General features: G+C 70.3%; 54 protein-coding genes and 6 pseudogenes (1 of these 60 only partly in view). 32 read left to right on the forward strand and 28 right to left on the reverse strand.

Features of this window, described 5'->3' with window-relative positions; genetic code table 11:
- Positions 1-262: 262 nt before the first annotated feature.
- A pseudogene (locus MCHUDSM44219_RS29145) lies at positions 263-584 on the reverse strand (SDR family oxidoreductase); the annotation flags it as partial.
- Between the two features lie 217 nt (positions 585-801).
- On the opposite strand from MCHUDSM44219_RS29145, the gene MCHUDSM44219_RS21300 reads away from it, so the two are divergent.
- A complete protein-coding gene (locus MCHUDSM44219_RS21300; RefSeq protein WP_048420233.1) occupies positions 802-1,905 on the forward strand; it encodes an LLM class flavin-dependent oxidoreductase in 1,104 nt (367 codons plus the stop codon).
- Complete coding sequence (locus tag MCHUDSM44219_RS21305; protein WP_048420234.1) at positions 1,902-3,260, forward strand: NtaA/DmoA family FMN-dependent monooxygenase; 1,359 nt, start codon at positions 1,902-1,904, stop codon at positions 3,258-3,260. Before MCHUDSM44219_RS21300 ends, MCHUDSM44219_RS21305 begins: the two co-directional genes overlap by 4 nt.
- Positions 3,261-3,336: 76 nt before the next feature.
- Here the strand turns inward: MCHUDSM44219_RS21305 and MCHUDSM44219_RS21310 are convergent, their stop codons facing one another.
- The gene (locus MCHUDSM44219_RS21310; protein ID WP_048420235.1) at positions 3,337-4,098 is read right to left on the reverse strand and encodes an SDR family oxidoreductase; all 762 of its coding nucleotides are present in this window, start codon (positions 4,096-4,098) and stop codon (positions 3,337-3,339) included.
- 38 nt (positions 4,099-4,136) lie between these two features.
- Positions 4,137-5,057: a sugar-binding transcriptional regulator gene (locus MCHUDSM44219_RS21315; RefSeq protein WP_048420466.1), complete on the reverse strand. Its 921-nt coding sequence runs from the start codon at positions 5,055-5,057 to the stop codon at positions 4,137-4,139.
- 318 nt (positions 5,058-5,375) lie between these two features.
- Here MCHUDSM44219_RS21315 and MCHUDSM44219_RS21320 point away from each other — a divergent pair, with 318 nt between their 5' ends.
- From MCHUDSM44219_RS21320 to MCHUDSM44219_RS31280, 7 genes and pseudogenes are all read left to right on the forward strand, one after another.
- Complete coding sequence (locus MCHUDSM44219_RS21320; protein ID WP_236695555.1) at positions 5,376-6,365, forward strand: NAD(P)-dependent alcohol dehydrogenase; 990 nt, start codon at positions 5,376-5,378, stop codon at positions 6,363-6,365.
- Positions 6,362-7,912, forward strand: a complete 1,551-nt coding sequence (locus MCHUDSM44219_RS21325) for a sugar ABC transporter ATP-binding protein (protein ID WP_048420237.1) — start codon at positions 6,362-6,364, stop codon at positions 7,910-7,912. Before MCHUDSM44219_RS21320 ends, MCHUDSM44219_RS21325 begins: the two co-directional genes overlap by 4 nt.
- Positions 7,909-8,949 carry an ABC transporter permease gene (locus MCHUDSM44219_RS21330; protein WP_048420238.1) on the forward strand — a complete coding sequence of 347 codons (1,041 nt, stop codon included), beginning with the start codon at positions 7,909-7,911 and terminating at the stop codon, positions 8,947-8,949. The genes MCHUDSM44219_RS21325 and MCHUDSM44219_RS21330 overlap by 4 nt, the downstream gene beginning before the upstream one ends.
- 64 nt (positions 8,950-9,013) lie before the next feature.
- Entirely contained in the window at positions 9,014-10,063 is a 1,050-nt protein-coding gene (locus tag MCHUDSM44219_RS21335; RefSeq protein WP_048420239.1) for a substrate-binding domain-containing protein, read from the forward strand.
- A 303-nt stretch (positions 10,064-10,366) separates the two neighbouring features.
- Positions 10,367-11,199 (forward strand): annotated as a pseudogene (locus tag MCHUDSM44219_RS31270) (DUF222 domain-containing protein); the annotation flags it as partial.
- Between the two features lies 1 nt (position 11,200).
- Positions 11,201-11,466 (forward strand): annotated as a pseudogene (locus tag MCHUDSM44219_RS31765) (HNH endonuclease signature motif containing protein); the annotation flags it as partial.
- Position 11,467: 1 nt separating this feature from the next.
- A pseudogene (locus MCHUDSM44219_RS31280) lies at positions 11,468-11,767 on the forward strand (HNH endonuclease signature motif containing protein); the annotation flags it as partial.
- A gap of 102 nt (positions 11,768-11,869) precedes the next feature.
- Here the strand turns inward: MCHUDSM44219_RS31280 and MCHUDSM44219_RS21345 are convergent.
- The 8 genes from MCHUDSM44219_RS21345 to MCHUDSM44219_RS21380 all read right to left on the reverse strand — a co-directional run bounded on the left by MCHUDSM44219_RS21345 (position 11,870) and on the right by MCHUDSM44219_RS21380 (position 19,605).
- Entirely contained in the window at positions 11,870-12,520 is a 651-nt protein-coding gene (locus MCHUDSM44219_RS21345) for a class II aldolase/adducin family protein (protein ID WP_048420240.1), read from the reverse strand.
- On the reverse strand, positions 12,517-13,554 hold the full coding sequence (locus MCHUDSM44219_RS21350; RefSeq protein ID WP_082162313.1) for a zinc-dependent alcohol dehydrogenase: 1,038 nt from the start codon (positions 13,552-13,554) through the stop codon (positions 12,517-12,519). The genes MCHUDSM44219_RS21345 and MCHUDSM44219_RS21350 overlap by 4 nt, the downstream gene beginning before the upstream one ends.
- The gene (locus MCHUDSM44219_RS21355) at positions 13,551-15,071 is read right to left on the reverse strand and encodes a xylulokinase (RefSeq protein ID WP_048420242.1); all 1,521 of its coding nucleotides are present in this window, start codon (positions 15,069-15,071) and stop codon (positions 13,551-13,553) included. The genes MCHUDSM44219_RS21350 and MCHUDSM44219_RS21355 overlap by 4 nt, the downstream gene beginning before the upstream one ends.
- Positions 15,068-15,904 (reverse strand): DeoR/GlpR family DNA-binding transcription regulator, encoded by an 837-nt coding sequence (locus tag MCHUDSM44219_RS21360; RefSeq protein ID WP_048420243.1) that lies wholly within the window; start codon positions 15,902-15,904, stop codon positions 15,068-15,070. Before MCHUDSM44219_RS21360 ends, MCHUDSM44219_RS21355 begins: the two co-directional genes overlap by 4 nt.
- Before the next feature lie 92 nt (positions 15,905-15,996).
- Positions 15,997-16,467, reverse strand: coding sequence for a hypothetical protein (locus MCHUDSM44219_RS21365; protein ID WP_236695538.1), 471 nt, complete (start codon positions 16,465-16,467; stop codon positions 15,997-15,999).
- A 57-nt stretch (positions 16,468-16,524) separates the two neighbouring features.
- A complete protein-coding gene (locus MCHUDSM44219_RS21370; protein WP_048420245.1) occupies positions 16,525-17,241 on the reverse strand; it encodes an NUDIX hydrolase in 717 nt (238 codons plus the stop codon).
- Between the two features lie 3 nt (positions 17,242-17,244).
- Positions 17,245-18,480 (reverse strand): KasA/KasB family beta-ketoacyl-ACP synthase, encoded by a 1,236-nt coding sequence (locus tag MCHUDSM44219_RS21375; RefSeq protein ID WP_048420246.1) that lies wholly within the window; start codon positions 18,478-18,480, stop codon positions 17,245-17,247.
- 147 nt (positions 18,481-18,627) lie between these two features.
- A complete protein-coding gene (locus MCHUDSM44219_RS21380) occupies positions 18,628-19,605 on the reverse strand; it encodes a hypothetical protein (protein ID WP_048420247.1) in 978 nt (325 codons plus the stop codon).
- A gap of 211 nt (positions 19,606-19,816) precedes the next feature.
- On the opposite strand from MCHUDSM44219_RS21380, the gene MCHUDSM44219_RS21385 reads away from it, so the two are divergent.
- Positions 19,817-20,827, forward strand: a complete 1,011-nt coding sequence (locus MCHUDSM44219_RS21385; protein WP_048420467.1) for an iron-containing redox enzyme family protein — start codon at positions 19,817-19,819, stop codon at positions 20,825-20,827.
- Here the strand turns inward: MCHUDSM44219_RS21385 and MCHUDSM44219_RS21390 are convergent.
- Complete coding sequence (locus MCHUDSM44219_RS21390; RefSeq protein WP_048420248.1) at positions 20,804-21,040, reverse strand: CDGSH iron-sulfur domain-containing protein; 237 nt, start codon at positions 21,038-21,040, stop codon at positions 20,804-20,806. The two genes, MCHUDSM44219_RS21385 and MCHUDSM44219_RS21390, sit on opposite strands and share 24 nt — an antisense overlap.
- Entirely contained in the window at positions 21,037-21,726 is a 690-nt protein-coding gene (locus MCHUDSM44219_RS21395) for a HemK2/MTQ2 family protein methyltransferase (RefSeq protein ID WP_048420249.1), read from the reverse strand. Before MCHUDSM44219_RS21395 ends, MCHUDSM44219_RS21390 begins: the two co-directional genes overlap by 4 nt.
- A 149-nt stretch (positions 21,727-21,875) precedes the next feature.
- Between MCHUDSM44219_RS21395 and MCHUDSM44219_RS21400 the strand changes: the two genes are divergently transcribed.
- Positions 21,876-22,130 carry a metallothionein gene (locus MCHUDSM44219_RS21400; RefSeq protein ID WP_043413823.1) on the forward strand — a complete coding sequence of 85 codons (255 nt, stop codon included), beginning with the start codon at positions 21,876-21,878 and terminating at the stop codon, positions 22,128-22,130.
- Between the two features lie 3 nt (positions 22,131-22,133).
- Here MCHUDSM44219_RS21400 and MCHUDSM44219_RS21405 read toward each other — a convergent pair whose 3' ends face one another.
- Complete coding sequence (locus MCHUDSM44219_RS21405) at positions 22,134-22,838, reverse strand: cutinase family protein (protein ID WP_048420250.1); 705 nt, start codon at positions 22,836-22,838, stop codon at positions 22,134-22,136.
- An 82-nt stretch (positions 22,839-22,920) separates the two neighbouring features.
- Positions 22,921-23,277: a hypothetical protein gene (locus MCHUDSM44219_RS21410; RefSeq protein WP_048420251.1), complete on the reverse strand. Its 357-nt coding sequence runs from the start codon at positions 23,275-23,277 to the stop codon at positions 22,921-22,923.
- A gap of 41 nt (positions 23,278-23,318) precedes the next feature.
- On the opposite strand from MCHUDSM44219_RS21410, the gene MCHUDSM44219_RS21415 reads away from it, so the two are divergent.
- The 5 genes from MCHUDSM44219_RS21415 (at position 23,319) to MCHUDSM44219_RS21435 (ending at position 26,406) form a co-directional block, all read left to right on the forward strand.
- Entirely contained in the window at positions 23,319-23,597 is a 279-nt protein-coding gene (locus tag MCHUDSM44219_RS21415) for a hypothetical protein (protein ID WP_413783631.1), read from the forward strand.
- Between the two features lie 68 nt (positions 23,598-23,665).
- Positions 23,666-24,223 (forward strand): type 1 glutamine amidotransferase domain-containing protein, encoded by a 558-nt coding sequence (locus tag MCHUDSM44219_RS21420; protein WP_048420252.1) that lies wholly within the window; start codon positions 23,666-23,668, stop codon positions 24,221-24,223.
- 37 nt (positions 24,224-24,260) lie between these two features.
- On the forward strand, positions 24,261-25,178 hold the full coding sequence (locus MCHUDSM44219_RS21425) for a ribonuclease Z (RefSeq protein ID WP_048420253.1): 918 nt from the start codon (positions 24,261-24,263) through the stop codon (positions 25,176-25,178).
- Positions 25,179-25,230: 52 nt separating this feature from the next.
- Entirely contained in the window at positions 25,231-25,617 is a 387-nt protein-coding gene (locus MCHUDSM44219_RS21430) for a nuclear transport factor 2 family protein (protein WP_048420254.1), read from the forward strand.
- Between the two features lie 15 nt (positions 25,618-25,632).
- On the forward strand, positions 25,633-26,406 hold the full coding sequence (locus MCHUDSM44219_RS21435; protein ID WP_048420255.1) for an enoyl-CoA hydratase/isomerase family protein: 774 nt from the start codon (positions 25,633-25,635) through the stop codon (positions 26,404-26,406).
- 3 nt (positions 26,407-26,409) lie between these two features.
- Here the strand turns inward: MCHUDSM44219_RS21435 and MCHUDSM44219_RS21440 are convergent, their stop codons facing one another.
- Positions 26,410-27,546, reverse strand: coding sequence for a glycoside hydrolase 5 family protein (locus MCHUDSM44219_RS21440; protein ID WP_048420256.1), 1,137 nt, complete (start codon positions 27,544-27,546; stop codon positions 26,410-26,412).
- A gap of 311 nt (positions 27,547-27,857) precedes the next feature.
- Here MCHUDSM44219_RS21440 and MCHUDSM44219_RS21445 point away from each other — a divergent pair, with 311 nt between their 5' ends.
- Positions 27,858-29,057, forward strand: coding sequence for an MFS transporter (locus MCHUDSM44219_RS21445; RefSeq protein ID WP_236695556.1), 1,200 nt, complete (start codon positions 27,858-27,860; stop codon positions 29,055-29,057).
- A gap of 3 nt (positions 29,058-29,060) precedes the next feature.
- Here MCHUDSM44219_RS21445 and MCHUDSM44219_RS21450 read toward each other — a convergent pair whose 3' ends face one another.
- From MCHUDSM44219_RS21450 to MCHUDSM44219_RS21460, 3 genes are read right to left on the reverse strand one after another with little or no spacing between them, the layout of a single operon-like run.
- Positions 29,061-29,405 carry a heme-binding protein gene (locus MCHUDSM44219_RS21450; protein ID WP_048420258.1) on the reverse strand — a complete coding sequence of 115 codons (345 nt, stop codon included), beginning with the start codon at positions 29,403-29,405 and terminating at the stop codon, positions 29,061-29,063.
- A gap of 16 nt (positions 29,406-29,421) precedes the next feature.
- Complete coding sequence (locus tag MCHUDSM44219_RS21455) at positions 29,422-29,682, reverse strand: hypothetical protein (protein WP_236695539.1); 261 nt, start codon at positions 29,680-29,682, stop codon at positions 29,422-29,424.
- On the reverse strand, positions 29,675-29,959 hold the full coding sequence (locus MCHUDSM44219_RS21460; protein WP_048420470.1) for a hypothetical protein: 285 nt from the start codon (positions 29,957-29,959) through the stop codon (positions 29,675-29,677). Before MCHUDSM44219_RS21460 ends, MCHUDSM44219_RS21455 begins: the two co-directional genes overlap by 8 nt.
- A gap of 153 nt (positions 29,960-30,112) precedes the next feature.
- On the opposite strand from MCHUDSM44219_RS21460, the gene MCHUDSM44219_RS31285 reads away from it, so the two are divergent.
- On the forward strand, positions 30,113-30,527 hold a 415-nt coding region (locus tag MCHUDSM44219_RS31285; RefSeq protein ID WP_236695540.1), incomplete at its 3' end, for an acyltransferase family protein.
- A 1-nt stretch (position 30,528) separates the two neighbouring features.
- Here MCHUDSM44219_RS31285 and MCHUDSM44219_RS31290 read toward each other — a convergent pair.
- Positions 30,529-30,631 (reverse strand): annotated as a pseudogene (locus MCHUDSM44219_RS31290) (adenosylcobinamide-GDP ribazoletransferase); the annotation flags it as partial.
- Here MCHUDSM44219_RS31290 and MCHUDSM44219_RS21465 point away from each other — a divergent pair.
- Positions 30,597-31,526, forward strand: a pseudogene (locus MCHUDSM44219_RS21465) (acyltransferase family protein); the annotation flags it as partial. The pseudogenes MCHUDSM44219_RS31290 and MCHUDSM44219_RS21465 overlap by 35 nt on opposite strands.
- Positions 31,527-31,592: 66 nt before the next feature.
- Here the strand turns inward: MCHUDSM44219_RS21465 and MCHUDSM44219_RS21470 are convergent.
- Entirely contained in the window at positions 31,593-34,229 is a 2,637-nt protein-coding gene (locus tag MCHUDSM44219_RS21470) for a helix-turn-helix transcriptional regulator (protein ID WP_048420259.1), read from the reverse strand.
- Positions 34,230-34,514: 285 nt separating this feature from the next.
- Between MCHUDSM44219_RS21470 and MCHUDSM44219_RS21475 the strand changes: the two genes are divergently transcribed.
- The 7 genes from MCHUDSM44219_RS21475 to MCHUDSM44219_RS30395 all read left to right on the forward strand — a co-directional run bounded on the left by MCHUDSM44219_RS21475 (position 34,515) and on the right by MCHUDSM44219_RS30395 (position 44,120).
- Positions 34,515-35,786: a GlnX family signal transduction membrane protein gene (locus MCHUDSM44219_RS21475; protein WP_109777883.1), complete on the forward strand. Its 1,272-nt coding sequence runs from the start codon at positions 34,515-34,517 to the stop codon at positions 35,784-35,786.
- Positions 35,787-35,803: 17 nt separating this feature from the next.
- A complete protein-coding gene (locus MCHUDSM44219_RS21480; RefSeq protein ID WP_048420472.1) occupies positions 35,804-36,745 on the forward strand; it encodes a glutamate ABC transporter substrate-binding protein in 942 nt (313 codons plus the stop codon).
- Positions 36,745-38,871: a serine/threonine-protein kinase gene (locus MCHUDSM44219_RS21485; protein WP_082162317.1), complete on the forward strand. Its 2,127-nt coding sequence runs from the start codon at positions 36,745-36,747 to the stop codon at positions 38,869-38,871. The genes MCHUDSM44219_RS21480 and MCHUDSM44219_RS21485 overlap by 1 nt, the downstream gene beginning before the upstream one ends.
- Positions 38,868-41,099, forward strand: coding sequence for an ATP-binding protein (locus MCHUDSM44219_RS21490; protein WP_048420260.1), 2,232 nt, complete (start codon positions 38,868-38,870; stop codon positions 41,097-41,099). The genes MCHUDSM44219_RS21485 and MCHUDSM44219_RS21490 overlap by 4 nt, the downstream gene beginning before the upstream one ends.
- Complete coding sequence (locus MCHUDSM44219_RS21495; RefSeq protein ID WP_048420261.1) at positions 41,096-42,229, forward strand: adenylate/guanylate cyclase domain-containing protein; 1,134 nt, start codon at positions 41,096-41,098, stop codon at positions 42,227-42,229. Before MCHUDSM44219_RS21490 ends, MCHUDSM44219_RS21495 begins: the two co-directional genes overlap by 4 nt.
- Positions 42,226-43,791, forward strand: coding sequence for a peptide ligase PGM1-related protein (locus tag MCHUDSM44219_RS21500; RefSeq protein WP_048420262.1), 1,566 nt, complete (start codon positions 42,226-42,228; stop codon positions 43,789-43,791). Before MCHUDSM44219_RS21495 ends, MCHUDSM44219_RS21500 begins: the two co-directional genes overlap by 4 nt.
- A 185-nt stretch (positions 43,792-43,976) precedes the next feature.
- Complete coding sequence (locus MCHUDSM44219_RS30395) at positions 43,977-44,120, forward strand: hypothetical protein (RefSeq protein ID WP_165762002.1); 144 nt, start codon at positions 43,977-43,979, stop codon at positions 44,118-44,120.
- A 35-nt stretch (positions 44,121-44,155) separates the two neighbouring features.
- Here the strand turns inward: MCHUDSM44219_RS30395 and MCHUDSM44219_RS21505 are convergent, their stop codons facing one another.
- The gene (locus tag MCHUDSM44219_RS21505; RefSeq protein ID WP_082162342.1) at positions 44,156-45,289 is read right to left on the reverse strand and encodes a CynX/NimT family MFS transporter; all 1,134 of its coding nucleotides are present in this window, start codon (positions 45,287-45,289) and stop codon (positions 44,156-44,158) included.
- Between the two features lie 195 nt (positions 45,290-45,484).
- On the opposite strand from MCHUDSM44219_RS21505, the gene MCHUDSM44219_RS21510 reads away from it, so the two are divergent.
- Genes MCHUDSM44219_RS21510 through MCHUDSM44219_RS21530 form a run of 5 tightly spaced genes read left to right on the forward strand, consistent with a single transcriptional unit; the run spans position 45,485 to position 50,024 of the window.
- Entirely contained in the window at positions 45,485-47,134 is a 1,650-nt protein-coding gene (locus MCHUDSM44219_RS21510; protein ID WP_048420474.1) for a PP2C family protein-serine/threonine phosphatase, read from the forward strand.
- Positions 47,131-48,180, forward strand: a complete 1,050-nt coding sequence (locus tag MCHUDSM44219_RS21515; protein ID WP_048420264.1) for a cobalamin B12-binding domain-containing protein — start codon at positions 47,131-47,133, stop codon at positions 48,178-48,180. Before MCHUDSM44219_RS21510 ends, MCHUDSM44219_RS21515 begins: the two co-directional genes overlap by 4 nt.
- Entirely contained in the window at positions 48,177-48,524 is a 348-nt protein-coding gene (locus MCHUDSM44219_RS21520; RefSeq protein ID WP_048420265.1) for an STAS domain-containing protein, read from the forward strand. Before MCHUDSM44219_RS21515 ends, MCHUDSM44219_RS21520 begins: the two co-directional genes overlap by 4 nt.
- A 6-nt stretch (positions 48,525-48,530) precedes the next feature.
- Positions 48,531-49,319: a DNA-formamidopyrimidine glycosylase family protein gene (locus MCHUDSM44219_RS21525; protein ID WP_048420266.1), complete on the forward strand. Its 789-nt coding sequence runs from the start codon at positions 48,531-48,533 to the stop codon at positions 49,317-49,319.
- Between the two features lie 33 nt (positions 49,320-49,352).
- The gene (locus MCHUDSM44219_RS21530; protein WP_048420267.1) at positions 49,353-50,024 is read left to right on the forward strand and encodes an alpha/beta hydrolase; all 672 of its coding nucleotides are present in this window, start codon (positions 49,353-49,355) and stop codon (positions 50,022-50,024) included.
- Here MCHUDSM44219_RS21530 and MCHUDSM44219_RS21535 read toward each other — a convergent pair.
- Genes MCHUDSM44219_RS21535 through MCHUDSM44219_RS21560 form a run of 6 tightly spaced genes read right to left on the reverse strand, consistent with a single transcriptional unit; the run spans position 50,002 to position 54,787 of the window.
- Positions 50,002-50,436 carry an acyl-CoA thioesterase gene (locus MCHUDSM44219_RS21535; protein ID WP_109777885.1) on the reverse strand — a complete coding sequence of 145 codons (435 nt, stop codon included), beginning with the start codon at positions 50,434-50,436 and terminating at the stop codon, positions 50,002-50,004. The two genes, MCHUDSM44219_RS21530 and MCHUDSM44219_RS21535, sit on opposite strands and share 23 nt — an antisense overlap.
- Positions 50,433-51,728, reverse strand: a complete 1,296-nt coding sequence (locus tag MCHUDSM44219_RS21540) for a hydroxyacid-oxoacid transhydrogenase (RefSeq protein ID WP_048420268.1) — start codon at positions 51,726-51,728, stop codon at positions 50,433-50,435. Before MCHUDSM44219_RS21540 ends, MCHUDSM44219_RS21535 begins: the two co-directional genes overlap by 4 nt.
- Positions 51,725-52,582 (reverse strand): EamA family transporter, encoded by an 858-nt coding sequence (locus MCHUDSM44219_RS21545; protein ID WP_048420269.1) that lies wholly within the window; start codon positions 52,580-52,582, stop codon positions 51,725-51,727. The genes MCHUDSM44219_RS21540 and MCHUDSM44219_RS21545 overlap by 4 nt, the downstream gene beginning before the upstream one ends.
- A gap of 37 nt (positions 52,583-52,619) precedes the next feature.
- A complete protein-coding gene (locus MCHUDSM44219_RS21550; protein ID WP_048420270.1) occupies positions 52,620-53,456 on the reverse strand; it encodes an SDR family oxidoreductase in 837 nt (278 codons plus the stop codon).
- Positions 53,457-53,498: 42 nt separating this feature from the next.
- On the reverse strand, positions 53,499-53,933 hold the full coding sequence (locus MCHUDSM44219_RS21555) for an SRPBCC family protein (protein ID WP_048420271.1): 435 nt from the start codon (positions 53,931-53,933) through the stop codon (positions 53,499-53,501).
- 8 nt (positions 53,934-53,941) lie between these two features.
- A complete protein-coding gene (locus MCHUDSM44219_RS21560) occupies positions 53,942-54,787 on the reverse strand; it encodes a lysophospholipid acyltransferase family protein (RefSeq protein WP_048420272.1) in 846 nt (281 codons plus the stop codon).
- A 59-nt stretch (positions 54,788-54,846) separates the two neighbouring features.
- On the opposite strand from MCHUDSM44219_RS21560, the gene MCHUDSM44219_RS21565 reads away from it, so the two are divergent.
- A protein-coding gene (locus tag MCHUDSM44219_RS21565; protein WP_048420273.1) for an acyl-CoA thioesterase crosses the window boundary here: on the forward strand, positions 54,847-55,189 show its 5' end (the start). 497 nt of this gene lie beyond the right edge of the window; the window shows 343 of its 840 coding nt (coding positions 1-343); its start codon is at positions 54,847-54,849; the stop codon falls past the right edge of the window.

The following is a 55,189-nucleotide window of genomic DNA, read 5'->3' on the forward strand; positions in this document are numbered from 1 at the left end:
GTCCGCGTTCGCGGTGCGGCGCGGCAGGCTTGCCGGCGGCGTCCTCAGATCGTTGCGAGCTACCGGCGGTGCTGCTCGTGTCGGGCTCCGCCCACGCCACTCCCGATGAGGCCGCGACTGCGTACCCGATGCCGAGCGCGACCGCCAGCGCCCCTACCCGACCGATGTGATCGCTTGATGCCATTGCCAGACTCCCCCCCGGTGACGTCTGGCAAACATAACGCGCCCCCGGCCGTCATACCCGCAGAATCGCGAAGGTCGGCTAACGGATTGTGTAACCGCCGTCGATCAACAGGTCGGCACCGGTGCTCATCGCCGCGGCGTCAGAAGCGAGAAATACTGCAACAGCGGCGATTTCGTCGGGACAAGCGAAGCGACCGGCGGGAATCTGCTTCTTGAGCTCGTCACCTCGAGGGCCGTCCCAGGCATCCGCGCCCGAGCTCGGGGAGATCCACGGTCGGCGACATCGTGTTCACTCGCACCCCGCGCGGTCCCCACTCCGAGGCCAGCACCTTGGACACGCCCACGACGCCGAACTTCGACGCGCAGTACGCGACATGCTGGTCGAGAGCCACCGTCAGGGCAGTGATGCGGTGTACCGCGCTGCGCCACAGGCGGATCGGGCCTGTTCAGCGGCAGCGCGAACGCTGAGCGGCGCGGACGGGCGTTCGAGAAGACCGGCTAGCCCCGCGCGACTTTCGGCTGGCGGTGAGCACAACCCTGGGCTCGGCCAGGGTGGCCGGGAATGCTGGGCGCAGCGGACGCCGTTGTCCGAGAAACCTGCGGCGAAAGTACGACAACGTGACAGCACTGCATCTGGCCGTCGGCCTGTCGGGAACCGGCCGGCACCCCGCCTCCTGGCGGGAGCCCGACGCGTCGCCGGCGGCGCTGACCACCGCCGCCTACTGGGTCGACGTGATCACCGAGGCCGAGCGCGGCGGGATCGGGCTGGTCACCCTCGACGACGCGCTGACGCTGCAGCCGGACGGGGTGCAGGGGCGGGTGGACGCGGTGCTGACCGCCGCGCGGGTCGCGCCGCGCACCCAGAGGATCGGGCTGCTGCCCACCGCGGTGGCCACCCACACCGAACCGTTCCACCTGGCCAAGGCGATCGCGACCCTCGATTACGTCAGCGCCGGGCGGGCCGGGCTGGTGGTGCAGGTCGACGCGAGCCCCGAGGGGTTCCGGCACTTCGGCCGGCGTCGCGCCCCGGAGCGGTCCGCCGAGCTGTACGACGAGGCCGCCGATTACGTCGAGGTGCTGCGCCGGCTCTGGGACAGCTGGGAGGACGACGCCGAGATCAGGGACGCCGCGACGGGACGGTTCGTCGACCGGGACAAGCTGCACTACATCGACTTCGAGGGGCGCTGGTTCTCCGTCAAGGGGCCGTCCATCACGCCGCGTCCGCCCCAGGGCCAGCCGCTGGTCGCGGCGAAGGATCCGGGTGAGGACGGCGTCGCTCTGGCCGCGGGTACCGACATCGTGTTCCTGCGCCCGCACACCCCGGAGGAGGTGGAAGCGTCCGTGGTCCGGCACCGCACGGCTCTGACCTTCGTCGACCTCGTGGTGTTCCTGGACCCCACCGCCGCGGGCGCGTCGGCCCGCACCGCGCGCCTCGATGATCAGCACGGCGCCGAGTTCACCGATCCAGCAGCGGTTTTCACGGGCACACCGGCACAGCTGGCCGATCGCCTGGAGCAGGGGCACCTCGCGGGGGCCACCGGTTTCCGATTGCTGCCCGGCACCCTTCCGCACGACCTGACCCAGATCACGACCGCACTGATCCCCGAACTGCACCGCCGTGGCGTACTCGTCAGCCCCGCGCCCGGATCTCTGCGGGAGCAGCTGGGGCTGCCCCGGCCCACGAACCGCTACGCGGCGGCACCGGCGAGTGAGGTCCGATGAGCAAGCCGGTCAAGCAGATTCACCTCGCGGCGCACTTCCCGGGCGTCAACAACACCACGGTGTGGAGCGACCCGGCCTCGGGCAGCCACATCGAGTTCGCGTCGTTCGTCCACTTCGCGCAGACCGCGGAGCGCGGCAAATTCGACTTCATGTTCTTGGCCGAGGGGCTGCGCCTGCGCGAGCAGAACGGCGCGATCTACGACCTCGACGTCGTCGGCCGCCCGGACACGTTCACGGTCCTCGCCGCCCTGGCCGCGGTGACCGACCGGCTCGGTCTGACGGGAACGATCAACTCCACGTTCAACGAACCCTATGAGGTGGCGCGGCAATTCGCGTCGCTGGACCATCTCTCGGCGGGCCGCGCCGCGTGGAACGTCGTCACCTCCTGGGATGCGTTCACCGGTGAGAACTTCCGCCGCGGCGGCTTCCTGCCCGAGAGTCAGCGCTACACCCGGGCCGAGAGCTTCCTGGCCGCCGCGCACACGCTGTTCGACTCGTGGCCCGACGGCGCCATCCTGGCCGACAAGCAGACCGGTCGATTCCTGTCCGATCCGCACGCCGGTGAATTCCAGTACCAGGACCAGCATTTCGACATCAGCGGCCGATTCGACGTGCCGCGCAGCCCGCAGGGCCGGCCGGTGATCTTCCAGGCCGGCGACTCCGAGCGCGGCCGGGAGTTCGCGGCCGCGGCGGCCGACGCGATCTTCTCGCGGCACGGCACGCTCGAAGCCGGACAGGCCTTCTACGCCGACGTGAAGGGGCGGCTGGCCAGGTACGGGCGCCGCCCCGAGCAGCTGCTGATCCTGCCGGCCGCGACGTTCGTGCTCGGCGACACCGATGCCGAGGCCGCCGAACTCGCGCAGGAGGTCCGGCTCGCCCAGGTCTCGCCGCAGACGGCCATCAAGTTCCTCGAGCAGCTGTGGAATCGCGATCTGTCCGAACATGATCCGGATGGCCCGCTGCCGACCGTCGATCCGGTGGTCGGCGAGAACACCATCGCGCGCGGCCGCGCGAGCGTGCGCATGTACACCGATCCGGTGGCCACGGCCCGTGAGTGGCGCGCCCGCGCCGAGGCGCAGAACCTCAGCACCCGCGAGCTGATCGTCGAGGTGACGGGGCGGCAGAACTTCATCGGCTCCCCCGCGACCGTCGCCGCCGACATCGACCGGCTGGTGCAGGCCGACGCGAGCGACGGCTTCATCCTTGTCCCGCACGTCACCCCCGGCGGCCTCGACCCGTTCGTCGACCGGGTGGTGCCGCTGCTGCAGGAACGCGGGGTGTTCCGCACCGACTACACCGGCACCACGCTGCGTGACCACCTCGGCCTGTCCCGGCCGGGGCTGCTCGCGGAATAGCATTCCTGGCTGCACCACGCGCCCGATCGCAACCATGGCTTCTCACTGGGCGCGATGGTGCCCGGCTGCCGGTCGATCACCGGATCGTGTAGCCACCGTCGATCAGCAGGTCGGCGCCGGTGATCATGCCCGCGGCGTCGGAGGCGAGAAACACTGCGGCAGCCGCAATCTCGTTCGGGTAGGCGAACCGGCCGACGGGAATCTGCGCCTTGAGGGCGTCGCCGCGCGGCCCGTCCCAGGCCTTGTGGCCCAGTTCGGTCAGCACCACGGTCGGGGAGATGCTGTTGACCCGCACGCCGCGGCCGCCCCACTCCGCGGCCAGCACCTTGGTCACCCCGACGACGCCGAACTTCGAGGCGCAGTAGGCGACATGCTGGTCCAGCGCCACGGTGGCCGCCTGGGATGCCATGTTGATGATGACGCCGCCCGCCTGGAGCATGTGCCGGCCGACCGTCTGGCACATCAGGAAGGTGCCCTTGAGGTTGACGTCGATCGTGGTGTCCCAGGCGTCGAGGGCGAGCTCCTCGGCCGGGGCGAGCAGGGCGACGCCCGCGCTGTTGACGAGCACGTCGACGCGGCCGAACGACGCGACCACCTCCTCGACGGTCGCGGTGACCGACGCGGGATCGGAGACGTCGCAACGGAATCCGCGGCTGTCGTCGCCGAGAGTGGCCGCGTGACGCTGGGCCGCGTCGGCGTTGAGGTCGACGACGGCGATGCGTGCGCCCTTGGCGGCGAAGGCCGATGCGATGGCGGCACCGATACCCGATCCGCCTCCGGTGACCAGGGCCGTCTTCCCGGTCAACGGGAAGTCGAGATCGACCACGGGCTCGGTCATGGGTGTTGTCCTTTCGCTCTGTTCGTTCGGCGGCCGCGTCAGTCGAGGACGGCGGCCGCGATCTCGGTGTCGGTGACCAGTGCGGACACCAGGCCCGAGCGCAGTACGGCCCGGGTCGCGGTGATCTTCTCGGCACCCGCACAGATGGCGATGACCGTGGGGATGGCGCGCAGCCCCTCCTCGGTGATGCCCATACGGCGCTCGTCGAGCCCGGCCACCCGGTTGCCGTCTTCGTCGAGCAGCAGCCCGCAGGTCTCCGCGCGCACCCCGGCCTCGTACAGCGCGCAGGCCTCCTCCTCGGAGATCGAGGTGTAGACCTGGGACGCCTCGGGGGTCCACCCGCCGACGGAGACCAGCGCGCACGTGACGCGGGATTGGTTGGCGAAGGCATCCTTGATCGGCGGCGTGCTGGCCAGGCTCTCGGCAGTGCGGGCATCGCCGACGACGTAGGGCGCGTACAGCGGCCAGGACTTACCGCCGGTGACCTCGGAGATGCGTCGGGTCAGATCGGCGCCGTTGGAGGTGAGCCCGCCGGCCAGGCCGGTCAGCTGGACGACGTCGCATTTCGGCAGCGACTGCAGGTACGGCGCGATGCGGGTCATGGTGCGGCCGCAGTCGATGCCGATGACGTCGCCCTCGCGCAGGATCGACTGCAGCAGGTCGGCCATCGCCTTGGCGACGGCTTCCACCCGGTCGGCGGTGTTCTTCGATTCCGCGACCACGGCGTAGGCGTGCTGCAGGGAGTAGCGCTTCTGCAGCGCGCTGGACAGGTCGACGTTGATGGAACCGGGGTCGTGGATGACGATCTCGACCATGCCGGATTCGAGGGCCTCCTCGAGCATCCGGGCGACCTTGAAGCGGGACAGCCCGAACTCCTCGGCGATCTCGACGCGGGTGCGCCCCTCCAGGTAGTAGCGGCGGGCGATCACGGCGCGCTGGAACAGTTCGTCCGGTCCCATCTCACCTCCCTGCGCCGCCGGTCCCTCGCCTCTGCTCATATGAGCAGAGCTGCTTGACATGTGAGCATAGCTCAGAGAATGATCCACATCACAGGCAATCAGATGAGCAATCCGCGTAATAGATGAGCGCGGTTGGACCGGAAGCGGAAGGCGACCGATGCGGGTTCGTGACGTCGAGTGGGCGACGCTCGCCGACTCCGTCCTGTCCCGAGAATCTGCCGCGGGCACCTCTGGGCGCGCACTGCTCGCCCCCGTCGAAAGGAGTGGCACGTGACCGCCACCGTCGAACCGACCCCGGCCACCATGCGGGCCAGCGTCATGACAGGGGTGGGCGCCCTGCAGATCGAGGACAGACCGGTGCCGGAGCCCGGTGCGCACCAGGTCCTCGTCGAAGTCGCCGCCGTCGGCGTCTGCGGCTCGGATGTGCACTACTACCGGCACGGACGCATCGGCGACTTCGTCGTCGAGCAGCCGATGATCCTGGGCCACGAGCTGTCGGGGCGCATCGCCGCCGTCGGCGCGGGCGTCGACCCGGCGCGGGTGGGCCAGCGGGTCGCGGTGGAACCGCAACACCCGTGCCGGCGCTGCGCGCAGTGCCGGGCCGGCCGCTACAACCTCTGCCCGCACATCGAGTTCTACGCGACGCCGCCGATCGACGGCGCGTTCTGCCGGTACGTGCTGACCGACGACGACATGGCGCACCCGGTGCCCGACTCGATGTCCGACGATGCGGCCGCGCTGCTCGAGCCGCTGTCGGTGGCGATCGCCACGATGCGCAAGGCGCACGTCGCGCCCGGGACATCGATCCTCATCGCCGGCGCGGGGCCGATCGGCGTAATCTGCGCGCAGACCGCCCGCGCATTCGGAGCGGCCCGCATCGTCGTCACCGACCTCGTCGCCTCCCGCCGCGAGAAGGCCCTGCAATTCGGCGCCACCGAGGTGCTCGACCCGACCACGGTCGACGTCGCGGCGATCGAGCCGGTCGACGCGTTCGTCGACGCCACCGGGGTGCCCGCGGCCGTGGTCAGCGGGATCAAGGCCGTCGGCCCCGCCGGACACGTCGTGCTGGTCGGCATGGGCGCCGACGAATACGCGCTGCCGGTCAGCCACATCGCCAACCAGGAGATCACGGTGACCGGCGTGTTCCGCTACACCGACACCTGGCCCGCGGCCATCCATCTGGTGTCCAGTGGCGCCGTCGATCTCGACGGCATGGTGACCGGTCGCTACGACCTGGAGCACGTCGGCGAGGCACTCGAGAGCGACTCGGACCCGGCCAGCCTGAAGTCGATCGTGGAGCCCCGATGACCGGCGGGCAGGCGCTGTTGCGGTGCAACGACATCCACAAGAGCTTCGGCGGCGTGCCGGTGCTCGAGGGCATCACCCTGGACCTACAGCCGGGCACCGTGACCGCGTTGGCGGGCGAGAACGGCGCGGGCAAGTCGACGCTGATGAAGATCATCAGCGGGCAGTACAGCGCCGACCACGGCACCGTCACGGTCGGCGAGACCGCGCTGGCGCCGGGCAACACTCGCGACGCGGTGCGCCACGGTGTCGCGATCGTGCCGCAGGAACTGGCGTCGATCGAGAACATGACGGTCTACGAAAACCTGTTCGTGGGACGGGAGATCACGGTCGGGCCGTTCCTGAACCGGCGCGCGATGATCGACCAGGCGCGCGACGCGCTCGCGGTGTTCGGTGTGAAGATCGACCCGACGGCGCGGATGGGCAGCCTGCCGGTCGGCTTGCGTCAGATCGTCGAGATCGTCAAGGCCGCCAGCACCGGCGCGCAGGTGGTGATGCTCGACGAGCCCACCTCCGCGATCTCCGAGCGTGAGGTCGAGGGGCTCTACAAGGTGGTGCGCCGGCTGCGCGAGCACGGCGTCGCGATGGTCTACACGACCCACAAGATGGCCGAGATCCGCGCCATCGCCGACCGGGTGGTGGTGCTGCGTGACGGCGGGCTGATCCTCGATGAACCGATCGCCGACGTCACGGACGACGACATCGTCACCGCGATGATCGGCCGGGAACTCGACGCGCTGTTCCCGGACCGCCCGAGCCCGGGCACGGAACCGGTGCTCGAGGTCCGTGACCTGCACGTCGACGGCGCCGCCGGACCGGTGTCGTTCACCGTCAACGCCGGCGAGATCGTCGGGTTGGCCGGCCTCGTCGGCGCCGGACGCACCGAGCTGCTCGAGGCCATCTTCGGCGCCCGCGGCAGCACCGCGGGCCAGATCACGGTGCGCGGCAAGGCCGTCAAGCGCAACCATCCCGCCGCGGCGATCACCGCGGGTATGGCGATGGTGCCCGAGGACCGCAAGCTCTCCGGGGTCGTGCTGTCGATGAGCGTGCTCGACAACGGCACCCTGCCGCGCCTGTCGTCGTTCTCGCTGGCCGGCTGGCTGCGCGGGAAAGCCCGCAACAAGGCGGTGTCCGACGTGATGTCCTCGGTGCGGCTCAAGACCCGCGGGCTGAGCCAGGAGGTCGGCACGCTGTCCGGCGGCAACCAGCAGAAAGTGGTGCTGGCGCGCTGGCTCACCGGGGACGTCAACGTGCTGCTGCTCGACGAACCGACCCGCGGCGTCGACGTCGGCGCCCGCAGCGAGATCTACCGAATCGTCACCGAATTCGCGGCGAACGGCATGGCGGTGCTGATGGCGTCGTCGGACATGCCCGAGATCGTCGGGCTGTCCCACCGCGCCTTCGTCATGCGCGGCGGCACCTTCGTCGGCGAACTCGACCGCGACGCCCTCGACCACCCCGAGGTCCAGGAATCGGTGTTCCGTCTGGCCACCGCCCTCGACACCAGGCCATCGACACCATCGACCACCACGCAGCAGGAGGCATCATGAGTACCGACGTCGACAGCAGCGCCCAGCCGCCCGGCCCGTCGGCTGCCCCGACCGTGACCTCGCCGATCACCGGCGAGCCCGTGAAACTGTTCTCCCGGCAATGGTTCTCGGGTGTGCTGCTGCGCTACTCGATGGTCATCGTGGTGCTGCTGGTGATCGCGTACTTCAGCTACCGCAGCGCGCGCTTCTCCACACCCGACAACCTGGTCACCATCCTGGTCGCGGCGGCGCCGTTCGCGCTCATCGCGCTCGGACAGACGCTGGTGATCCTCACCGGCGGCATCGACCTGTCGGTCGGCAGCGTCATCGCGGTGTCGGCGATGTCGGCCGCGGCGACCGCCAAGGCCAATCCCGGCCAGGTTTGGCTCACCGTGCTGGTGGCCATGCTGGTCGGCCTCGCGGTGGGCTGCGTGAACGGATTCCTGGTATCGCGCATCAACGTTCCACCGTTCATCGCGACATTGGGCACGCTGACGGCGGGGTCCGGTTTGGCCTACGTGATCGGCGGCGGCGCACCCATCAACGGCTTGCCCGCGGAATTCGGCTCGATCGCCAACACCAAGATCCTCGGTCTGCAAATCCCGGTGCTGCTGATGATCTTCGGCATCATCGCGCTGGCCATCATCATGAAGCGCACCACGTACGGCATGCGCGTCTATGCGGTCGGCGGCAACCGTAACGCCGCCGAGATCGCCGGCATCAACGCCAAGAACGTGTTGTTCAGCGTCTACGCGATCTCCGGTCTGCTCGCCGGGCTCTCCGGCGTCATGCTGGCCTCCCGCGTCATCTCGGGCCCGCCCAACCTGGGTCAGGGCTACGAGCTGGACGCCATCGCCGCCGTGGTGATCGGCGGCGCGAGTCTGATGGGCGGACGCGGCAGCATCTGGGGCACGGCGCTGGGCCTGTTCATGATCATGACGCTGAACAACGGCCTGGACATCCTCGTCGTGCCGGCGTACTGGCAGGACGTCATCAAGGGCGTGCTGATCGTCGCCGCGGTGGCGGTCGACGTGTGGTCTTCCAGGAGGCGCACCTGAAGCAAGCCGAGTCAACCATCGTCGCACCACTTTTCACTGTCGAAAACGAGAGAAGAGAGAACACATGAGATTGCTCACCAAGATCGCGGCGATGGCCTCGGCCGGTGTGGTCGGTGCCGCGCTGACCGCCTGCGGCGCCGGCGACACGACGGCCAACAGCGACACCAAGCGCATCGGTGTCTCGGTGTACGACATGAGCTCGTTCATCACCGCGGGCAAGGAGGGCATGGAGGCCTACGCCAAGGACAACAACATCGAATTGGTTTGGAACTCGGCCAATCTCGACGTGTCCACCCAGGCCGACCAGGTCGACTCGATGGTCAACCAGGGTGTCGACGCCATCATCGTCGTTCCCATCCAGGCCGATTCGCTCGGACCGCAGGTCGCGACCGCGAAGTCCAAGGGCATCCCGCTGGTCGCGGTCAACGCGGCGCTGAACAATCCCGACGTCGCGGCGAGCGTGCAGCCCGACGACGTGGCCGCCGGTGAGCAGGAGATGCAGATGATGGCCGACCGCCTCGGCGGCAAGGGCAACATCGTGATCCTGCAGGGTCCGCTGGGCCAGTCCGGTGAGCTGGACCGCACCAAGGGCATCAACAACGTGCTGGCGAAGTACCCGGACATCAAGGTGCTGGCCAAGGACACCGCCAACTGGAAGCGCGACGAGGCCGTCAACAAGATGAAGAACTGGATCTCCGGCTTCGGCCCGCAGATCAACGCCGTCGTCGCCGAGAACGACGACATGGGCCTCGGGGCGCTTCAGGCGCTCAAAGAGTCCGGCCGCACCGACGTGCCGATCGTGGGCATCGACGGCATCGAGGACGGCCTCAACGCGGTCAAGAGCGGCGAGTTCATCGGCACCTCACTGCAGAACGGCACCGTGGAGCTCTCGGCCGGCCTGGCCGTCGCCAACGCGCTGGCCAAGAAGGAAGAGGTGAACACCAAGCCGGTGTACGTGATGCCGGCCATCACCAAGGAGAACGTCGACGTCGCGATCGAGCACGTGGTGACCGACCGGCAGAAGTTCCTCGACGGGCTGTCCGATCTGACCACCCAGAACCTCAAGACCGGCGACATCGCCTACGAGGGGATCCCGGGCCAGAAGCAGCCCTGACACAACGGTATTCGCGAAGGCCGGCCGCATCCAGCGGCCGGCCTTCGTCGTATTTGTCGGCGTGAGCCCGGTTGACTATGCGCAAACCCAGGGTCACGACCTGCGCGGCAAAGCTCTTCCAAAAATGTCAGACCCCTTTGTCATGATGGTGGCATGTTCTCGCCGGCAACGTCTTTGGTCGCCTCCCGGCGCATCGACGAGCGGCTAGACGTGTTGTTCGACGAGCTCGCCGAGTTGACCGGTCAGCGCAACGCGATCGACGGCCGCATCGTGTCGATCGTCGCCGAGATCGACCGCGACGGNGACGTGTTGTTCGACGAGCTCGCCGAGTTGACCGGTCAGCGCAACGCGATCGACGGCCGCATCGTGTCGATCGTCGCCGAGATCGACCGCGACGGACTGTGGTCCGCCGCGGGCGCCCGCTCGGTGGAAAACCTGGTGGCCTGGAAGACCGGGGTGTCCCCGACCCGCGCCAAAGTCCTCGCCGCGGTGGCCCACCGGATCGAGGAGTTCCCCCGCTGCGTCGCCGGGCTGCAGGAAGGGCGGCTGTCGCTGGATCAGGTCGGCGTGATCGCCCAGCGCGCCGCCGACGGCTCCGACGCCCACTACGCCGAGCTGGCGGCCAGCGCGACGGTGGCGCAGCTGCGCACCGCGCTCAAGCTCGCCCCCAAGCCCACACCCGAGCCCGAGCCCGAAGAGGATCCCAAGTCCGACGAGGAGCCCGCGCCCGATCCCGGACCGCAGCCGTCTGTCACGAGTACCACCGACGAGCAGTACACCTACTGGCAGATCCGGCTCCCGCACGTCGAGGCCGCGACGTTCGAGGCGGCGCTGCAGTCCCACAAAGACGCGCTGATCGCGCAGTGGAAAGCGCTCGACCCCACGGCCACCCGCCCCCCGATGCCCACCACCGGCGACGCGTTCCTCCGGTTGATCCATGCCGGCTGGGACGCCGACGCCGCCGCCCGCCCGCACGGGCAGCGCACCACCCTGGTCGTGCACGTCGACGTGAAAGACAAGATCGCCGCGCTGCATCTGGGGCCGCTGCTGTCCGACGGCGACCGGCAGTACCTGAGCTGCGACGCCACCTGCGAGGTGTGGTTCCACCGCGACGGGCAGATCCTCGGCGCGGGCCGNTCCGACGGCGACCGGCAGTACCTGAGCTGCGACGCCACCTGCGAGGTGTGGTTCCACCGCGACGGGCAGATCCTCGGCGCGGGCCGCTCCACCCGGGTGATCAACCGACGGCTACGCCGCGCCCTGGAATACCGCGACCGCTGCTGCGCGGTCCCGGGCTGCAGCGCCACCGCGGGTCTGCACGCCCACCACCTCCGGCACTGGGAAGACGGCGGACCCACCGACCTGGACAACCTGGTGCTGCTGTGCCCCTATCACCACCGGGCNGGGCTGCGGCGCCACCGCGGGTCTGCACGCCCACCACCTCCGGCACTGGGAAGACGGCGGACCCACCGACCTGGACAACCTGGTGCTGCTGTGCCCGTACCACCACCGCGCCCATCACCGCGGCACCATCACGATCACCGGGCCCGCCGACCGGCTCGTCGTCACCGACCGCGCCGGCCGACCCCTGACCAACCGATCCCTGGCCCGCCCACCCACCACCGCACCACCGGAGGTCGCGCCCTGCCGCGGACCCACCGGCGAACGCGCCCACTGGTGGTGGTACGAACCGTTCGACCCCCANACCGCACCACCGGAGGTCGCGCCCTGCCGCGGACCCACCGGCGAACGCGCCCACTGGTGGTGGTACGAACCGTTCGACCCCCAGCGCCCACCCTCGACGAACTAGCTGTTTCCCGTCGGCTGCTGGCCGTACCCGGCGAGCAGGCTTGCCACGTCGGCGATCTCCTTGGCGTCCAGCACTCGCACCGGTGCCCCGCTGGCCATCGCCCGCAGCTGAACATCGCAGACGTACTCCAGGTAGGGCACCAGGTTCAGCACCTTCGGCAGCGCCGCGCCCGCGAGCACCGCACCGTGGTTGCCCATCAGCGCCGCCGCGCGATCGCGCAGAGCCGCGGTCACGTTGTCGGCAAGCTGCTGCGTACCGAAGGTGGCGTACGGCGCGACCCGGATCGCGCCACCGAAGAGCGCCGAATAGTAGTGCGACGCAGGCACTTCGTCGACGACGGTGGACAGCGCGGTGGACGCCGGGGCGTGCGTGTGCACGACGGCGGAGTGCTCCGACGACCCGTACACCGCCAGGTGCAGGGCCAGCTCGCTGGACGGCGCCAGCACCGCGTCGATGGCGTTGCCGTCCAGGTCGTGGATCCCGACGTCGCGCGGCGACATCGCCTCGTAGTCGACCCCGCTGGGCGAGATGACCACCAGATCGTCCACCCGGATCGACACATTGCCGGCCGTGCCGACGACAAGCCCTGAGCGGCTGAGGAATTGGCAGGCCTCGACGACCTGCTGCCGTTGCGCTTCCAGTCTCATGGCTCGAGGATGTACTTCGATCCGCGGCCGGCGGCCATGTCCTCCAGGCTCGGCACGAGCTCCTCGAGCGGCCTGCGCTCGGTCACCAGCATCGAGCCGTCGACCTTCCTGCTGGCCAGCAACTCGACCGCGGTGCGGACGTAGTTGGGGGTGTGGTGGAAGACGCCCTTGAGCGTGTACTCCTCGTAGTGCATCGCGCTCGAATCGACCGAGAACGGGGCGCCTTTCGGCGTCCCGCCGAACAGCACCGCCGTCGCGCCCGGGCGCAGGGTGCGGACCGTCTGCTCCCACACCTGCGGCAGGCCCACCGCCTCGATGCCGACGTCGGCGCCACGACCGTGCGGGGTGCGCTGTTTGATCAGCTCCACCCGGTTTTCGAAATCCGTGACCTCGGACAGGTCGACGGTGTCCACTGCGCCGGCCCGGACCGCCTGCTGCAGCCGCCACGGCGACTGGTCGACGGAGATGACATTGGCGCCGCGCAGCGTGGCCAGCCGGATGAACATCAGGCCGATGGGCCCCGCGCCGTGCACCACGACCGTGTCGCCCAGCTCGATGCCCGTCTCGGCCATGCCGTGCACCACCGTGGCCAGTGGCTCGAGTGGCGCGGCGTCGGCGAAGTCGAGATCGTCGGGCAGCGTGTAAGTGTTGCGCGCGACGATCGCGGCGGGGATCACCACCTCCTCGGCGAACGCGCCGTTGAGGAATTCCAGGTTCTCGCACAGGCTTTCGCGATGCCGGATGCACGCCCAGCAGTGCCCGCACGGCACGGTGTTGGCAGCAGTGACGCGGTCACCGACGACGAACCCGTCCACACCGTCACCGACGGCGGTGACCACGCCCGCGAACTCGTGACCGAACCGCGAGGGCAGCGTCGGGAAGAGCTTGGGGTGACCGCGCCGGTAGGACTTCAGGTCGGTTCCACACGTCGCGGCGGCCCGGACCTCGACCAGCAGCTCGCCCGGGGCCGGTTCGGTCGACCCGATGTCCTCCAGCCGTAGTTCACCGGGGCCGTAGAACATGGCGGCTCTCACTGTGGTTCTCCTCGTTGTAGTTCGTGCAGGGTGTGCAGCAGGTCGCGGGTCTGGGAGTAGACCCGCTCGTACACCGGGCGCAGCTGCCGGTAGGCGGCTGCGGCGTCGGGACGGGGAGCGACGACGGCGTCGGTGGTGCTCACCGCAGCGGCCGCGGCGGGCAACGTGTCGTAGACGCCGAGCGCCGTCAGTGCGATGGCGGCCGCGCCGAGCGCGCTCACCTCGGCCGCTGCGCACACCTGGATCGGCCGGTCGAAGACGTCGGCGAGGATCTGCGTCCACAGCGGACTGCGCGCGCCGCCGCCGGTCGCGCGGAGCACCTCGACGCGTTCCCCGCGTGCGGCTTCGAGGCCGTCGAGTTGCAGCCGCAGCTCCAGCGCGATGCCCTCGAGCAGGGACCGGTAGAAGTGTGCCCGGGTGTGACATCCCTGCCAGCCCAACGTCACTCCGGAGGCCCGCCCGTCCCAGTGCGGGGTCTGGGCGCCGTTCCAGTAGGGCAACGTCACGAGCCGCTCGCTGCCCACCGGCAGCGCCGCCGCCTCACGCTCGAGCTCCGGGTCGGGCGCGCCGGCCAGCCCGGGGTCGCCGAACTGCTGCCGGAACCACGTCGACAGGTAGGTGCCCGACGAACTGAACGTCTCCACGGTGGACTGGCCCGGCATCGCCGAGATCATCGACCGGTACGCGCGTGCCGGAACGTAGGACATGGTCTCGCTGCCGATCACCACGGCGGTCCCCAGCACCAGGTACGCCGCGCCGGGATCGGTCACCGCCAGTCCGATGCCCCCGGCCTGACCGTCACCGGTGCCCGCGATCACGACGACGTCGCGACGCAGCCCCCACGCGTCGGCGATGTCGGCGCGCAACGGCCCGAGCGACGTTCCGCTGGGCACGAGGCCGGGCAGCTGGTCACGGCGCAGCCCGGCGAGTTCGAGCAGTTCGCTGCTGTAATCACCGGTGGCCTGGTCGATCACGGCCAGGGGGTCGACCGACGCGGTGCTCGACACCCACCGACCGGTCATCGTGTGCACCAGGTGGGAGTGCACGTCGGCGACGCGGTGACAACGGGCCATCGTGTCGGGCTCGTGATCGCGCAGCCACAGCAGCTTGTAGAGCCCCGGGGTGATGTCGGCGGGCTTGCCCGACAACAGTTCCACGCGTTCGGTGCCGTAGGACCGGGCTTCTTCCGCGGCGCGGCCGTCCATCCAGAGGATCGCCGGCCGGATCGGCGTGCCGTGCTCGTCGAGGCAGACGAAGCTCTCCCGCTGATGGGTGACACAGACCGCGGCGACGGCGCCGGGGTCGGGAATCGCCCTGAGCGCAGCCATGATTGCTTCGCTGGTGGCCGTCCACCACTGGTCGGCGTCCTGCTCGAACCAGTGAGGGGCCGGGCTGTGGGTCGCCAGGGCTTCAGATCCGGTACCCACGACCCGGCCGCCGGCGTCGACGATGATCGCCTTGGCCGCGGTGGTCGAGCAGTCGACCGCGATCACGAGCGGGGAGACCGGCGCGGTCATGACCGGCCCACCTCCGCCAAAGGTGTTGTCTGCGAGGGTATTTCAGCGACGACCACGTTGGCGCCACCGTCCTCGAGGCGCTGCAGCTCCTCGGGGTCGATGCCCGCATCGACGACGACGGCGTCGAAGACCACCAGGTCGCAGATCCGGTGGATGGCCCGGCGCGCGACCTTGGTGTGGTCGATCAGCAGCACGCACAACTCGGCGCTCTCCATGAACGCACGCTTGAGTTCGGCCGCCGCGCTGGAAGGGTGGAAGCACATGCCGCGCGACACCGCGGGCACCGACATGAACAGGACGTCGTAGTGCATGTCGCGCAGCGCCCGGGTGGCCTGGGGCCCGAGGAACGAGGAGTATTCGGGCACGAAGTCGCCGCCGATGGCGTTGAGCCGCACCCGCGGATCCGTCGACAGCTCGTTGATCGCGGGCAGGAAGTTGGTGACCACGGTCAGGGGCAGCTCGGCCAGCAGCATCGGCACCACATGTAGTGCGGTGGTGCTGTCGTCGAGGGCCACCGCGGCCATGTCGACCCGGTCGGCGGCCCACGTGAAACCGGTCTGGGCCACCGCCTGCTTCTCGGCGAGGTTGAGCGCCCTGCGCAGATCGATGTTGCGTTCGAACGCCTCGCTGGGCGGGGCCTCGGCGCCCGACCGGACCTTGCGCAGCATGCCCTTCTCGTGCAGATGGTCGAGGTCGCGGTGGATGGTCATGGTGCTGACGCCGAACTGGTCGGCGAGTTCATCGATGCGGGCCGCGCCCTTCGCCTTCACGAACTCGGCGATCAGGGCGCGCCGGGAGGCGTTGCCCGAAGCTCGAAGCGGCGGCGTGGTCACGACCGACCTCCTCACCAGCTGTCAACATCTCACCGAACATCACAAAAGTAACAGTATTGTTGTGATATTTGCAACGAGCTCAGCGCGGCCTCTCAGGCCGGAAGCTGGTAGTCCATCGGCGCACCGGCAGGCCCGGCCGCTGCGGGATCCGCGATCGCGGTCGCCACCGGCACACCGTCCCGGACGACGCCCACCACGACGACGTTCTGCGTCGGCGCAAACGATGTCGGCCCGAACGGCGTCGACGTGCCGGGCTGCGTGATCGCCGCCGTGTCGGGCGTGATCCGGAAGGTGGTCACCCGACCGTCGGCGGCCGTGGTGGTCAACGAGTGCGCCGAGACGGCCGTGACCTGTCCGGCGCGCTGGATGTCCTGCACCGGCGGCGCCGCAGCCGCGGGCGGTGTCTGCACGGTCGCCGTGCGGGGGCCGTCGTCGTCGATCAGGGCCAGCAACCATCCGGCGGCGCCGGCCGCCGCGATCATCGACGCCATTCCCCATCGCGGGGCGGCGGGGACCGGCCTGCGTACGAGCCGGTGTCTGCCGGCGAGCTGGGTCGTAGTCATCGAAGAACCGACTACCCGGCCGGGTGGTGCAGGAAACTCAGGGGCGCGCCCGAATCGTCATTTCCAGGCGAAGACCGGCTGCTCCAGCTCGTCGACCGCGTCCGGCCGCCCCTCGAGTCCCAGCCACCGCAACTGCAGCAGCACCGCCCCGGTCGGGGCGTGGATCAGGTCGTTGCCCAACGGGATCTGCACGACGGGGCGGGGGCTCTCGGGGATCGTGACGAACCGAGGCGAGTCGGCGCGCAGCAGCTGGTGCAGGCCGACGCGGTAGACCGCGACCACCTCGTCGGGCGCCGGGTGCAGATCGAGGCGTCCGCCGCCCCACACCACCACGGGCGTGATGACGTAGCCCGATCGCGTCGGATAGTCGTCGAGCAGTCCCAGCACGGCGGAGTCGGGCAGGGTCACGCCCACCTCCTCGTCGAGTTCCCGCAGCGCCGCCTCGACGGCCGTCTCGCCCGGGTCGAGCCGCCCGCCCGGCAGCGCCCACTGGGCGGCATGGGTCGAGAGCCGGGAAGCCCTGCGGCACAACAGAAATGCCGCGCCGCCGGACACGTCGACCATCCGCCCGTCGAGATCCCCGGGCATCGGTCGGCCGGCGATCCAGTCCTCCACGGGCGCCGGGTCCACCCGGTCCTCACCGACCAGCGAGTCGACCAGCACCACGGCGACCGCGGCGCGGCGCTTCTCCGGATCCTCGACGGTGCGCCGGACATGCCCTGCCAGATGGGTGTGGATCCGGCCCCGAAGCGCCTCGTCGTAGGGAACGGTCACCCGTCAGGGTTTCCCGAACACCAGGGACACGTTGTGCCCCCCGAAGCCCAGCGTGTTCGACACCGCGTGACGGTAGTCGCCGGAGCGCTTCGCGCCCGCGACGACGTCGAGATCGATGTCGGGATCGGGGGTCTCGTAGTTCAGGGTCGGCGGCACCACGCCGTCGCGCAGCGTCTGCACCGTCACGACGGCGCCCACCGCACCCGACGCGCCCATCGAATGTCCGAGGGCGGCCTTGGGCGCCGTCACCGCGGGGCGGTGGCCGCCGAGCGCGGTGTGGAGGGCGCGCGCCTCGGCGAGGTCTCCGGCCCGGGTGCCCGCCGCGTGAGCGGTCACCACGTCGACGTCACCGGCCTGCAGCCCCGCCAGGCGCAGCGCGCGCGACAGCGCCGCCGCGGCCTCCTCGCCGGTGGGATCGGGATCGATCAGATCGAAGGTGTCGGCGGTGGTGCCGACCCCCAGCAGCCGGCCCAGAATCGTCGCGCCCCGCGCGGTCGCGTGCTCCTCGGTCTCGAGCAGCAGCAGCGCGCCCGCCTCCCCGAACACCATGCCGTCGCGGTTCTTGTCGAACGGCCGGCAGGCTCCGGCCGGATCATCGTTGTGGTGAGACAACAAGCCCTGGTTGTCGAACGCCACGATGGGCAGCGGCTCGATCTTCGACTCCACCCCACCGCAGATCGCGACGTCCGCCTCACCGAGGGTGATCAGGCGCCAGGCCTCGGCGATCGCCGATGCACCGGAGGCATCGCCACTCGTCGGCGCGATCACCCCGGCCTTGGCCTGCCGGTCCAGACCGACGGCAGCGGCCGGGGCGTTCGGCATGTGCATCTGCACCGCCAGCGGAGAGATCGCCCGCAGGCCGCGCGACTTGAACTCCTCGTAGCCGGTCCACAGGTCGAGCGTGCTGCCGTAGGCGTGGCTGACCGACACCAGGAGGCGACGCGCATCCACCTCAGGGGTGCCCGCGGCAGCCCAGAGCCGCCGGTTGAGCAGCAACGCCATCTTCTGCATGTAGGACAGCCGGCGGATCTCCACCCGGTTCAGCTGCGAATCGAAGTCCTCGAGAATCCGTCCGCCGATGGTGACGGGCAGCTCGAACCCCGCACCGCGCTCCTCGATCGATGTGATTCCACTGGCGCCGTCAAGTAGCGCCTCCCACGTCTGCTCGGCGTCCGCGGCCAGTGCCGTCGTGGCGGCGACCGCGGTCACGACGACAGCGGGCAGATCACCCCTGGTCATTGCGTCCGATCCCCCTTCCCCGTCGACACGTCATGAGAAATTCTCTAACGAGCCGATGAGGTGCCGTCAAGGTGACCCCGTCGGCTCACCGTGAGACACCGCCGGCGCAGACCCTCGAAAGGGTCCACGCCGGCGGGTCGAGGTGTGTCAGCTGATGCCGACGACCTCCTGGGCAATGGCGGCCAGCCGGGTCTGCGCGGCAGACACCACGCGCTGGCGGTTCTTGTGCGCCTCCTCATAGGCAACGATCACGCGGATGTCCGAGGCCTCGGCGAGATCCTTCACCGCGGCGATGGCGTCGGTCTGGTTCAGCTCGTCGTAGTCGGCGATCGGCAGCTCGCCGCTGTCGAGAACCCCCGCGGCACCACGGGCGGCGTGGATCACGTCGGCGGCGTCCCCGGCGCCCTGCTCGCGGGTGATGCGCTCAGCGGCCTCCAGCGCGGAGTTGCGGGCACCGGCCAGCGCCTTCGCCGCGATCTCACTGCTGCGAGCGCCGCGGTCGACGAGATCACCGAACGCCGGACGGACGGACCGCACCGCCTCGGCGGCACGCTCGGCCCGACGCACCGACCACGTGAACGGCAGGTTCAGCAGCTTGACGGTCAGCCCGGCCACCGCCTGCACCGGCGTACGGCGCAGCGCTGCCGGCCCACCGAGGGCGTCCTCGGCCAACACGGTCGTCAGCCAGTTCACGGTGGCCGAATGCGCGGTGATGAGGCGGTCGGCGAGTTCCTCGACGTCCTTGTGCTTGGCAGCGACGGCCAGCGCCTTGATGTAACGCGAGCGGTCCAGCAGCTGGTCTTCCAGCGCCAGGTCGCCCAGCAGCGCCTCGTCGAACGGCGCGGCCTGCTCGGTGAGTGCCTTGACCGCTGCGGCGGCGCGACCCAGGAACGGGCCGATCACGTCCGGGAAGCCGCCGAGGTCGCGGATCGCGGTCTCGATGGCCTCGGCCCGGGTGCGCCCGTTCTCGGCGTTCTGGGTGAGCTCGCGGCGGACCGCGTCGGTGCGTGCCTGCGCGATACGCGTCTCGGCGACCTGGATCTCGGTGTTGGTCAGGTCGAGGACGGTCCGCAGCTGGGCGATAAGCGTGGCGGTGGTGCTCTGGGTGGTAGCCGTGGTGGCCATAGTGTTTCCTCACTCCTCAGGGAGTCGTTGGTCTCTCGTGCGGCACATACGTGCGCCTGACTGTGGGGTACCCGTCGAAGCGGAAACGATGGCCCTGCGCGGGAACTGTGAGAAAGACGGCATCAGGTGTGATCAAGCCCCCTCTGTGGGTAAGGGGTCGACCTCGGCCCGCCGGTTTGGCGCCATGTCCGGCGGGTATCTCGCAGCCGTGATGCCCACGATGGTCGAACCCGTGCTGCCCGAACCCCGAGGTCCGATCTCGCTGTCGGTGGTGGAGCTGCTGGCCGAGCGGGCGCCGCTGCGTTACCTGACCCGGGTGGAGACGTCGCTCGCCGACGCCGATCCCACCGGGCTCGATCTTCAGCTGGCCTTGTATCTCTGCTACGAGCTGCACTACCGCGGGTTCGCCGGCGTGGACGCCGGATGGGAATGGAACCCCGGCCTGCTGTATCTGCGGGGGCGCCTGGAGGATCTGTTCCTCGAAGACATTCGCCGCGCGGTCGGCGAGATCGATCCGGAGACCACCGCGCTGTCGGAACTCGACGCCCTGTGCGTCGAACCGGTGGGCGGCAACGGTCCGTCCTACCACCTGAGGGACGAGGGGACGTGGCAGCAGATGCGCGAGTACTTCGCGCACCGGTCGCTCTACCACCTCAAGGAGGGCGACCCGCACGCGTGGGCCATCCCCCGGTTGACGGGGCAGGCCAAGGCCTCGTTCGTCGCCGTCGAGTTCGACGAGTTCGGGGCGGGCAAAGGTGCCCGGCTGCACCAGCAGTTGTTCGCCGACCTGATGGCCGCGGCGGGGCTGGACACCACCTACCTCGGATACCTGTCCGAGGTGCCGGCCGAGTCGCTGGCCGTGGTCAACCTGATGTCGATGTTCGGATTGCACCGCCGCCTGCGCGGCGCCGCCGTCGGTCACTTCGCCGCGACCGAGGTGACCTCCCCGCCCGGATCCAAGCGGATGGTGCAGGCGTTGGAGCGGCTCGGTGCGCCCGAGGAGTGCGCGGCGTTCTACCGCGAACACGTCGAGGCGGACGCCGTCCACGAGCAGGTCGTGCGCACCGACGTCGTGGGTGATCTCGTCGCGCGGGAACCGGATCTGGACGCCGATGTCGTGTTCGGCATCCGGGCGTTCGACGTGGTCGAGGAACGGCTCGCCGATCACCTCATGGCCAGTTGGAGCGCCGGGCGCAGCTCACTGCGACGCGCTCTCGACTGACCCCTGGTCCGACCCGGACGCGGGCCGCTCCCGGCGCCGGTGACTGGTGTCGCACAGCGGATAGGTCTTGGATCGCCGGCAGGCGCAGATCGCGACCATGAAGCGGTCGGACTCCACCACGCTGCCGTCCGGGAGTTCCACGCGCACAGGCCCTTCCACCATCACCGGGCCGCCGGGGACGACGCGGACGACGCGCGGGGGCTGGTCGGTCACGGGGCGTCCGCGCGGACCACGACGATGCGCTCGAGCTCGCAGCCCCGCTCCAACAGCCCGGCCCGGGTCAGCCACTCCGCGCGGGCCGTCATCACCGGTCCGAACGGGATCAGTTGCTGGGCAACGACTTCGGCACGCATCCCCTGGGCAAGCAGCGCCGTCAGCGTGCGGTCGACGTCCGAGCACTCCGAGTGCACCACGAGCATGGTGCCGCCCTCGTCGAGCAGGAGTGGCGCCGCGGCGCACATCGGGTCCAGGATCATCCGCCCGTCGGCGCCGGCGTTCCACGCCTGCGACGGACCCGCGCCACGGGGAATCGAATCCGTGTCGTCGACGGGCGCCTGCGGAACATACGGCGGGTTCGCCACCACGACGTCGAACGGCGCGAATTCGATTGCGCGTGCCCATGATCCGCGATGAACGGCGACCTCGACACCGGCGGCCGAGGCGTTGCGACGCGCATGCGCCACGGCCCGGGGGCAGATGTCGAAGGCGGCGACCTCCGCCGCGCCCGCCTGTGCCGCGGCCACCGCGACCACCCCGCTGCCGGTACACAGGTCGGCCACCCGTGCCCCGGGGGCCAGTCCGGCAGCCACCAGCACGTCGATGAGCAGGTGCGAATCCTCCTGCGGCGGATAGACCCCCGCTGCGGCGGTGGTGTCGACATCGGTGTATGCGCTGGTCACATGTGCTCCTCGGCAGACATCGCGGCGCCGGGTCGGCGCTGCTCCTCCTTCATGCCCTCTCCATCGCGGACCAAACCACCGGGTTTGTGACCACACGCTGCGGGAATCCGGTGCCGGACCCGCACGACACCCGATCCGAGAGGACCCTGATGACCATTTGCGCCACCTGCGGAAACGACTACGACAAGGCGTTCACGGTGACCTGGCCGGACGGCCGGTCGGCGACCTTCGACAGCATCGAGTGCGCCACAGTGCAACTGGCGCCCGAGTGCGGGCACTGCGGATGCCGCATCCTCGGTCACGGCATCGAGACCGACGAGGGCATGTTCTGCTGCGCGCACTGCGCGCGCAAGGACACCAACGCCGACGTCAACGACCGCTACCCGGTGCCCGCCGGGGCGTGACCCCTAGAGGCGGCCGACGGCGTACGTCGCTCCCTCGGTGACCATTCCGTTCACCGGGTACAGGGCGTGCGCCACGGTCGGGCCGCCGTCGGGGGCGCCCGAGCAGATCGTGTCGCCCTGCGCGCACAGCTGCAGTGTCTTGTCGGCGTAGGCCGGTCCGATGGTGATCGTGGGTGCGCCGTACCTGCCGAGGAACTCACCGGACGGCGTGCCGAACAGCACCACCGCGGCGACGTGGTCGGCCACCTCTGGCGGCATCGGCCGCGGCGCGATGGCGGCCGGGACCGCGCTGGGCACCACGTCGGAGGTGGTGAACCCGGTGACCACGGCGCCCTGGGAGTAGCCGCCCAGCACCATGCGGGTGTTCGGGCAGTTGGCAGCCATGGCCTGCACGTGGTCGGCCTCGTCGCGGACACCGTCGATGACGGTGCGGGCGATGTCCTCACGCTGATCGAAGTTGTTGGCGGCGGCGTAGTTCACGGCGTACACGCCGACCGAGCGGGGGCCGGCCTGAGCACGCACCGCGTCGATGAAGGCCTGTCCGACGCCGCCGACACCCGGCTGCTCGCTGGTGCCGCGGGCGAACACCACCTCGACGTCCGGGCATCCCTGCGCACTCGCCATGGGTGCGACGGCACCGCCGGCCACGAGGCCTCCTGCTCCGGCGATCACTGCTGCGGCGGCGCGTGCCCACTGCCCACGTTTCATGTTGGACTTCCTCTCTCGACCGGCGTGCGGTCCGCGACGCCCGTCGAGCAAGTACCCCGCGGTTTGCTGGCCAAACGAAATGTCAGCAGATGCCGGCGGTGCGGTCGAGTGCCTGCAGCAGCTCGTGCGCCGCCAACTCGACAGCCTTGTGCCGCCACTCCGACGCGCGGTACACGCAGGCGATCAGCCCGCTGCGATGCACCCGCCGGAAGTCTCCGTAGACGAAGGCATAGCGCGCCTTGGTCTGCTCGGCCGCGCCCTCGGTCAACCCGAGATGCCACAGCGCGTAGTCGTCCCAGCCGTGGCGCTCGAGGTACTCGTTCTGCACCTCGGCCCTCGGCTGCACCTCGCCCCAGTCACTGTCCAGGACGTACTGACGGGCCTCGATGAGTTCCCGCGCCCGTGCTGCGGCGGCCTCGTTGACGGCGTACTTCGCCATGGCCCCATTATCGGGTCCCCGGCGTCGGATACGGTCGGGGAATGTCCGACTCGCTGTCCGACCCGACTTCCGACGATCCCATCGACGACGTCGCTCCGGGCGACATCATCGTGGTCGACCGCGGCGACGGCGACCGGCCGTACAAGGTGGTGCACAAGGCGTCCAGCGACGCCGGGTACCTCGTCACGTTCGAAGACGACGACGCCGAGACGTTCCAGCTCGACCTGGCCGCCGGCACGCGCGTCGCGCGCTCGCTGGAGTCCAAATGGGAGTCGGCCCAGAGCCCCACCCCGCACTCGGACGGCACCGCCCCGGCCTGACGGAGGCACCGCGATTCGATCGCCGGCCAGCGGGTAACCGCCTGCGCAGCCGACGAAAGGATGCCGCCATGCCGAACGAACTCGCACGCCGCAGAATCGCCTTCCTGGCCGCCGACGGCGTCGAGAAGGTCGAACTCGAGCAGCCGCGCACCGCGGTCACCGACGCCGGTGGACGCGTCGAGCTGCTCTCGGTGAAGGACGGGGAGATCGACGCCCGCAACCACGACCTGGAACCCGCCGGCACGATCTCCGTCGACCGGCTGGTGGGCGATGCCCGCGTCGACGACTACGACGCGCTCGTGGTCCCGGGTGGCACCGTCAACGCCGACAAGCTCCGCCTCGACGAGGCGGCGGTGGCCTTCGTCGGAGAGTTCGTCCGCTCCGGCAAGCCGGTCGCCGCGATCTGCCACGCGCCGTGGACGCTCGTGGAGGCCGGAGTCGTGAAAGACCGGACGCTGACGTCGTATCCCAGCCTGCGCACCGACCTGCGCAACGCGGGCGCGACCGTCGTCGACCAGGAGGTCTGCATCGACGGCAACCTGATCACCAGCCGCTCCCCCGACGACCTGCCGGCGTTCTGCCAGGCGATCATCGATCGGTTCGCTGCCACGCCCGCCCACACCTGAGCGCGGGCGCTCGACCACACTCCGTAAGGTCGCAGGCGTGCTTCGCGAGCTCGTGGTCCTCGGCACCGCCAGTCAGGTGCCGACCCGGCGGCGCAACCACAACGGTTACCTGCTGCGGTGGGACGACGAAGGCATCCTGTTCGACCCGGGCGAGGGCACCCAGCGCCAGATGCTCTACGCCGGGGTGTCTGTGAGCGCCCTGACCCGCTTGTGTCTCAGCCACTTTCACGGCGACCACTGTCTCGGAGTGCCCGGCGTCATCGCGCGGTTGTCCCTCGACGGCGTGCACAAGCCGGTGGACGCCTACTTCCCGGCGTCGGGCCAGGAGTTCTTCGGGCGGTTGCGGCATGCGAGCGTGTTCCGCGACATCACCGACGTGCGCGAGAACCCGGTCGGCGGCGACGGCCGGATCGCGACGGGGCCGTTCGGGGAGCTGCACGCCCGCCGCCTCGACCACTCGGTGGAGGCGTTCGGCTACCAACTGATCGAACCGGACGGCCGCAGGTTCGATCCGGCGGCGCTGGACCACTTCGGAATCAGTGGCCCCGCCGTCGGCGATCTGCAGCGCGACGGCGTCCTCGAGGTGACGGGACGGACCGTCCGGATCGACGACGTCACGGCGCCGCGGCCCGGACAACGGTTCGCGTTCGTCATGGACACCCGGCTCTGCGACGCCGTCTACGCGCTCGCCGACCGCGCGGACCTGCTGGTGATCGAGGCGACCTTCCTCGACGAGGACGCGCAGCTGGCCGCGGACTACGGGCATCTGACCGCGCGGCAGGCTGCCACCGTCGCCGCGGAATGCGGCGTCCGCCGGCTGGTGCTCACGCACTTCTCGCAGCGCTATCCCGAAACCGAGCGCCACCGCGCGGAAGCGGCCGAGGTGTACTCCGGGGATCTCGTCGTCGCGGAAGATCTGATGCGGGTCCCGGTGCCGGCGCGCGACGAGTTGTGACCGAGGTCTGACGTCGCGCGTAGGCGGGTCGTGCGCGGGTAGGCCACACACCATGCATGAACTGACGAAACGCTTTGTGGCCGCCCTCGGTGAACTGCACGACAGTCGCGATGTCGAGCCGCTGGTCGAACTCTTCGCCGACGACGCCACGCTCGACAAGGCCGGCATCCCGCACGGCCAGCACGGCAAGGACGGGGCGCGCACCTTCTGGACGCAGTACCGCGACGTGTTCGACGACCTGGAATCGTCGTTCTCCCACACCGTCAGCGACGACGGCATCGCGTTCCTGGAGTGGAACTCCGAGGGCACGCTGCGCGACGGCACGGCCTTCCGCTACGACGGGGTCAGCGTCCTGGAGGGCGACGACGAGGCCATCACCGCGTTCCGCACCTACTACGACACCGCGGCGTTCCTGTCGGCGGAGAAGCGCGGCGGGTGACCCTAAGGTGGCGCCATGAGCCTGGTCACCTACGAACTGGACGATCACGTCGCCACCATCACCCTGAATCGCCCCGAGGCGGGTAACGCGATCAACGGCGCGCTGCGCGAGGACCTCAACGCGGCGTGGAACCGGTTCCGTGACGACGAGGACGCGTGGGTCGGCGTCCTCGCCTCCACCGGCCGGGTCTTCTGCGCCGGCGCGGACCTCAAGGACGGCGAGGGCGCCGTCGGCACATTCGGCGGAACGTTCTGGGAGAAGCCGACGATCAACTCCTTCGAATCCGGGATGGAGCTGTTCAAGCCGACCATCGCGGCCGTGCAGGGTCCGTGCATCGGCTACGGCCTCACCGGAATCCTGTTCTGCGACTTCGTGATTGCGAGCACCGAGGCGTCGTTCGCGTTCCCCGAGGTCTCGATCGGGGTGCCCACCATCGTCGGCGCGATCCGGTTGCCGCAGCGCATCCGGTGGGCCCATGCGATGGAACTGCTGCTGACCGGCCGGCCGATGACGGCCGAGCGCGCCAAGGAGGTGGGTCTGGTGTGGAAGCTGGTCGAGCCCGCCGACCTGGCGGGCGCCGCCCGGGATTGGGCGCATACGCTGACCCGCGCCGCACCGCTGGCCCAGCGGGCGACCAAGGAGGTCGCGTGGCGCACCGCCGACATGGGCTGGATCGAATCGGTCCGCTTCGGCGAGGTGATGCGCAAGGTCGCCGGTGCGACGGAGGACGTCGCCGAGGGCATCACGGCGTGGCGGGAGAAGCGCCGCCCAGACTGGAAGGCGCGCTGACGGTCAGCTCGGGCGCGGCCGCCCGGTGAGGTTCCGGATCGTGGCGATCTCGCCGGACCGATAGGCCCGGCCGTCGGACTCGAGCAGGTCGTGGAACCAGACCCGGGGCTTGGCGTCGTAGGGCCGGTCCCACGAATCCCACGGGAAGTACGTCTGCGTCTTGCCGGCCACCAGGCCCCAGGTGTAGGCACCCACGTTGCGGCGCTTGGTGATCGGCAGGATGCCCTCGACCGTGCAGCCCAGTGACCGGGCCATGTACTCGGTGCACAGCAGCGGCCGCCCCGTCGGCGTGAGCTCGGTGATGCGAGCGTCGAACTCGACCGGATCGGCGTAACTGTGAAACGACACCACGTCGGAGTTGTCCAGCTGGATCGCGGCGATGACACTGCGCGTTCGCGGATCACCCCACGGGCCGTCCCACACCCCACTGGTCAGCGGCTGGTCCGGATCGACCGACCGGGCCCACCGGAACACCTGGGGCAGCAGGTCGGCGACGACATCGATCTTGTCGCGGCGCTCGGTGTCGCGGTACTGGCGGGCGGGGTTGTCCGGCTCGTTCCACAGATCCCAGCCCAGCACCCTGCGGTCGTGGCGGAACTGGGTGAGGACGGCGACGACGTAGTCGTGCAGCACCCGCCGGTAGCGGCGGTCGTCGAGGTTCTCGGCGCCGGGACTCTGCACCCAGCGGGAGTTGTGCACACCGGGGCGGGGCGCAGGTTGGCGTCCGAGCCGGGGCTGCGGATCCCAGCACGAATCGAACAGCACGAACAGGGGTTTGATGCCGTTGCGCGCCGCGATGTCGACGAAGTGGCCGAGCCGGCGCGCGAACCCGGTCCGGTCCTGGATCCACAACTGGTCATGCAGGAACACCCGCACGGTGTTCAGGCCGGCCAGCCGCGCCAGCCGCAGCTCGGCGTCCATACGCCTCGGGTCGAACGTGCCCGGCTGGAACATCTCGAGCTGGTTCACCGCGTTGGACGGGATGTAGTTCGCCCCGACCAGCCAGTCCTGCGCCTCGTACCACCGGTTCGCACGCTCGGGCGACCAGCGCGCAGCCTCGGCCGCCGCGCGCGGCACCGGGGACAGCGACATGGCCGCCGCAGCCAGCAGGGGAGCCTTGAGCGCGGCGCGACGACCCACGGCACGAGCGGGCTGCGCGGGGGTGACCTGCGCGGTCGGGCGAATCAACGGCGAGCTTCCTCGGATAGGGGGCGGTGATGCGATGACGATCGCGGGGTGAGCACGCCCCACATCGGGCGCGGCGCCGCTCAGTGTATCGACGGGCGGGACCGCCGCGTTACGTCGAAAATCATTTTCTCCCTGGCGATTTCGCTCAGCGGACAGCCCGACCGTCGGGACCTGGGATGTCCCTGTGCTATGCAGATCGGGTGAGGTCTGCGCGCGACGACGCACTCGACCACCGGCCGCGGACCCGCGGCGCGGTCGGGCTGATGTTCGACCGCGTGTTCGGCGCGCTCTTCTGGGGCAAGATGTTCTCCGTCGTCGCGGTCTGGACCCACGGCATCGTCGCGGCGATCGTGATCTACGACGCGACCCGCTCGGCGCTGATGGTCGGCATGGTGGGTGTCGTCCAGTTCGGGCCGCAACTGCTGCTCACCCCGACGAGCGGGAAGTGGGCCGACACCGGCAACCCGGCCCGGCAGATCCTGCTCGGCCGGGTGTTCTGCGTCGCGGGCTCTGGGCTGGTGGCGGGGTGGTTGTTCACCGCGCCGTCGGTGCACGGCACCGCGGCGGCGATCGCGGTGCTGCTCGGCTCGCTGCTGGTGGGCTTCGGGTTCGCGGTCGGGGGTCCGGCGATGCAGTCCATCGTGCCGAGCCTGATCCGCGACGGCGAACTGTCCACCGCGATGGCGCTCAACAGCATTCCGATGACGATCGGCCGCATCGTGGGTCCCGCGGCGGGCGCGTACCTGGCCGCCCACCTGGGGCCGGCCGCCGCGTTCGCGGCGAGCGCCGGGCTGCACCTCGTCTTCGCCGTCTTCCTGATCGTGGTCCGTTTCCCGGCGCCGCCGCCGCGCCGCTCCGGCGCCGACTACCGGGTGCGGGTCGCGGTCCGGTACGCGCTGGGCGACCGCCGGTTGCTGCTGGCGCTGATCGCGGTCACCGTGGTGGGCGTCGCGTCGGATTCGTCGATCACGCTGACCCCGTCGGTGGCCGACGCACTCGGGGGCGGCCCCGGGCTGGTCGGCATGCTCTCGGCGGTGTTCGGGGTCGGCGCCGCGATCGGGATGGCGGTGCTGGCGCTGCTGCGCGGCCGAATCGGGGCCGACCTCGTGTCGTGGCTCGGGCTGTGGGGGCTGGCGGCGGGCTGCGCGGTGCTCGCCGTCGGTACTGCCACAGCCGTGGCCACAGCGGTCGCAACGGCCGGCTTCGCGCTGGCCGGGCTCGGCTTCGGGTGGGCCATGACCGGGCTCGGCACGGTCGTGCAGGAGCAGGCGCCCGAAGAACTGCGGGGGCGCATCATGGCGCTGTGGCTGGTCGGCTTCCTCGGTTCGCGGCCCCTGGCGGCCGCGGTGCTCGGCGGCACCGCCGACGCGGTCAGCGTGAACGCGGCGTTCGGCGTCGCCGCGGTGCTGTGCGCGGTCGTGGTGGTGCTCTGCCGGCCTTCGCGGCAGCCGGCGCGCGACTGACGGCTAGCCGCAGCGGTTACGGAAGTCGACCGACGGCTGGCGGATGGCGCGCAGCGCATCGCCCACGTCCGGGCGTGCCGCGATGTAGTCCTCGACCGCGGTCTTCATCTCGTCGCGGGGCTTGCCCCTGAGGCTGGTGAAGAAATCGTTCACGTCCGGGTGGGTGAACAGGTAGGCCGACGTGGACGCCGTGACACCGGCCATCACGCCGGCCAAGTCGGCGGCGGTGCAGTTCGGCGGGGGCGGAGGCGGCGGCGCCGGCTGCGCCGCCGCCGGGACCGCGAGGGCCAGCATCGTCGCGGCCGGTGCGATCGCGGCCAGCGCGGCCCGGGTGAGGAAGGTGCTCATGGTGCTCCTGTCGGGGTCAGTTACGGCCGGGGGTGAAGATGATCGAGAGCCCGCCGTCGTTGCAGTACCAGTCGTATTCGCAGGGATAGGGCCAGGCCGGGCCGGTGTCGAGCGATCCCGGTCCCTGCCCGTTGTTGGTGCCGCGCACGGTGCCCTGCGAGCAGACCGTGGTGCCGTTAGAGCTGACGCACTCCGCGGCGGCCGGCGCGGCGCCGGCCAATGCACAGGCAACGACAGCCGGCGGCGCCAACAGCGCCGCCGCGCGTCGCCTAGACACAGCCGCTCACGCTGATCCGGCGACCGACGCTGGCGCAGACGTCGACGTTCGGCAGCGGCGGCGGTGGGGGCGGGGGCGGCGGAGGTGGCGCCACGTAGTCCTCGGGCAGCGGCGCATAGGCAGCGGGAGGGGGCACCCACGGCGCGATGGCGTCGGCGACGTTGCCGCATCCGCTCACCGAGACGAATCGACCGCCCACGCTGCCGCACACGTCGGCCGACGCAGTGGGCGCGATCACCACACTGGTCAGCAGTGTCGCGCACAGGCCGGCCAACACGCCGACGCGGCGCGACGCCGGATGGCTCAGCACTCGTTTCACACGTGCGATTCTGACGTTGCCGTCAGCGCCCGTCTCGGCTTTGCGCTGATCATTGCCTGAGAATGTTCGGCTACCGTGCCGAAGGGAGCACCTCACAGTCGGAGGGGACCGATGACCGAGTCCACCGCAGCCTCGCCCCCGCGCGAGCACGCCCTGGACCTGTACCGATCGGCGGCGGTGATACTCGTCGTCATCGGGCACTGGCTGCTGTCGGTGATGACGTACCGCGACGGGACGTTCGGCCGCGACAACCCTCTGGTGCTGATGCCGTGGACGCAGTGGATCACGTGGTTCTTCCAGGTGGTCCCGGTGTTCTTCGCCGTCGCCGGCTACGCGAGCGCGGTGTCGTGGGGCCGGGTGCCCGCCGATGCCGGTACCGCGGCGCGGCAGGAGTGGATCCGCCGCCGCGTCGCCCGCGTACTCGGCCCGACCGGCGTCTACGCGTTCTTCGTCCTGATCGTCATCGGGGTGCTGATGGCGCTGGGTGCACGCGGCTGGATCGTCTTGGAAGCCGGCGATTCGTCCGNCGTAACAGCCGAGTGCGTCGGTGGTGTCGGCGAGTCCGTCGATGTGCAGCCCGCGGGTGATCAGCAGGACCGTGCTGGAGCTGGGCGGCTGGGCGGTGGCCATGCACCTCTGGTTCCTGGCTGTCTACCTGATGGTGGTGGCCCTGACTCCACTCGCCGTCGCCGCGCACCGGCGCTGGGGTCTCGCGGTACCCGTCACGCTCGGAGCGTGCCTGATCGTGGTGGACGCGGTGGGCATCGCGACCGACCATCCGGAGATCCGGATGGCCAACTACTTCTTCTGCTGGGCGGCGATCTACCAGCTCGGGATCGCCTGGCACGACGGGCTTCTGCGCCGCCGAACCTTGCTGTCTATGGCGGTGGTGGCCGCGCTCGCCCTGCCCGCGCTGGTCACCTGGGGTCCGTATCCGATCGCGATGATCGGGGTCCCGGGCGACCGGGTGGAGAACAGTGCTCCGCCATCCGCGGCGCTGCTGGCGCTGGCGCTGGTCCAGATCGGGGTGCTGTTCGCGATCGTGCCGGTGCTCAACCGCGTGCTCGCGCGGGGCGTCTGGCCGAGGGTGCTCGCGATAGCCAACGAGAACGTGATGGCGCTGTACCTGTGGCACATGCTGCCCGTGATCGTGGTGACGCTCGTCGGCTATCCCACCGGGCTGCTGCCCCAGCCGCCCCTGGGCTCGGGGGCGTGGTGGCTGGCACGGCTCGAGTGGGAGCTGGTGCTGGCGGTCGTCGCCGCCGGTCTGCTGACACTGCTCGCCTGGCAGCGCCGGTTCGTCGCCGCGCCGATCCCCACGGTCGCGGTGCCGATACCACGCGCGATCGCGGAAGGCCTGCTGTACACCGGCACGGCGGCCTGCGCGCTGGCGCTGGCCGTGCTGTCCGCCAACGGTTTCGCGCCGGGCGGCCGCCTCCCTCTGCTCGCGGCGACGCTGTTCCTCGCCGGCACGGCGCTCGTCGCGGTGCGCCCGCGCGCCGGTGACCGCGAGTGGATCTCCTGAGCGCCGCAGGCGAGAAGTGATGGCTGTGATCGAGACCAGATCACGACCAGGAATGCGCTTCCGGGGTCAAGCGTGCTCGGCGTCGGGCGGCCGCGGCTTCCGGGGGCGCAACAGGTCCCCGAGCTCTTCCCGGCTCGCGGTACCCGTCTTCATCATCGCCTTGTAGATGTGGCCCTCGACGGTGCGTACGGACAGCACGAGCCGGTCGGCGATGTCGCGATTCGACAGACCCAGACCGAGCAGAGCCACGATCTCCCGCTCGCGGTCGGTCAACGGCAACGGGGCGCACAGAAGCGCAAGCGCAGGAGTCTCGATGTGACCGCAGCGCGTGGCGAGAGCCTGCGCGCGCGCCGTCCAGGTCATCGACGAGCCGCGCCGATCGTCGCGCCGGAATGCTCCTGCCGCGTGCGCCGCCGCGTCGAGGGCGGCCAGATGATCGCCGATGTCCTCGAATGCGTCCGACGCTGCGCCGAGCCCCTCTCCGTCGCCGTCGCGCAGCGCCGCCGCGAACCTGGCCGCAACCCCGGCCCTCGGGCCTTCGACGAGAGCGGGCAACTCGCTCAGTCGCGCCGCGCACGTGTGATCGCCCAACTGCGCGGCCGTCTGCAGGCAGGCCACCTCGACGGCGAATCGACCACGCGATGAGGCGGTGCGGGCAGCCTCCCGCAGGAGGGTGACGGCCTCGCCGACCGCGCCCTGAACGGCCGCCACCCACGCCCGGACCACACTCGTCTCATCGTCCAGCGCGCGGAACGGTCGCCGCCGCCGGTCCAGGGACGCGAGTACCTCGGCCGCGCCGGCGTGGTCCCCGCTGATGGCCAGCGTGACCGCGTGGGGCAGGCAGTAGCGATATCCCCAGCCGAGCGCATATCCGGTGGCCGACAACGCGGTCGCCGAGCGTCCCAGCATGTCGCGGGCGACGTCGAGGCGTCCGGCACCCAGGGCAGCGCGGCCCGCGATCGCCGTACCGAGCAGATGCGCCGCCCCGGGCAGATCCTCGGCCTGAACGCGGCCCCGTTCGGCCAGGCCGAGGGCTTCGTCGATTCTGCCGGCCATCAACAGCGCGCCGACCTGAGCGTCGACGATGTTGTAGGCCAGGTGGGGAGCGTCGGAGCTCCGGACGATCGCCAGCCCCGCCTCGCCGACCGCCAGCGCCTCGTCGGTGCGGCCGGCGTCCCCGTAGATGTTGGACAGCACCCAGGCCGTTTCGGCGCCGATGACCGGCGGCAACTCCTCGAGAACGATGTGCTCGGCGGCGGCGAGGGCCGCTGCGGGACGGTCGGTGGCGAAGGAGTGCACGGTCCTGAAGGCGGCGACGCAGCGGCGCGCCGAATCGCTCGTCAGGTGCGCCGCGAGGTCGACGATCGCCTCGGCTCGCTCGGGTTCGGCAAGGGCCCAGAGCATGTTGCTGGCGCGGTAGTACGTGAACCTGGCGAAGGCATCGTCGCTGAGGGTCGTGGTGTCGACCGCATCGAGCACCTCCTCGGCGGCGCTTCCGTCACCGAGCCACGACAGCGCATGAGCCCTGATGAACTGGGCTTCGGGAACCGCGCCCGCCTCGACCGCGGCAGCGGCCAACCGGTCCGCCAGCGGCAGGTCCGCCAGACGGACTGCGGCGTGCGCGGCTGCGGTCAACAGGTCACCGTCCGGATCCAGATCGGAGTCGAGGCTCAGCGCCGCGCGGCGCACCAACACCTGCACCTCATCGCGGTCGTCGCCGGCGGCCAGCTCCCCGGCCACCAGCCCCCGGAGACGTCTGAGCCGGGTGGGCGCGGCGCGACTGCGGCGAACCTCCCCGTAGAGCGGATGTGCCACTCGGACCTCCAGGGACCTGCCGCGCCGTTCGACGGTTATCAGTCCTCGTTCGTCCGCCTGCTCGACAGCACCCGGATCGGCGATCCGCTGCAACGCCGACAGACTGATGGGCTCGCCGACCGCCAGCGCGTCGACGACCGTGCCGACCTGAGCCGGCAGCGCGCCGATACGCGTGTCGATCAGCTCGACAAGACTCTGCGGCACAACGGGTTCGCCGGTCCACCGCCACCGCCCCTGATACTCGGCGAGCCTTCCCTGACCGACCTCCTGCTCCACGATGTGGCGCAGGTACAGCGGGTTTCCCAGGGTGAGTCGGTGAAGGCGGCCGACAGCGTCGGGGTCGGGCGCCGCGCCCAGCACCGCCTCGAGCAGTGACGCGGTGTCGCCGGGACTCAGCGGCTGGAGGTCCAGCCAGTCGAACTCGCCGTCCTTCCAGAGATCGTGCACCGATTCGGGAACGGGCTCACCCGTCCGGATCGTGAGCACCAGACGGGCGGCCCGTCTCTGCATGATCTGATGCAAGACGAAGACCGACACCTCGTCGAGGAGGTGGACGTCGTCGACGCCGACGACGACCACGCGATCGTCGGGAGCTTCGACGAGCGATTCGATCACTCCGCACACCAGTTGCACGCCCCCGGCGCCGTGGGCACCGGCCCACGGGGCGAGCGCACCCAGCGGGATGCGCCGCGCTGACGACGTCCCGATCACCCTGCGGACCTCGCAGCCGCGGACGACGGCGAAGTCGAGTGCCTCACGCACGAGGCGGCTCTTGCCCACACCCGCCGCCGCGCTGACCACGATCCCGGTCGAGGCCGGTTCGGACAGTGCGGATTCGACGAGCCCCATCTCTGCCGCGCGGCCCGTCAACGGCCACGTCAACCGCATGGGCTCAGACTAGGACAGCTCGCCCGGCCCGCACATGACGACTCCGAACGCGTTCCTGCCGATGCAAGTAGTCGAAAACGCGCGCCCGCGCGCGGAAACAGTAGTGCACTACTTGTGTGACCTCTGCCGCACGGCGCGACGATTGAGCCGTCCAACACGCTGACGGCAGAGGCGAGGGAGGGATGCGATGACCGATCGAGGACATCGGCACAGTATCCCGCCGCACGCGGTGATTGCTTACGCAAAGACGTGGCGGGACAGTCGTTCTCGCGTGGAGCCGGCACGATGAGCGTCGCGTTGGTTCACACCCGGGGCTTGCCGTCCTCCCGGGTCCCGAGACTACGGCGCTTCGCCCGCACGACCCCGGGACTCGTCATCGCCGTCACGCTCGTGCTCGTCGCGTCGTGCGCAGGCGCCGCGGTGGTGTGCGCCGCCGGGCTCCATCAACGAATAGCCGCGCACGACAACGTGCTTGGGTACTCGGAGCCTTTTGCGTTCGCGGCGCAGAACCTCTACGCGGCGCTGTCGGAGGCCGATGCCACCGCCGCGTCGGCCTTCCTGTCGGGCGGGATCCAGACACCGGCGATGCGCGAACGGTACAACGAAGCCGTCGCCGCGGCCGCGTCCGCGCTGGGGGATGTGTCCGCCGGGGCCACCGACATGGGCGTGCGGACCGCGGTCGCCGAGATCACGGTGCAGTTGGCGACCTACACCGGTCTGATCGAGGCCGCCCGGGCCAACAACATGCGCAACTCGCCCGTCGGCTCGGCGTACATGCGGGAAGCGTCCTCGCTCATGCAAACCGGACTGCTCCCGGGCGCCAGGCAGATCCTGGACCGCGGCCTCGACGCGCTCGACGCCGAGCAGGCGTCGGTGGGTGCGCGCCCCGTGGTCGAGATCGTGCTGCTGGCCCTCATCGTCGCAGAGATCGTGGCCGCGTCCTGGATGCTGCTGCGCCGGACGAACCGCCAGTTCAACATCGGACTCGTCGTTGCAGCAGGCGTCCTGGTCCTGGCGATCGTCTTCCTCGTCGTCGCCACGCGTCTGGCGGCTGGCGACATCGATCGCGGCCGGGCGGTCGGTACCGAACGCTTCGAACACCTCGCGGCGGCACGAATTCTCGCCCAGCAGGCACGCACCGAGGAGACACTGGAACTGATCGCGCGCGGCGACATCACCTCTTTCGAGGAGAAGTACGCAGGCGACATCCGCGGACTGCTGACCGAATTGGAGGCGGGTCCACAGTCCGCGGTGGACGCGGTGCACCGCTGGACCGCAAGCCATGACAAGCAGGTGCGCGCCTACCGCGACGGCGACTTCGCCACCGCGATGGCGCAGGCGATCGGCGCCGATCCCGAAGCCTCCCCCGCTCAGTTCGGGGTCGTCGAAACCGGATTGCGCGCCGAGATCGAGACGACCCGCACCGCCATGCGTGCGATGGTGTCGTCGGCGGGTGCCGCCCTGGCCTGGACCCCGCCGGTGGTCGTGGTGTCGGCGGCGCTGGCCGCGGCCGCGGTGATCGCGGGGATGTGGCCGCGCCTGAAGGAGTTCCTGTGAACACCCGCTCCGCCGCGATGCTCGTCGCGATCCTGGCGGCGGGGTGCGGTTCGGTACCTGCTCCCCCGCCGATGGTATCGGTCGCCCCGGTCACCGTCGCGCCGCAGGAGGCGCACGACGTCACCGCTGCGCCACCGGCCGCGGCCGAGCAGTGCGACCGGGAAGCGAGTCTGTCCCCGGGCCCGCTCCCTCCTGCCGGTGCGATGCCTGCCGGGTCGACGATGGCCGCCATCGCCCGCCGGGGCCGGCTCGTCGTGGGCGTGGACCAGAACACCTACCGGATCGGTTTCCGTGATCCGGCGACCGGGCGCATCGAGGGTTTCGACATCGACGTCGCCCGCGAGATCGCGCGCGCCATCTTCGGTGACCCGGACCGCATCGACCTGCGGGTGGTCGATGCACGCGATCGCGAAACCGCGCTCGTGTCCGGACAGGTCGACCTGGTGGTCAGGACCTACTCGATCACCTGCGAGCGCAAACGCAGCGTCGACTTCTCGACCGTGTACTTCGTCGCCAACCAGAGAATTCTCGTACCGCGCGGTACCCGGATCGACACGGCTGAGGACCTGTCGGGCAAGCGGGTCTGCGCCGCCACCGGCACGACGTCGCTGGCGAACCTGCTCGCGATGAATCCCCGCCCCGTCGTCATCGGTGTGACCGCATGGACCGACTGTCTGGTCATGTTGCAGCAGAACCAGATCGACGCGATCAGCACCGACGACGCGGTGCTCGCCGGGCTCGCCGAGCAGGATCCCACCGTCGAGATCGCCGGCCCCAGTCTGGGAGTCGAGCCCTACGGCGTCGGGGTGGGCAAACGTCACGAGGATCTCGTCCGCTTCGTCAACGGCGTGCTCGAGAACATGCGCCGCGACGGCACCTGGAACCGGCTCTACGACCGGTGGCTGAGTGCACTGGGACCGTCTCCCGGCCCACCTGCCGCCAGGTACGAGGGATCGTGATGGCGGCCGAGCCGGACCCCGGCCCCGAGACGAGGCCGGCGGCAGAGGCAACGACCGGCACAGCCCGGACGACGGGGAACGGCACCGGCCGACCGGCACCGTCGCGCGGCAGACTCGGCGCCGGCATCGTCGAGATGCCGCGCGTACCTCGCGGGGACCCGGCGGCCGCGATTCTCCACGATCCCCAGGTCCCCGAGCGGCAGCGCTTCTGCGGCAACGCGCAGTGCGGTGCGCCCGTCGCGCGGAGCCGATACTTCGAACCCGCACCCGCTGAGGGGTTCTGTAGCCGGTGCGGGACCCGATATTCGTTCATTCCCCGACTCGTTCGGGGTGACCTGGTACACGGTCAGTACGACGTTCAGGGCTGCATCGCCCACGGCGGACTGGGCTGGATCTACCTCGCGATCGACCGCAATGTCCACGACCGCTGGGTGGTGCTCAAGGGACTGGTCAACTCAGGGAACGCCGACGCAATGGCCGCGGCTGCCGCCGAGGCGTTCGCGCTGGCCGAGGTGGAACATCCGAACATCGTCCGTATCCACAACTTCGTCGAGCACCGCGACGACACCGGTGCACCGGTGGGCTACATCGTCATGGAATACGTCGGGGGGACGTCGCTCAAGCAGATCAGGAAATCGCACAACGGACCTCTGCCGCCGGAGCACGCGGTCGCCTACATCGTCGAAATCGCCTCGGCGCTGGAGTATCTGCACGCGATGGGGATGGTGTACTGCGACTTCAAACCGGACAACGTCATGCAGTCCGACGAACAGCTCAAGCTCATCGACCTCGGCGCCGTCGTCGCCATGGACGACCCCGACTGCCCGATCTGGGGAACGCCCGGGTATCAGGCCCCCGAGCTCGCCCGGACCGGGCCCACCGTGGCGAGCGACATCTACACCGTCGGGCGGACCCTGGCGGTTCTGGCCATGGACCTGCCCCGGCACAACGGCCGGTTCGCGGACAGCATCCCCGCGCCGGACACCGTGCCCGTCCTCGCCGCGCACGAATCGCTGTACCGATGCCTCCTGCGGGCCACCGACCCCGACCCCGCGCGCAGATTCCCCTCGATGGCGGAGATGGCCGATCAATTGACCGGCGTGCTGCACGAGGTGGTGGCCGCCGACGGCACCCCGGTTCCGCCGCGGCGGTCGCTGCATTTCAGTCCGCAGCGCGGACTGTACGGCGGCGGCTACCGTGCGCCGGTGGTGCCCGCCGAGGTGATCGCGGCTCTGCCGGTGCCCGTCGTCGACCCGGGCGATCCGGGCGCCGCCGTCCTCGCCACCACCAGCGGCACCCCACCGGCTCAACTCGAATACGCGCTGCACCTGGCGCGCAGCGGCGCGCAGCAGGCGACGCGGTTCTCCGTCGAGGTGGCACTGCGCCTGGTCCGGGCGGCACTGGAGTTGGGACGTCCGTCGGACGCCCGGACTCAACTGGAGACGCTGACGCCCGCTCTCGACGGCGATTGGCGGGTCCCCTGGTATCGCGGTCAGTGCGCGCTCCTCGAGGGCGACGACGCGGCGGCGTATGCGGATTTCGACGCCGTCCTCACCGCTCTGCCCGGCGAGCTCGCGCCGAAGATGGCGCTGGCCGCCACCGCCGAGATCCAGGGCGACCACGCCGCGGCGATTCGCTACTACGAGACGATCTGGCGGACCGACGACACCTACATCAGCGCGGCATTCGGCCTCGCCCGCCAACGCGCACGGACGGGCGACCGCGCCGGCGCCGTGGCGGCGCTCGACCGGATTCCTGCCGCATCGGCCTACCACGTGCAGGGAGGAGCCGCGGCCGTCGAGATCCTGCTCGACGGTGATTCCCCCGACGACGTCGGCGAGCAGACCCTGGTCGACGCGGCCGACCGCGCGTCTGCCCTGCCGATCGAGTCGGGGGCGGCCCGCGCGGCGTTGCGGCTGCGCGTGCTGACCTCGGCCCTGCGCTGGTTGCGCGCAGGGAACTCGGCTCCGCCCGCGCTGCTGATGGGCACCGAGTTCACCGAAGGTGATCTGCGCCGTGGGATCGAACAGTGCTACCGCACGCTGGCGCGCGACGCCGAGGATCTCTGGCAGCGCATCGATCTGGTGGAGCGGGCGAACGCCATCCGGCCGAGGACACGCCTGTGAGCGCTGAAAACGACGAACTACGTGCTGCCCGTGAGCAATCGGCCGCCAGCCGCGAGATCCTTGCCGCACTGGGCCGCGACGTCGCCGACCCCGGTGCGGTGCTCGACACCATCGTCGAACACGCCGCCCGGCTGTGCGGTGCCACCGCGGCGCAGTTGTTCGTCGTCGACGGCGACGGCTTCCGGCTGTCGCGAGTGTCCGGCGCGACACCGGAGGAGTATCGGGAGTACCTGGCGAACAACCCGATCGCCCGCGACAGGTCCTCCACGGTGGGGCGTGCGGCCGAAGACCGGTGCACACACCAGGTCGCCGATGTGCTCGGCGACGCCGACTACGGCCGGCTCGATCTGCAGCGTCTCACCGGGTTCCGCACACTGCTGTCGACGCCGCTGCTCTCCGACGACGAGGTCGTCGGTGTGCTGTCGATGTGGCGCGTCGACGTCGCACCGTTCGACGACCGTGAACGCGAACGCCTCGAGGAGTTCGCCGTCCAGGGCGCGATCGCGCTGCGGCAGATCCACCTCATGCGGGCACTGGAAGCGCGGCGGTCCGAGTTGGCCGACAAGGTGACACAGCTCGAAGCGCTGCAGCAGGTCGACGACGCGGTCGGATCCAGTCTCGATCTGGACGAGGTGCTCGAGCGCATCGTCAGCAATGCGGTGCGGCTGACCAATCTCGGCTTCGGCGACGCGACGCTGCGCACCGACGGCGGGTCGATCCTCGAGTACGACGTCAGGACCCGAACCTTCGCCGTGCGCGACACGGTCGGGACGAGCCGCCGACTGCTCGAACAGCTGCGCGCCATCCCCATCGACCGCAAGTCCCTGCTGATCGGCCAGGCCGCCGGAACGCTGCGTCCCTCCGCGATCGCCGACCTCGAGCGCATACAGCGGGATGCGTTCCTGGACATCCTCTTTCACGACGGATGGCGCTCGGTGCTGGCGGTGCCGATGCTGCGCGGGGACACGCTGGTCGGCGTTCTGGTGATCCGCCGCCGGGGGACCGGGGACTTCCCCTCCGATGTGACCGAACTGCTCGAGACCTTCGCCAACCAGTCGGCGCTGGCCATCGTCAACGCCCGGCTGTACCGCGAACTGGAGACCAGGAGCCGGGAACTCGAGATCGCCAGCAATCACAAGTCCGAGTTCCTGGCCAGCATGTCGCACGAACTCCGGACACCACTCAACGCGGTGATCGGCTTCTCGGAAGTGTTGTTGGACGGCATGTTCGGAGAGATCAATGCCCAGCAGGAGGAGTACCTGCGTGACATCTGGAACTCCGGGCGCCACCTGCTCGAGCTCCTCAACGAGATCCTGGACCTGTCCAAGGTCGAGGCCGGGCACATGGTCCTCGAGCCGAGCACGTTCCCGGTCGCCGGTGCGGTGAAAGAGATCCTCGCGATGGTCCGGGATCGAGCCGCCGCCCACCGGATCGACGTCTCGGTCCAACTCGACGACGAGGTGGACGTCATCGACGCCGACGAGCTGCGCTTCAAACAGGTGCTGCTGAATCTGGTGATGAACGCCGTGAAGTTCACCCCCGACGGTGGCAGCGTGTCGGTCCGCACACGCAGCGACGGCGCCGATCTGATCCTCACGGTGACCGACACCGGAATCGGCATCCCCCCTGAGGATCAGGACCGGATCTTCGAGTCGTTCCAGCAGGGGCGGCGCGGACCCTCGAAGGGCGAGGGCACCGGACTCGGACTGACGCTGTCCCGCCGCATCGTGGAGCTGTTCGGCGGCCGTATGTGGCTCACCAGCACGGTCGGCGTGGGCAGCACGTTCGGGTTCTCCATTCCCGTGCTGCCCACGGCACCGACGATTCCCGACGAGATCACCGTCGCCGCCCCGTCGCGAGGGCCGGTGGTCGTGCTCGTCGACGACGACCGCGCGTCGCTGGATCTGTTGGAGGCCTATCTGCGCGGATCCCGGGCACGCGTTCTCAGAGCGCACGACGGGGTGGAAGCGCTCGAGTTGATCCGCCGGGTCCGGCCGGCCGGGGTGGTCCTCGACATCAAACTGCCGAGGCTCGACGGCTGGCACGTCCTCGCGGAGCTGAAGGCGGATCCGGCGACCGCCGGTGTGCCCGTCGTGGTCGCCTCGGTGATCGACGACCGCCCCCGCGCGCTCGCCCTGGGCGCCGACGCCTATCTGCGCAAACCGGTCAGCAGGGATGAGCTCCTCACCGCGCTGAGCCGGATCCTCGGAGAACGGAGACAACGGTGACGGACGATCCGGTGACAGTGCTCGCGGTCGATGACGAGCCGGTGAATCTGCGGCTCCTGGACGCCGTTCTGACCCCACGCGGCCACCGCGTGCTGACCGCATCGTCGGGTGCGGAAGCTCTTGCGCTGCTGGAGCGCAGCGATGTCGACATCGTGCTGCTGGACATCGTGATGCCCGACATGGACGGGCACACCGTGTGCCGGCGCATCCGCGCCAATCCGGACACGGAGTTCCTGCCCGTCGTGATGATCACCGCGAGTGGAAGAGAGCAACGGCTGGCCGCCCTGGAATCAGGTGCCGACGACTTCGTCACCAAACCGTTCGACCAGAGCGAACTTCTCGCCCGGGTGTCGTCGCTGGCGCGCATCAAGCGCTACCACGACACCATCCGCCGGCAGGCGCAGGAACTCGCCGCCTGGAATGCCGAGCTCGAGGCCAGGGTCGCCGGTCAGGTCGCCGAGCTGGAGCGCGCTAATCGCCTGCGGTACTTCCTGTCTCCGCAGCTGGCCGATGTCGTGCTGGGCGAGGAGAGCCTGCTGCAGAGCCACCGCCGGGAGATCGTCGTGGTCTTCGCCGACCTCCGCAACTTCACTCCCTTCGCCGAAACCAGCGCTCCAGAAGAGGTCATGGAGGTGCTCGGCGAATACCACCGGGCGATGGGTGCGCTGGTGCACGGCTATGAGGGCACGCTCGAGCGGTTCACCGGCGACGGCATCATGGTGTTCTTCAACGATCCGGTCCCGTGCGACGACGCCGCCGAACGCGCGGTACGCATGTCGCTCGACATCAGGGATGCTGTCCGCGGACTTGCGGCCCGCTGGGAGCGGATCGGCCACGATCTCGCGGTGGGTCTCGGGATCGCGCAGGGCTACGCCACACTCGGCCGGATCGGCTTCGAGGGCCGGTTCGACTACTCGGCGATCGGCAGTGTCACGAACCTGTCCGCGCGGCTGTGCGGTGAGGCCGGCCCGTGGCAGGTGCTCGCCACCGATCGCGTGCTCGCGGGCGTCGAGCACCTCTCCTGCGTCTCCGAACCCGTCGGGGACCTGCGGCTCAAAGGCTTCAGCCGAATAGTGCGGGTGCACAACATCGTTCAGATACCAGAACGATCAGAAGGGGAGCAATCATGACGACACCGAACGTCGCCGAGCGCACACTGTCCGAGCTCGACGAGGACGAACGCTACCGGCGTTTCGACGAACTCCAGCGGGCGATGCCGTCGGTGTGGGAGTCGATACGCCTCGACATGCCCGACGAAACGGTCGTCGTCGTGCCGTCGATCAGCCTGGCATCGACGTCGGGCAGTGGCACGGCGATGCAGGCTCTCGAGGAGCGGTCGCTGTTCCTGCTCCTGTTGTTGCGCCAGTCCAGACTGCAGATGATCTACGTGACCTCACAGCCGATCGCCGAACCGATCGTCGAGTACTACCTGGGATTGCTGCCCGGCGTCATCCCCAGCCATGCCCGCCGACGGCTGACGCTGATCTCGGTCAACGACGCGACACCGGTGCCGTTGAGCGCGAAGCTGCTGAAGCGGCCGAAGTTGTTGCGGCAGATCAGATCCCTGCTGCCCAACCGGGCGCGCAGCCACCTGATCCCGTACAACACGACCACGCTCGAGCGCGATGTCGCTCTGTCCCTGGGCATTCCGATGTACGGCGCCGATCCGCGACTCGCCGACCTCGGAAGCAAGACGGGGTGCCGGAGACTGTTCGACGAGCTCGGGGTCCGATGCCCGGTCGGAGCCGAGAACCTGCACACCGTCGACGACATCGTCGCCGGTGTGCAGGGCATGCGGACGCGGCGCCCGACGTTGACGTACGCGATCGTGAAACTCAACGAGGGTGTCTCCGGAGCCGGCAACGCGATGGTCGACCTCCGCAACCTGCCTTCTCCGGGTTCGCCCGACGAGGCGGCGGCGATCACCGACCGCATCCTCTCGCTGCGGCCCGAGTCCGAGAACCTTTCCGTCGAGACGTATCTGACGGCCTTCCGGACACACGGGGGGATCGTCGAGGAACGCATCAGCGGCGTCACGCTGACGAGTCCGAGCGTCCAGATGCGGGCGCTGCCCGACGGTTCGGTCGAATTGCTGTCCACCCACGACCAGATGCTCGGCGGCGCCAGCGGTCAGCGCTACCTCGGCTGCATCTTTCCGGCGGACTCCCACTACGCTGCGGCCATCGCCGAGCCCGCGATGGTGATCGGGCGTCGCCTCGCCGGCCTGGGTGTGCTGGGCAGGTTCGCCGTCGATTTCGTCGTCGTGCAGGGTGAAGACGGCATGTGGACGCCCTACGCGATCGAGCTGAACCTCCGTAAGGGCGGCACCACCCATCCGTTCCTGACCCTGCAGTTCCTGACCGACGGCAGCTACGACGGCGAGCGGGGAGTGTTCGTCACCCCGCACGGCAGCCCGAAGTACCTCGTCGCCACCGACCATCTCGAAGACGAACGCCTGAAGGCGCTCACCAGCGTCGACCTCTTCGACATCGTCGTCACGCACGGACTGCACTTCGACCAGGCCCGCAGGACCGGTGTGGTGTTCCACATGATCAGCTGCCTCACCGAGCTGGGCCGATTGGGCATGACCGCGGTGGGCGACAGTCCGGAGGAGGCGAGAAGCATCTATCAGAGGGCGGAAGCGGTCCTGTTCGAGGAGTCCGAGGCGGCGCTCGAGGAGATGGCGATCTGATCGTCCGTCAGCAAACTTGGTGATCGCGCTCACAGTCGGTGAACTCACACTCAGCGAAGTTGATTTACCTGGAATTAACAAGGGAGCATGGGCCGTTGTGCCTGCTGGAGGGCGATCCCTTCCGAGCAGGCCAACCCCATACCCGTTCCCGAAACCCGGGGACACGATCGAGGAGTACACGCACCATGTCTGTCGCGCAGTTCCGCGCCAATATCAAGCTCGCCCGAGACCGGCGGCGCCTCTACGCACGGATCCGGTCGCTGCCCGACTCGTCGATCCGTGACGAGCTGCTGGCGGTCGCCGAACGCTACGAGACCGCTCAGAGCTGACGCGAGCATCCCGTCAAAGCCGGTGACCTGGACGGTCACCGGCTTTTTTGATGGGCGTCCATGGTGACGTTCTTCGCGGCGAGCAGCGCCGAGAGGGTCTGCGGGATCAGCGCGAGCGCCAGCACCGCCATCGCGACGGTCCAGGATGCGGTCAGGTCGTGCAGCAGACCGATCGCGACCGGACCGACGGCGGCGAGCGCATATCCGATGCTCTGCGCCATCCCGGACACCTGGCTCGTCTGGGCGGTCGACGTGCTCCGCACCACCATGAACAGCAGGGCGAGGCTGATCGACGCCCCCGGCCCGGCCATCACGAGCATCACCCAAAGGGTGGGCGCGAAGCCGGTGCACAGCAGTCCGACGAAGCCGACCGCGGTCACCGCCAGTGCCAGCAGCGTGATCGCCCGCTGATCGGCGAAGCGGCCGGCCACGATCGGGGCCAGCAGCGACATCGACAACCCCGCCACCTGGCCCAGCGCCAGCACCGCACCGGCGCCACCGGCCGACATACCGCGGTCGATCAGCACCTCGGGCAGCCATGCGGTGAAGGTGTAGAAGATCAGCGACTGCGCCGCCATGAACACCGTGATTGCCCACGCGATCGGGTTACGCCACAGCGATGCCGGCGCGTGGCCGACCTCGACGCGGTGCACCCGGCGCAGTTGCGGCACCCAGACGACGAGCGCGAGCACCGCGAACAGACCCCAACTGGCCAGCGCCATCCGCCAGTCGCCGCCCAGCGCGTCGTTGATCGGGATCGTCAGGGCCGCCGCCGCGGCGGCGCCGCCGGAGAGCGTCATCGAGTACAGACCGGTCATCAGGCCGGACCGGTCGGGGAAGTCGCGTTTGATCAGCGAGGGCAGCACGACGTTGCAGATGCCGATCCCGGCGCCGGCCAGCGCGGAGCCGGCGAACAGCGCACTCGGTGCCGGCATCAGGCGCACCGCGGTCGCCACGATCAGCACGGCCAGCGCGGCGAACACGGTTCGTTCGATCCCGAAGCGCGCGGCGCAGCGCGGCGCCAGCGGGGCGACCAGACCGAAGACGAACACCGGCAGGGTGGTGAGCAGACCGGTGACCGCGCTGCTCCAGCCCGTCGCCGACTTGATGTCGCCGACCAGCGGAGCCACCGCCACCACCGCGGGGCGCAGATTGGCGGCGACCAACATGATCGCGACTGCGGTGAGAACCGTCACGATGGCCGGACGAGGCCGATCATGAGTTAGCGTCGAGGGGGGTGCGGTACTGGGGGCGGGGCTCACTTCCCCCAGGGTGGTCCGGCGGGCGCCGTCGGGGCAAATCAATTGTTCACCGCCACACCGGCCCTGCGTAGAGTGGCAAAGAAGTCGATCGGAAAGGCCGTCATGCGCGAGGACGCTCCCCTCGGCATAGCCGTGTCGCCCGATGCTGCCTGGGAAACCGTGCCCCACCCGGTCGTGGTGATCAGCCCGGACGGCACGGTGCGCGCGTCGAGCGCCGCCGCCCGGGCACTGTTTCCTGCCGCCGCGCCCGGTACCGCGCTGCACGAGGCGCTGCCGTCGTGGCTCGCGACGGCCCATGCCGATCTGGGCACCGGCACCGCACCCCGCGCCGTGACCGGAACCGTCCAGGGCTGCGACGTCGAGGCGCGCGCGATCCGGCTGCCGGACGGTGAGGCCGCGTGGTGGCTGTTCATCGACACCGCCCGGGCGCTGCTGCAGGCCCAGGAGGCGGTCACCCGCGAACGCGACCGGGCCACGTTCCTCGACGAGGCGTCGACGGAGCTGATGGCGTCGCTGAACGTCGACCGCTGCATGGAGGCCACCGCGAGCATGGCGGCCCGCCACCTCGCGGACGCCGCCGTCGTGGTGGCCCCCGCCAACCGCGGCCGGATCCCGCTGGTGTGCTGCGGCCCCGACGGAACCGTCGAGCAGCGGGTCATCGACGGCGAACCCGACCTCGTCGCCGGGCTCAGCGAGGCGCTGCGCGGCTTCCCGCCGGTCCCGTCGCGGTGGATCGATCCCGCCACGGTCCCCGACTGGCTCATCCCGTCGTCGTTCCGCGGTCCCGTCGGCTCGATCGTCATCACTCCGCTTCCCGGTCACGGGGTGCCGGCGGGGGCGCTGGTCCTGCTGCGACAGAGCTCCCAGATGGCGTTCAGCGACGGCGAGGAGGTGTTCGCCCGGCTCTTCGCTTCACGCGCCGGCACCGCGCTGTCCGCGGCCCGCCTCTATGGCGAGCAGGCCGCGATCACCAACACGCTGATGCGCGACCTGCTGCCGCCGCGGCTGCACCGCTTCCACGGCATCGAGCTGGCCGGCGGTTACCGCGCGTCCGAAGACCACCATCTGGTCAGCGGCGACTTCTACGACGTCCATCCGGCCGAGACGCCGGAGGACGAGACGCTCGTCGTGCTCGGCGACGTCTGCGACAAGGGTCTGGAAGCCGCCGTGGTGACCGGCAAGATCCGCAACACCCTGCAGGCACTCGCGCCGCTGGCCGAGGATCACGCGGGGGTGCTGCGGCTGCTCAACAGCGCGCTGCTGTCCGGTGACCACGCACGGTTCGCCACGCTGGTGCTGGCCTCGGTGTCCCGGCGCGAGGGGCAGGTGCACCTGCGCCTGACCAGTGCAGGCCACCTGCCGCCGCTGATCGTGCGCGCCGACGGACGCGTCGAGGAGGCCGACACCCGCGGCACCCTGGTCGGTGCGCTGCCGGAGATCAAGTCGCGCACCTTCGACACCGCACTCGCCCCGGGCGAGACGTGCCTGCTCTACACCGACGGGGTGACCGAGGCGCACGGCGGCCCGCTGGGCGCCGACATGTTCGGTGAGGAGCGGCTCAAGACGGCGCTGCGGCAGTGTGTCGGCATGCCCGCCGAAGCCGTGGTCGAGCGGATCATGATGCTCGCCTCACAGTGGGTATACGGCAAGGCACACGACGACATCGCGGTGGTGGCGATCACCGCTCCGCGCCGAACACACCTCAGCGCGGTCGACGGGCACACCGCCGGGAGGTACACCGCATCAGCATGAGCACGACCGAACAGCTCTGGACCGCGATCATCGACGGGGACGAGTACGCCGCCGTGGGCGCCGTGTTCGCCGCCGCGGACGCCGGCACCCCGTGCGAGGAGATCCTGCTCGACGTCATCGCCCCGGTGCAGCAGCGGGTCGGTGCGGAGTGGGCCGCCAACCGGATCACCGTCGCCCAGGAGCACGTGGCGACCGCGATCAACGACCGGGTGATCGCCGCGCTGGCGCACCACCCCGCCTGCCGGCCCACGGCGTCAGCGGGCCGCGTCACCGTGGCGTGTGTGGACGGCGAGTGGCACGCGCTGCCGGCCCGGTTGCTCGCCGAGGTGTTGCGGCTGCGTGGCTGGCAGGTCGATTTCCTCGGCGCGCAGGTGCCGACGCCGCACCTGATCGCCCATCTGCACCAGACCGGCCCCGACGCAGTCGCGCTGTCGTGCATGATCCCGACCCGGCTGCCCACCGCGCACGCCGCGATCACCGCGTGTCAGGCCGCCGGGGTCCCGGTGCTGGCGGGCGGCGCCGCGTTCGGTGCCGACGGGCGGTTCGCGCGGCTGCTCGGCGCCGACGGCTGGGCGCCCGATGCCCGGGCCGCGGCCGCTCACCTACAGCAGGGGATGCCCCGGCACACCGCCGGACGGCCGCACCAACCCATCGACGACCTCCCCCACCTCGTCGACCAGGAGTACACGATGGTCAGCGGCACGGCCGGTCAGCTGGTCAAGGCGACGATCGTCGAACTCGAGGAGCAGTTCCCCGCGATGCAGGACTACTCCGAGGAGCAGCGGCAGCGCACGGTGGAGGACATCGCGCACATCGTCGATTTCCTCGCCACCGCCCTGTACACCGACGACGACGCGCTGTTCGCCGACTTCGTCACCTGGACGGCCGACATCCTCACCGCCCGCGGTGTCCCGGCAGCCTCGCTGCATCCGGCGCTGCAGTCGCTGGCGACGCAACTGTCCGAGTTCCCGCGGGCCCAGCGCCTGCTGGCCGCGGCCCGCAGCGCGCTGCGACCGGCCACGATCGACGAGGCGGCGAGTGCATGAACCTGACGCTGATCACCCACATCGCCGGCACGGCCCTGACGCTGCGCGTCGGCGGCGACCTCGACTACCAGAGCACCGGCGAGCTGATCGCAGCCGTATCCGAGGCGCTCGCCGGTCCGGCGGTCACCGATCTGCACCTCGACTTCACCGAGCTGACGTTCTGCGATTCGGCCGGGTTGTCGGGCCTCCTGCTGATCCACCGCAGGACCTCCACCGCCGGCGTGCATCTGCATCTCGACAATCGGCCCCCCCAGCTGCAGCGGATCCTCGACATCACCGGCGTCCTCGAACACCTCACCAGCCGGCCCGCCCGCGAAGAGCCGAGCGAATCCGGCATCGTCTGAGCCGACGTGCCCGAGGGTGACACGGTCTACGCCCTGGCCCGCCGCCTGGACGACGCGCTGCGCGGCCGCACCCTGGAGCGCGGCGAGCTGCGGGTGCCCGCGCATGCGACCGACGACCTCGCGGGGCGCACGGTGCTGTCCCACGTCACCCACGGCAAGCATTTGCTGACCCGGCTCTCCGATGACCTGACCCTGCACACGCACCTCCGGATGTCGGGATCGTGGACCGTGTCGGCCACCGGACGCTGGCTGCCCAGGTCGGTGATGCCCGACGTGCGGGTGCTGCTGCGCACCGACGGCCCGGCTGCCTACGGCGTGAAACTGCCGGTGGTGCAGCTGGTCCGGTCCTCGGACGAGGCGCAGTGTGTGGGGCACCTCGGGCCCGACCCGCTGCGCGACGACTGGGATCTCGCCGAGGCGGCGCGCCGGCTCACCGCGGACCCGGAACGTCCGCTCGTGGCCGCTCTACTCGACCAGCGGTGCGTGGCGGGCTTCGGCAACCTGTGGGCCAACGAGCTCTGCTTCCTGCGCGGGCACGACCCATGGACACCGGTGGGCCGGGTCGACGTCGTCGCACTGCTCGAACTGGGGGCGCGGGCGCTGCGGCACTCAGCCACCGTCCCGGGCGCGATGCAGGTGACCACCGGGGTGCGGCGCAAGGGCGAGCAGCACTGGGTGGCCGGCCGGGCGGGCCGGCCCTGCCTGCGATGCGGCACGACGGTGCGGGTGGTCGCCGAGGTGGCCAACGACCCGGAGCGCCGGCGCACCTGGTGGTGTCCGACATGTCAGCGATGAGTCGAACCGCGCGGCAGCGGGAACACCGGCCCGATGGACACCGTGGAGTACGCCCCGCACCGGCACGCCGACGTGTACGGCGCACCGTCGGACCCGTCGCTGCTGCTGTGGCACGGCACCCAGACCGACGCCCGCGCGACCGTGCGCCGGCTCGCCGAGGCACTCGAGCAGCGCGGGTTCGGCGTGGTTGCGCCCGACTGGGATTCGCACGCACCCGACGGGGGCCGCGCCGGTCTGCTCGCCTCGGTCGAGCACGTCCGCGGCTGGTCCACCGAGCCGGACCGGCTGACGCTCGTCGGATGGTCGTTGGGCGGCGCGGCCGCCGCGGGGCTGACACTGGCCGCGCAGCGCTTCGGCGTCGCGCTCGGCCACACCGTGTGTCTGGCCGGGGCGTTCATGGTGGCGGACCCGATCAGCGGTTCCCCGTTGACCGACCTGCTGGCCGGGGCGCGGCCGGGGGCGCCGTTCACCCTGCTGCACGGCCGCACCGACGACGTCGTGCCGCTGGCGGTCAGTCGGTCTTTCGCAACTGAGCTGGAGGAAGTCGGCTGGCCCGTGCGCGTCGTCGAACTCGACACCGATCACGGCGCGATCGCCGGGGCCCGGTACGACGCGGCCGCGGATCGCTATGCGCCGTCGGAGGATCCGACCGCGATACGGGTCGCTACCGAGGTGGCCGACCTCATTGTGGCTGCACGGCAATAGATTCCAGCGCGATGCGGATCCCGTCCGGGATCGGCACCGCCCTGCGGTGCTCGCGGTCGACGAAGACGTGCACGAAACGTCCGTGCGCCAGCGGCTCGTCGCCGTCGGCTCCGAAGATCGCCACTCCCCACGTCACCGATCGGCGCGACAGCGCGTCGACCCGCAGTCCCGCGCGCAGCGCGTCGGGGTAGGCGGCCGGAGCGCGATACGTGCACGCCGACTCGACCACCAGCGCGATGACCGGTGAGGTGTGAATGTCGAGGCCGCCCTGGGTGATCAGGAAGTGGTTGGCGACGGTGTCGAAGTAGCTGTAGTAGGTGACGTTGTTGACGTGTCCGTAGACGTCGTTGTCCATCCAGCGGGTGGTGATGGGCAGGAAGTACCGGTACTCGCCGGCGTTCTCGGTGGTCACGACCAGTACCGGAGGGCTTGCCGAAAGGTGTTGGCCAGCAACGCCTCATCGATGTCGATCGGGGCGTTGCCGAGCAGCCGTTGCTGCGGCCAGGCGCCGGCCGCCAGCGCGGTGGCGTCGGACTCGGTGTAGCCGACCCCGGCGAGTCCGTCGGGCATGCCGACCGCGCGCATGATCCGCACCAGGTGGTCGGCCAGCACCGCGCCTGCGTCGGCGTCGGCGGCGCCCGCCACGTCGGCGCCGAGGTGCGCGGCGGCAGCCAGGTGCCGGGCCGGATCCGCGGGGGCGGTGAGCCGGAATGCGGCCGGGGCGTTGAGGATGACCGACATGCCGTGCGGGACGATGGGCGCGTCACCGGGGTAGCCCGACGGGTGGAAGTCCCGCACCTGACCGGCCACGGCGTAGGCCATCGCGTGCGGAATGTGTACGCCCGCATTGCCGAACGCGATGCCCGCCAGCGTCGCCGCCCACATGGTCTGTTCCCGCGCCTCCCGGTCGGCGGCGTCGGTGACGGCGCGTTCGAGGTAGCGGCCCAGCAGCCCGAGCGCCTCGCGGCTGCCCACATCGCTCCAGGGGTTGGCGCCCTGGCTCATCGGCCGCTGACTGGCCTGCGCGGGCGCGGCACGCCGGGTGAACGGCCGGGCCGTGTAGGACTCCAGCGCGTGGGAGAGCACGTCGAGGCCGCTGCACGCGACGACCTCGCCGGGCAGCGTGTCGGTGCTGTCGGGGTCGACCAGCGCCTCGCTGGGCCGCAGCGCCGGGCTCGCGATGCCGGTCTTGGCGTGCAGGGAGAGCAGGTCGAAGATCGCGATACCGGTGACCTCGCTGCCGGTGCCCGAGGTCGTCGGGCACGCGATGTGCGGCGCCAGCGGCCCCGGCACCGGCCGCCCGGCGCCGATGGGCGCATTGACGTAGTCGGCGAAGTCCGCCGGATGGGTGGCGTAGAGGTTGGCGGCCTTGGCGGTGTCGATCACCGATCCCCCGCCCACCGAGACGTAGCCGTCGGGTTTCGTCTCCGTCGCGAAAGCCGTTGCTGCGCGGAAGGATTCATCTGTCGGTTCGACGCTCGACTCGGTGTAGGTGACGACGTCGAGGCCGGCGTCGCGCAGCGACTGCATTGCGGTGTCGAAGAACTCGAGCCGGGCGACCGAGGCGTCGGAGAACAACGCCACCCGGCGCATGCCCAGCGCCGTGGCACGGTCGCCGACTTCGCGCACGCAGCCCCGGCCGAAGGTGATGCGCGACGCGTCGACGGTGAACGCGGTGTCGAATTCGGAGTGGCAGCAGCTCATGGCTCGATTGTGCCGTCGAGGCCGCCGCCGCGGCGCACCGCCCGGGCGCTGACCACGAGCGCGGCCATCACCAGCGCGATGCCGGCGATCTCGGCCCGGTCGGGCCGTTGGGCAAGGGCCACCGCGCCGACCACGGCGGCGGTGGCGGGCAGCAGCGCGAGCAACAGCGCGAAGCGGGCGCGCCCGACGCGTGCCAGTACCGGTTGGTCGAGCGCGTACGGAATGGCACTGGAGAGCACTCCCACTCCGGCGCCCAGGAGCCAGGTGCGCGCCTCGATGAGCACCGACGCGTCGATCACGCCCTGCACACCGAGCAGCACCGGCGCCGACAGCACCGCGGCGACGCCCATCCCGACGGCCAGCGAGTCGACGCCCGCGCCGGCGTCGGCCACCCGCTTGCCGAGCAGGATGTAGCCCGCCCACAGCGCGGCGGCGAGCAGAGCGAACGCCACGCCGGCACCGTGGACCCCGGTCTGCGGGCCGGCCAGCAGGTACACCCCGGCGGCGACCAGCATGGCGGCGCCGTAGTCCAGCGGCCGGCGGGAGCCGAGCACCGCGACGGCCACCGGGCCGGTGAACTCGATGGCCACGGCGGTGCCGAGCGGGATCCGCGCGATCGACTCGTAGAACGCCACGTTCATCGCGAGCGTGACGATCCCGAACATCGCCGCCGCGCCCAGCTCGGGCCGGGTCCAGCGGCGCCGCCACGGCCGTCGCCAGGCGAGCAGCACCACCGCGGCGCCCGCCGCGCGCAGCCACGCCACCGTGGACGGGGCCGTCGTCTCGAACAGCGTCACCCCGACCGCGGCGCCGGCGTATTGGGAGACGGCGCCGACGACGAAGAACAGCGGCACCGACCAGCCCGGGATCCGGGCCGCGGGCCGCGGTCGGCTAGCCGGCGGTGGCCCTGCGGGCACGTTCGGTCATCGAGGCGATCACGCCGCCGTCGTTGAGGATGTCGGTGCCGGTCAGGTAGCCGGCCCGCCCGCTCGCACAGAACGCCAGCAGCTCGGCCATCTCCTCGGCGGTGCCCCACCGCGGCACCGCGGCGTCGGCCACCATCGCACCGGCGCCGGCCTTCTCCTCGAGCCGGCCCATCTCGGTGTCGGTCGAGCCCGGCGAGACGGACAGGATGCGCAGCCCGCGGCCGGTGAACCGCTCCGCCTGCGCCGTCGAATACCACCGCACGAAGCTCTTGCTCAGCGCGTAGGCCAGGCCCGGGCGGGCCTGATCGGGCGCGACGTCGCAGGCCGTGCGCATCTGCTCGAGGAAGGTGGGCGCGTCCTCGAGCGCCCGGGGGAACGTGGCGATCGGCACCACCGACTCGGGCAGCATGTGCGCCGCCATGGACGCCACGTTGACCAGCGCGGCGCCCTCGGGGGCGACGCGGTAGAACTCCTCTCCGACGGTGAGCGTGCCGATCGCGTTCGTCGTGAGGATGTGGTCGGCGTCGCCCATGCTCGGGCTGACGCCCGCGGTGTGGATCACCGAGGTCAGCGTGCCGAGCTCGGTGGCGGTGCGCAGCAGTGCGGCGACGGCGCCCGCGTCGGTGACGTCACCGGCGACGGCGGTCGCCGCGATGCCCTGCCCGTCGAGCACCGCGTGCGCGGCGGCGAGCCGGTCCTCCCGAACGTCGAACAGCACGACGCCGTGGTCTCGGCCGACGATCGCCGCCGTCGCCTGCCCCATGCCGCCCGCTCCCCCGGTGATCACCGACACACGCGTCATAGTTAGACCGTATAGGCAACACGGCTGCCTCGGAAGACGGTGTCAGGATTCGGTGAGGGCCTGCAGGCGCACCAGGGTCTGGTCCATGATGCTGCCCACCTGCCGCGCCGCCACCCAGTCCGCGACCAGCCCCAGCACCCCGCCCGGCGCCTCATATGCCAGCCGGAACGTCACCTTCGTCTTGCCGTCACCGTATTCGCGCAGCCGGAAGCGCCCCCGCAGCGTCACCCCGGTGATGCCGATCCACGCCAGGTCGCGGGCGTCGTCGAACTCCACCACCTCGATCACGCCGCCGATGGGCACCGAGCCGACCCGCCAGTGCACCGTGAAGCGGGATCCGACGCCGACCGGACCGTCGGTGACGGTCTCCCAGCGCTCGAGATGCGCCATGAACTCGGGGTAGCAGGTCGGGTCACTGACGTGCTTCCACACGATGTGAGGGTCGACGTTGACGACCCTGCTTCGCGACAGCCGCATCGTCTCTCCTAACCGATCACCGGGAAGCGGCGTTCGGCGCCGAGCCGGTCGACCGCGCCCTGAAGGCTGGCCAGCACTTTGTCGTTGATGACGTCGTCGTCGGCGGCGGCGATGTCCTCCGCGTCGATCGGGTCCTGCACCTCGATGACGATCTTCGTCGGCAGCGGCAGCCGCGGCACCATGTCGCTGACCGCCAGTCCCCAGGGCGGTGCCAGCAGGATCGGGACGCTTTTGAGCCGGGCGATCCTGTCCACGCCCAGCAGCCGCGCCAGCCACTGCCCGCGGTCCAGGAACAGTGCGGCCTCCTGCCCGCCGACGCTGGCGACCGGGACGATCGGCACCCCGGCCTCGCGGGCCAGCGTCACATAACCCTGACGTCCGTCGAAGTCGACCTCGTGGCGCTTCCAGGACGGGCGGAACACCTCGTAGTCGCCGCCGGGGTAGACCAGAAGCGCCGCACCGGATTTCAGGGCCAGCGCGGCGTTGTCGTGGTTGGCCGCGACGGTGCCGAACTTGCGCAGCGACCCGAGGCCCGGCATGGACACCACCAGGTTGTGCGCCAGCTGGTAGAACGGCCGCTCCACACCGAAGTAGGAGCAGAACGCCAACGTGAACACGAAGGTGTCGGGCGGCAGGTTGCCGCCGCTGTGGTTGCCCACCAACAGCACCGGCCCGTCCTTGGGAATCCGGTCGAGCCCGCGGACGTCCGCGCGGAAGTACAGCGACGCCAGCAACCACAACCCGGGCAGTTGCTCGCGGATGTAGTCGGCGTCGCGCTGGTCGAGATCGGCCTTGGGCACGCGAGCCGACAGCTCGTGTTTGGCCCATTCGAGGGCGTCGCTGAAACCCGGCATGGAGGTGATATTGACCACCGTCAGTCAGAGCAAACACGGCTGCGGCACAATCTCCTGCCGTGCCCTCCTCGCTCGGCGATGTGCTCGCCTCGATGGCCCTGAATCGCCTCGACGCACGGTCCTTTCTCGGTGAGCAACTGCCGGCGCCGGCGCACCACATCCTCGGCGGACACATCTCGGCCCAGGCGCTGTTGGCGGCCGGCCTGACCGCGCCGGGGCGGGCGCCGCACAGCGTGCACACCTACTTCCTGCGGCCGGGCGACGCGCGCCGCCCGGTGCGGTTCGACGTCGTGGATCTGCAGGAGGGCCGCACGTTCTCGGCCCGCCGGGTGACCGCGCGCCAGGACGAGCAGATCCTGCTGGAGGCGATGTCGTCGTTCGCGCTGGTCGCGCCGGCACCCG

It is taken from the genome of Mycolicibacterium chubuense (genome assembly GCF_001044255.1).
Lineage (GTDB): Bacteria > Actinomycetota > Actinomycetes > Mycobacteriales > Mycobacteriaceae > Mycobacterium > Mycobacterium chubuense.

Excerpts from the sequence above, each read along its gene's own strand:
- MCHUDSM44219_RS21445 (WP_236695556.1), top strand. The coding sequence starts at position 27,858 with ATGTTCGACCGCGTGTTCGGCGCGCTCTTCTGGGGCAAGATGTTCTCC.
- MCHUDSM44219_RS21420 (WP_048420252.1), top strand. The coding sequence starts at position 23,666 with ATGCCGAACGAACTCGCACGCCGCAGAATCGCCTTCCTGGCCGCCGAC.
- MCHUDSM44219_RS21450 (WP_048420258.1), bottom strand. The coding sequence starts at position 29,405 with ATGAGCACCTTCCTCACCCGGGCCGCGCTGGCCGCGATCGCACCGGCC.
- MCHUDSM44219_RS21475 (WP_109777883.1), top strand. The coding sequence starts at position 34,515 with ATGAGCGTCGCGTTGGTTCACACCCGGGGCTTGCCGTCCTCCCGGGTC.
- MCHUDSM44219_RS21430 (WP_048420254.1), top strand. The coding sequence starts at position 25,231 with ATGCATGAACTGACGAAACGCTTTGTGGCCGCCCTCGGTGAACTGCAC.
- MCHUDSM44219_RS21365 (WP_236695538.1), bottom strand. The coding sequence starts at position 16,467 with ATGACTACGACCCAGCTCGCCGGCAGACACCGGCTCGTACGCAGGCCG.
- MCHUDSM44219_RS21325 (WP_048420237.1), top strand. The coding sequence starts at position 6,362 with ATGACCGGCGGGCAGGCGCTGTTGCGGTGCAACGACATCCACAAGAGC.
- MCHUDSM44219_RS21505 (WP_082162342.1), bottom strand. The coding sequence starts at position 45,289 with ATGTTGGTCGCCGCCAATCTGCGCCCCGCGGTGGTGGCGGTGGCTCCG.
- MCHUDSM44219_RS21480 (WP_048420472.1), top strand. The coding sequence starts at position 35,804 with ATGCTCGTCGCGATCCTGGCGGCGGGGTGCGGTTCGGTACCTGCTCCC.
- MCHUDSM44219_RS30395 (WP_165762002.1), top strand. The coding sequence starts at position 43,977 with ATGTCTGTCGCGCAGTTCCGCGCCAATATCAAGCTCGCCCGAGACCGG.
- MCHUDSM44219_RS21375 (WP_048420246.1), bottom strand. The coding sequence starts at position 18,480 with ATGACCAGGGGTGATCTGCCCGCTGTCGTCGTGACCGCGGTCGCCGCC.
- MCHUDSM44219_RS21510 (WP_048420474.1), top strand. The coding sequence starts at position 45,485 with ATGCGCGAGGACGCTCCCCTCGGCATAGCCGTGTCGCCCGATGCTGCC.
- MCHUDSM44219_RS21500 (WP_048420262.1), top strand. The coding sequence starts at position 42,226 with ATGACGACACCGAACGTCGCCGAGCGCACACTGTCCGAGCTCGACGAG.
- MCHUDSM44219_RS21435 (WP_048420255.1), top strand. The coding sequence starts at position 25,633 with ATGAGCCTGGTCACCTACGAACTGGACGATCACGTCGCCACCATCACC.
- MCHUDSM44219_RS21355 (WP_048420242.1), bottom strand. The coding sequence starts at position 15,071 with ATGACCGCGCCGGTCTCCCCGCTCGTGATCGCGGTCGACTGCTCGACC.
- MCHUDSM44219_RS21415 (WP_413783631.1), top strand. The coding sequence starts at position 23,319 with ATGTCCGACTCGCTGTCCGACCCGACTTCCGACGATCCCATCGACGAC.
- MCHUDSM44219_RS21410 (WP_048420251.1), bottom strand. The coding sequence starts at position 23,277 with ATGGCGAAGTACGCCGTCAACGAGGCCGCCGCAGCACGGGCGCGGGAA.
- MCHUDSM44219_RS21320 (WP_236695555.1), top strand. The coding sequence starts at position 5,376 with ATGACAGGGGTGGGCGCCCTGCAGATCGAGGACAGACCGGTGCCGGAG.
- MCHUDSM44219_RS21345 (WP_048420240.1), bottom strand. The coding sequence starts at position 12,520 with ATGAGACTGGAAGCGCAACGGCAGCAGGTCGTCGAGGCCTGCCAATTC.
- MCHUDSM44219_RS21530 (WP_048420267.1), top strand. The coding sequence starts at position 49,353 with ATGGACACCGTGGAGTACGCCCCGCACCGGCACGCCGACGTGTACGGC.
- MCHUDSM44219_RS21555 (WP_048420271.1), bottom strand. The coding sequence starts at position 53,933 with ATGCGGCTGTCGCGAAGCAGGGTCGTCAACGTCGACCCTCACATCGTG.
- MCHUDSM44219_RS21305 (WP_048420234.1), top strand. The coding sequence starts at position 1,902 with ATGAGCAAGCCGGTCAAGCAGATTCACCTCGCGGCGCACTTCCCGGGC.
- MCHUDSM44219_RS21380 (WP_048420247.1), bottom strand. The coding sequence starts at position 19,605 with ATGGCCACCACGGCTACCACCCAGAGCACCACCGCCACGCTTATCGCC.
- MCHUDSM44219_RS21315 (WP_048420466.1), bottom strand. The coding sequence starts at position 5,057 with ATGGGACCGGACGAACTGTTCCAGCGCGCCGTGATCGCCCGCCGCTAC.
- MCHUDSM44219_RS21335 (WP_048420239.1), top strand. The coding sequence starts at position 9,014 with ATGAGATTGCTCACCAAGATCGCGGCGATGGCCTCGGCCGGTGTGGTC.
- MCHUDSM44219_RS21405 (WP_048420250.1), bottom strand. The coding sequence starts at position 22,838 with ATGAAACGTGGGCAGTGGGCACGCGCCGCCGCAGCAGTGATCGCCGGA.
- MCHUDSM44219_RS21310 (WP_048420235.1), bottom strand. The coding sequence starts at position 4,098 with ATGACCGAGCCCGTGGTCGATCTCGACTTCCCGTTGACCGGGAAGACG.
- MCHUDSM44219_RS21470 (WP_048420259.1), bottom strand. The coding sequence starts at position 34,229 with ATGCGGTTGACGTGGCCGTTGACGGGCCGCGCGGCAGAGATGGGGCTC.
- MCHUDSM44219_RS21485 (WP_082162317.1), top strand. The coding sequence starts at position 36,745 with ATGGCGGCCGAGCCGGACCCCGGCCCCGAGACGAGGCCGGCGGCAGAG.
- MCHUDSM44219_RS21550 (WP_048420270.1), bottom strand. The coding sequence starts at position 53,456 with ATGACGCGTGTGTCGGTGATCACCGGGGGAGCGGGCGGCATGGGGCAG.
- MCHUDSM44219_RS21515 (WP_048420264.1), top strand. The coding sequence starts at position 47,131 with ATGAGCACGACCGAACAGCTCTGGACCGCGATCATCGACGGGGACGAG.
- MCHUDSM44219_RS21400 (WP_043413823.1), top strand. The coding sequence starts at position 21,876 with ATGACCATTTGCGCCACCTGCGGAAACGACTACGACAAGGCGTTCACG.
- MCHUDSM44219_RS21330 (WP_048420238.1), top strand. The coding sequence starts at position 7,909 with ATGAGTACCGACGTCGACAGCAGCGCCCAGCCGCCCGGCCCGTCGGCT.
- MCHUDSM44219_RS21520 (WP_048420265.1), top strand. The coding sequence starts at position 48,177 with ATGAACCTGACGCTGATCACCCACATCGCCGGCACGGCCCTGACGCTG.
- MCHUDSM44219_RS21560 (WP_048420272.1), bottom strand. The coding sequence starts at position 54,787 with ATGCCGGGTTTCAGCGACGCCCTCGAATGGGCCAAACACGAGCTGTCG.
- MCHUDSM44219_RS21385 (WP_048420467.1), top strand. The coding sequence starts at position 19,817 with ATGCCCACGATGGTCGAACCCGTGCTGCCCGAACCCCGAGGTCCGATC.
- MCHUDSM44219_RS21540 (WP_048420268.1), bottom strand. The coding sequence starts at position 51,728 with ATGAGCTGCTGCCACTCCGAATTCGACACCGCGTTCACCGTCGACGCG.